This window comes from Vibrio nigripulchritudo ATCC 27043 (genome assembly GCF_000222685.1).
Lineage (GTDB): Bacteria > Pseudomonadota > Gammaproteobacteria > Enterobacterales > Vibrionaceae > Vibrio > Vibrio nigripulchritudo.
The window spans coordinates 115,344-172,405 of sequence record NZ_AFWJ01000223.1 but is presented as its reverse complement, the minus strand read 5'-3'; the positions used below and the strand labels follow the sequence as shown (position 1 = coordinate 172,405).

Here is a 57,062-nt window from a genome sequence, read left to right as displayed (position 1 = left end):
CTGTCACCTCTATCCCCATTGCACGCATTGAGGCAGCGAGCTCTAACCCGATAAACCCGGCACCAATCAGAGCCACTTTCTCTGCATTCATGCAGTTGCGTTGGATTTTTTGAGCATCCTGCAACGTCCTAAGGTAATGCACTCGTTCGGATCTTTCGAACCCTGGCAATGTGCGAGCCGTGGCACCAGTTGCCAATATTAACTTGTCATAAGTCAGGCTGAGCCCTTTGCGGGTAACTACCTGCTTAGTATCGATATTTATGGATTCAACGCGCTCCCCTGAATGCACCGAGATACCAGAGTCTCCATAAAAGCTTTCAGGAAAAACGGGCTTATTCTGAACGGCTTCTCCTTGCCATTTCGACAATGGAGGGCGCTCGTACGCCAGTCCGCCTTCTTCGCCGATTAGATGGATACTCCCTTCAAAGCCCACTTTTCTGGCAGAGATTGCCGCTGATGCCCCTGCGTATCCGCCTCCAACAATCACAATGTGTTTGCTCATCTGCTCCCTCATGTTGCTGATTTTTCATTGGACTCACGCGCTTTTCGCTTGGACTGGCGAAACGCTTCTTCAGCTTCCGGAGAGCCGTTGTGAAAGCTGCCAAACCACTTATCCAGCGGGATAATGCTTTCACCAAAATTCACTGTGTGATAGCGGTGATGCATGTAATGCATGATTTGCGCATTCTTCACACTCATTTCATCTCCCAGGACAATTTCATCAAACCCAGAATGCCCTTGTGCTGGGGTAACGCCGGTGTGAATGCCATTGAACAGCATGTGGAATGGGTGACTCGGCACAATAAGGTGGATCAGCATGCAGCTGAAATAGAGAACATGCTCGACGGGGTGCATCGCCATACCCGACCAGGGACCGATATTCACGTTCTTGTGATGCAGATAATGCACGCGCTGGTAAAGCGGCTCCCAATGGATCAGACGATGAATCCAGTAGAAATGGAACAGTCGCCAGACTGGCATCAACACCAGCCACAACACAAACCAGACCGGGTTTGACTGGAAGTCGATATAAGGCAGCAGGCTGTTGGCGTACATCCACCAGAGCACGACTTCATAAGCGGTCCAGATGGTGCAGCCAGACACAATGCTCCAGAACATGTTGTCGAAAACCTGATCCTTGAATAGAAACAGAGAGTCGTTCTTCGCCATCCATCGACCGTTGTATTTAAATTTCCTGCCCTGCTTTTTGTAGCTATAGAGCCAGAGGTGCAGCGACCCAGCCACAATAAACAGCAAGACAATATTACGTAACAGGATTTCCACCACCCAATCCGTTGCAAATGTCTCCATTCGGCTAAGTTCCGGAGTGAAATACATCATCACAATCACGGTCATGATGAGGTAACCCAAATTCCACGGAAACAGGTACCCCGGCATTCCAAAAAACCACTTCAGGAAAGCTTTTGGCTTTGGCGGCCAGACAAACACTGGCTCCTCAAACACGGGGTTACCTGAACGCCACTCCCCTCTTCTGTCGCGGACTTGCCCATGCTCGTCCACTACTTCTTTTGTTCGTTTTGTCATCACATCCTCCGAGTTGAGCGACGTTTCGCCTCTCAGTTCGTTATGCGAAAATTTGCGTTAGCTGGCAGACTTTACGCCCGCCATATCTGCCAACATCTGCTCTTTATCCATATCCTGCAGACCGTAATCGGCAACAATTTTGCCTTCGTACATGGTCAGCACCCGATCTGCCAGCATGATCACTTCATCAATTTCATAAGACAGCACCAGCACCGCGACTCCCCGACTGGCAAGCTCTTCGATGATTCGGTAGATATCGGCTTTGGCATGTACATCGATGCCCCGAGTGGGTTCTAGCAAAATCAGCAGTTTCAGATCTTTGTCCAGCCAGCGGGAGAAACAGATTTTCTGCTTGTTACCGCCACTGAGAAAACGGATTTCCTGTTCGGGAGATTCCGTTTTGGTGCTGGTTTCTCTGATGGCGTTTGCCACCACTTCCTGCACATCGCTTTGCTGAATCAACCCACCTTTGGTTCGTTTGTGAATGAAGGGCAGCACGATATTACTTTCGACCGAAAGCGAAGGAAGAATGCCGTTTTTGTCGCGGTTTTCCGACACAAACCCCATACCCATATTGACTGCAGAATCGGGACCCTGACCCGGCTTTAAGGTTGTCCCTTCATACACCACGTTTCCGGTGTAATGCTTGTCTAAACCGAATATCGCTTTAGCAATTTCAGGTGCGCCGCAGCCCCTCAGCCCTGTCATCACCACAATTTCACCGCAGCGAATATCGAATGAAATGTTTTCGAAATCACCCGGTTTGGAAAGGCTTCTGAGTGAAAGCAGAACCTCTTCGCTCACCTGCTTTTCAGGTTTCACAAAGTCATCCAGATCGTCACCTGTCATAGCTCGAATCACGTCATTTTCTGAGGTATCCGAGACTTTGTCGCTGAGCACAATTTTGCCATCGCGCATCACTGTTACCCGATCCGCAATACCGAAGATTTCCGGCATATGGTGAGAGATATAGATGATGCTGATGTTCTGCTGCGTCATTTTTTCTACAAACTCAAATAGCTTGAGTTTGTCTTCTTCAGAAAGGGCGGAAGTCGGTTCGTCCATCACGATCAACCAGCTGTCGGTCATGATGGAACGGATGATTTCCACAATCTGCTTTTCACCCGAATTCAGGGTGTGAACCGGAGCGGCTGGGTCGATGCTTAAACCAAAGAGATCCAACTGTTCCTGCACTCGTCGAATCATTTCTTTTTTATTCAGAAAAGGCGTGCCCGAATAGTGTATTTCTCGCCCTAAAAATATGTTGCCAAACACCGTCAGTTCATTGATCAGGGAATATTCTTGGTGAATGGTGCTAATGCCATGGTCGTTAGCATCGGAAGGTTTATCGATCTGAATCGGAGAACCATTGAGTAATATTTCCCCTTCATCGGCAGAATATACGCCCCCTAATACCTTAGTCAGGGTCGATTTACCTGCACCATTTAACCCCACCAGCGCATGCACCTCGCCGGACTGGCAGGTAAAATCCACCGCATCCAACGCTTTGGTTTCGAAGAAGCGCTTGCAGATGTTGTTCATTTCAAGCCGTTTTTCGCTTTTCATTCTGAGCACTCCTTTATCCGTTAGCGTTATGGCGACGTTGACTCAAGGTGTCGATCAGTACAACGCCTAGCAGAATCGAGCCCTTGATAACACTCTGAAGATACGGATTGGTGTTGGTCAGAATCAGACCATTAACTATGATGCCGTACAGCAAGACCCCTAAAATGGTGCCGAATAAGCGCCCTCTTCCACCAAACAGGCTGGTTCCGCCCAGAACCACCGCGGTAATGGCGTCGAATTCAAGGTATAACCCTGCCCATGGCTGACCAGACGAGACACGCCCGACTGTCACAATCGCTGCCAACCCTGCCATTAACCCCGCCAGCATGTACACCAACATAATGGTGCGCTGAGGTCTGCGTCCGTTGACGTACGCGGTGTCTTCATTACTGCCAACTGCGTAAACATCACGCCCGTAAGCGGTGCGATAAAGCAGGGTCGCCAGAACGAGATAAACCAAAGCAACAAAAACAATCACCACAGGGAAAGAGCCGTAAGACGTCCCACCAAGCCATAGAAAAACAGGGTCGGTCACATCGATGGAGTCGGCATCATAAATGACCAGTGCCAGCCCCCGCGCCAGTGCCATGGTAGCGAGCGTGATCATAAAGGCGCTGAGTTTGAGTTTTCCGACAAAGAATCCGTTGATAAAACCGATCGCAACCCCTGCCACCAACGCAGCAGCAAAACCCAGAACCGGAATGCCTGTGGTAGTCAGGACGATTACCCCAACCCCTCCAGAAAAGGCGACGTTAGAGCCCACCGATAAGTCGATGCCTGCGGTCAACATAATGTAAGTCATTGCCATACTGAGCAGGAAAAGCACGGCGATGCTTCTGAGAAGGATCCCTATGTTCGCCAGAGAATAAAAGTTTTCGTTCGCAATACTGAAGCCAACCGCTGTAATCACAATTAGCCCAATCAGCAACATATAACGGGTTCGAAACGCATTCCCATTGCTGTTTGTTGGCTTGGTGTTGGCTGTTGCTGATTCGGTGCCCATTTTCGTTACCGTTCTGTCCATCCTTCATCACCTAATTCAATCGTTTGATCCAGGCTGCCAGCGCACGCTGACAGCCACCCAGCTTATTTCACTGAGTCAGGACCAAACTCCAGATAGCCGTACTGAGCCACTTCCAGCGCCTTGTCTACGTCATACACCACAATGTCTTTGGGGAAGCCGTTTTTCAGTGCTTTGTCGTGGTTCTCCTTGGTCATCACCAAAGGCGTGTAGAAGTCGTATACCTTGTCGACTGTCTCACCCTTATGGATGCGATACGCCATTTGGACGAAGTTCCACCCTTCGCGTGTACCACTCAAAAGAATGTCCGCTTTCACAGGAGAATTGTTCGCCTTCATTTGCTGGAGAATAGGAATGTCGCCGTCGTAACCCCAGAAGGTAATGTTGTCGATACCTCGGTTTTGGGCGATGGCAAGAGAGGGATACAGATAGCCGTCCGTCACTACGGAGATCGCATCCAGTTTAGGGAACTTGGTGTACCAGTTTTCGGCAATGCTCTGCGCTTTGATGGTATCCCAGTCGGCAGGCTGCTCGGCAACCACCTTAACATTCGGGTAGTGACTCAATCCTTTGAGAATGCCTTCACGGCGCGCTTCGCCTGAAGGATTACCCGCCTGTCCAAGCATGATCGCAACCGTCACGTCGCCTTCCAGCAATGCACCAAGTGCGCGACCCTGATTGTAGCCATTGGTCACATCACCCAGCGTAAAGCTGTAGTCTGCAGATTCCATCGGGCTATGAACCGCAACCCAGGTAATACCGGTATCCTGTGCCTTCTTCACCAAAGGTTCAAAGGCGTCTACGTTGATGGCGTTGACAAACATTACATCCGGCTTTTCGTTGATCGTAGTTTCCACCTGAAGCAGCATTTTTTCCAGGCTGCCTTCTGCGCTTAGCCAGCGACCAGAAACGTTTCCGAACTCTTTGTCATATGCCTTAATGGCGTCTTCAAACCCAGACAGCCACGCTACGTGATACGGTGCGACGTGACCGTCATTGATGAATACAATGTCCAAACCTTCGTCGGCCAGAGTTGGCGAAGCCAATCCTAGCGACACCAGTGCAGCCATTGCCACACGTTTAATCTTCTTCACAGTGTTGAGCATGACAATCTCCTTATTGTCGTTAGCGATCTGCCGGCGAGATTGGCTTAGCCTGTAATAGAGGTCGCCTGACGGATCTGGAAAGGGTCACACTGCGCCCTTTCCGGGTATCAATGATGTTGATATTGATGCAACTTTGGGCTCCTGATGAGTAATACACTCAGTAACTTGTGGATTGACGTGACTGCCAAAGCAGCCAGTTCAGTGCTAAGGCGGCAATGATCACCGAGCCTTTAAACACCAAATGCCAGACGTCTTCCACGTTCAAAAGATTTAAACTGTTGTTGATGACACCGATAAAAAGCACGCCCCAGAAAGCGCCGCCTATGGTGCCTTTGCCCCCCAGAATAAGGGTGCCTCCGATGATGATGGCAGCAATGCCATCCATTAAAATTCCGTTGCCGTCCAGTCCCGGTTGCACAAACCCCATTCGGGTCGACAACACCAGTCCAGCGAAGCCGCTGCACAGACCAGCAAAGGTAAACACGCCCACTTTGACCGCATCCACATTGATGCCGGAAAGCTTGGCGTTTTCTTCGTTATTACCAATGGCAATGATGTACGCGCCAATGCGGGTGTGGTTGTAAACCACGTAAGCCAGGGCATACAGCAATACAAGAAACAGGAAAGAGATATAAAAACCGGCGAACTTCTCCGCCCCTACAAAGCGGAAGAAGTCGCCTACCAAAAAGATCATCTGACCTTTGGGAATGATTAATCCCGACAAACCTGTCGCGATAAAGAGGGTAGACAGGGTAACGATGAAAGCTGGCAATTTAAGACGAGACACTAACAACCCATTTGCCAATCCCATCGCCACAGAGCATACGACCACCGCCACAATGCCCCATTCCACGCCACCCGTTAATCCAAAAAGCACTCCTAAGACAATGGAAAACAGGACGGATCCCATACCTAAAGACAAATCGATATTGCCTGAAACAACGACAAAGAATTGCCCTAATGCAATCAGCCCAATCGGCACAATCTGCCGGGAAATTGCCGACATGTTGTCGATGCTCATAAACCGCGGGCTGATCAGGTAAAACACAATGCAACACGCGATAGTGACAAATATGATGTTCTTTTCCATTACAGTTCGTACAACGGCGTTCATTCCATTCTCCTTGCCATTTCGCGGAGCCAGTTCAGGCTCCGCTATCCCAATCCTCGGGGTACAAATTACTTATCTCGGAATACCAGTTTTTCTGAATACAAAAGGTCTATTGAGCGCGAACGCGATTAGTCATGTCCTCAGCCCATGGATGACGCTTAAACATGTTCTGATACAGAGGTTTCATCGCATCCTGATTCCACTTCACCAGCTCGTCACTTGGGGTGATCACTTCCACACCCTGCTCAACAAAGAAGGCTTTCGTTGCGTCGTTGTCTTTCACCACTGCCTGCCAGGAGTTGGTGCTGTACTTAGCTGCCGCTTCCGTCACCACTTTCTGCTGTTCGGCAGTCAGACCTTCGAAAAACGCTTTGTTGATACCAAGGTTAAGCGAGGTAAACATGTGGTTGGTTTCAATGATGTACTTCTGCACTTCGTAGAAGCCCTGAGCTTTAATCAGACTCATTGGGTTTTCCTGAGCATCGACCACACCCTGTTCCAGCGCGGTAAATACCTCAGTAAACGCCATTGCCTGACCGTTCACTCCAAGAAGCCCTGCCATTTCAAGGAACATGGCAACGTTAGGCACACGCATACGCAAGCCGCCGTAGTCTTCCGGTTTCTCGATTTTCTTGTTGGAAGAAATCACACGGAAACCGGATACCGAATACGCCAGGTGCTTCACACCAAACTCTTCAAATACACCAGCGATTTCTGTACCCACATCAGAATCCAGCACTTTACGGGCATGGTCGTAGTTACGGATAAGGAAAGGGGTTTCGGTAAACCCAAGGCGCGGATCCAGGCTTTGCATCAGTGAACCAAACAGCGCCACTTCAATGGTGCCATTTCGCATACCGTTGATAAGCTGTTCTTCCGAACCCAGTTGAGCGTTAGGGAAGATCTTCACATCAATGTCGCCATTGGTTTTCTCTTCCACTTCTTTTTCAAATTGTTGGAGGGCTATATGCTGAGGATGAGATTCAGCAAAATAATGACCAATCTTGATGGTTTTGTCGGAGCCAAACAGCCCCGCATGCGACACAGCACTTACCAGCAACAAAGGTGAAATCATTAGTGTTTTCAGTTGTTTCATTATAATTTCCTTATCAACCAATCCATTGGATAGGGAGAGTTATTATTTCTGGGACAAACACCAGCAGGAACAAGATGGCAATGTGAACCGCAAGGAATGGCCATATCCCTCGGGTCAGTTCACCCATTTTGATCTTGGAAATGCTTGAACCCACGTAGAGCACCGTTCCAATCGGTGGGGTAATCAAACCAATACTCAGGTTGATCACCATAAGCACCCCGAAATACACCGGATCAATCCCGAAGGACTTCACCACAGGCAGCAAAACAGGGGCAAAAATTAAGATGGCTGGCACGAGATCCATCACGCAACCCACCACCAGCAAGAACAACATAATGGTCAGAAGCACAACAGTGCCGTTATCTGAAATACTCTTCAGCAGTTGAATCAGTTCCGCTGGAATCTGAGCAACGGTAATCGCGTAACCCGACACCATAGCCGCAGAAGCGACGAACATGACAATGCCAGTGGTTTTTACAGTTGAGCGGAAGATATCCAACAGCTTATTGAGCTTTAATTCTCGATAGAAAAGAGAAATCAAAGCAGCATAAATAGCAGCGATTACCCCCGCCTCTGTTGGTGTAAAGATACCGCCACGTAAACCCACAATGATGATTACGGGTAGCAACAATGCCCAGAAAGCATCTTTGAATTTTTTCCAACGTTCGGACCAGGGTTCGCGATCAAACACCAGGCTGTCTGAGCCACGGTAGAGATACGCCCACATGGCAGACAAACCAATGGCCATTAAAATCCCGACAGGCGCGCCGCCAATGAACATCTTGGTAATTGACACACCACCAATCACCCCGAAAATGATCATCGGAATCGAAGGCGGAATCGCCAGCGCGACAATCCCCACTGCACACACAATTCCGGTCGCGGATTTCGCTGAATACCCTTTCGACATCATCATGGGGATCAGAATCGCGCCAAGTGCCGCCGTGTCTGCAACCGCAGAACCCGACAGACCCGCAAAGATAAGACCAGAGATGATCACCACATAGCCAAGACCACCTTTGATGTGCCCGACCAGTGAAATCGCAAAGTCCACGATGCGCTGCGATACCCCGCCCTGCTTCATGATTTCCCCGGTTAGGATGAAGAAGGGGATCGCCATCAAGGCAAAGTTGTTGGCACCATTGATGAAGTATTCAGCCATGGTTTGGTGATCATAAAGCCCGACCACAAATAGCAGTGCGGCAGCAGAACCCAAAAGAGCAATCGCAACAGGCACACCACTGAACAACAACCCAAACAGAGAGACAAGAAATAGCCAGATCATGCTTCTTCCTCCCCTTTATTTTGGCGTCGGAAGAACAGCAGAATCACGCAGCAGGCTAAGCAGGACAAGACGCCAGCCAGGTATATAATGCCTGTAGGTAACCCCGTTGACGGCAGCCCCTGCCCCTGAGTCAGCAGCATTAGTTTGTAGCCACCAATGACACAGGCAAGCAATACCAGTACGGAGATAATGGTACGAATCACGCCCATCACTTTGGCAGTTTTTCCTTTCAGACGAGAAACCACAATGTCGACTGCCAGATGCTCGTTTTCCTGATACGCAATCACGATTCCAAGAAACACCACCCAGACAAATGCGATTCGGGATACTTCTTCCGACCAGGCAAGCCCGGAATCGAAGACATAGCGCAGCACGACATTCGCAAAGACCAGCCCCACCATGGCAACCAGTGTTGCAGCCGACAGTAAGTCGACACTAAAACGGAATAATTTACGGCTCCATTCCATTGTTATGCACCCTGCTTACTTAGCCTGACTCAGGAAGTCATAAACGCCGGAGGGCACAGGTATGCCTTCTCGCTCGCACTGCTTCTGATACGCGACTTGGGGTTCGTTAGGAGCGAGTACTTTATCCACTCCGGGTGCGGTCGGGGCTTCGTGAAGCTCCTGTACCATGGCTGCCATCATGCCCGCAAAAGAGTGACCACCAAACTTGGCAGGATCTACCACAATCACCAGACTCGCGAGCTTGCGCATCTTGTCGTAGTCGTCGTACATGCGCACGATGTGGTTGCTGTAGTTAGCCCCCATTAACACACCGGTAAGCGCATCAATGGCAAGTGCGATGCCGAAACCTTTGTGACCACCGAAGGGCAGCAGTGTTTTGGCTTTGTGCGGATCAGTGGTTTCGTTGCCATCTTCGTCGATAGCCAGACCTAAGCCGATGGCATTCCCCGTTTCTTTTGCATGAAGCAATTTGCCGTAAGCCGTGGCGCTGGTCGCCATATCGACAATAACCGGATCGCCATTTTCAACCGGGAAACCGAAAGCAATGGGGTTGGTGCCAAAGAACGGCTTAGCACCACCATAAGGGGCTACACAGGTATCCGTTTGAGTCATACAGATGCAGATCTTGCCTGCGTCAGTGACTTGTTTAGCAAAGTAGGAAAGCGCACCACAGTGACTGGTGTTTTTAACCGGTACAAAACCAATGCCTGTTTCGCCAGCAAGCGAAATAGCCAGCTCAGTGGCTTCAATCAGCGCGGTATGTCCCATACCATCGTCTGAATCCAGCACCGCAACAGAAGGGGAAACCTCTTCAATTTTGTATTGAGGGCGAACATTCATGCCCCCCTCGGCAATGCGTTTGCAATAGTGTTCAACTCGCATCACACCATGAGAGTGAACGCCGCGAATGTCAGCATGCACTAAAACATCGGCGACCTGGCTGGCTTCTTTTTCTGTCAGACCCGCTTCAGCCAGTCTTTGTTGTGCCAGTTGGTGTAGGGTATCTGGGCTTACTTTTATTGTTGTCATCTTTCGTCCTTGTATTAAACCTAAAGCTTAATATTTCACTACGCCTTTAATCAGAGTCTGGTTGCTCGCAACCACCGAGGCGTAATCTTCACCAAAGGTATGGAAATCGAATTCTTGGTTGACCATCATGTCTTCCGAAAGCGCGCCGCTTTCAAAAAATGCCAGTACCGTTTCGAAATCTTCTCTTGTCGCATTACGGCTACTAATCAGTGTGGTCTCTTTTTTGTGGAAAGTCGGATCATCAATCTGCAAATCGCCAATGTATAAGCCAATAAAGACCATCTTTCCGCCATGTCGGATGAAATTCACCGCGTTGGTCATGGAGGCTTTGTTGCCCGTCGCATCCATTAACGTATCGGCTAATTCACCGGAAAACTGGGCTCTCAAATCTGCTTCAAATGAGTCCGAAAGTGGATTGACGGCTTTGACGTTCAATGTTGATTCCACATGAGCCTGTCGAGATGGGTTCACATCTGCGACCACAACATTGGCACCACGCGCTTTAGCGATCGCCGCCGCTCCAATGCCTATAGGACCGGCACCAATCACCAGAACATTCTCGCCATCGGCAACCTGACCACGACGGACAGCATGAGCACCAATGGCGAAGCATTCGGTTAACGCGACCGTTGAATCGGAGAGATTAGAATTCACCTTAACCAGATTGCTTTCCAGAACCGCCAGATATTCACAGAACCCACCGTCCTGATGAACCCCGTAAAGAGAGACATTTTCGCAGCAGTTGGTTTTGCCTTCAGCGCACGCCACGCAGTCGCCACAAGCCACGCATGGAATCACAGAAACGCGGTCGCCAATTCGAATGTCGGAGCAACTTTCTCCACACTCCTCCACTACCCCACAAAGCTCATGTCCCAGAACTCTCGGGTAGGAAAAGAAGGGTTGATTACCGGTGTAAGCATGAATATCGGTACCGCAGATACCCGCTGCTTTCAGTTTGATAAGAGCCTCATTCGGCTGGTACGTTGGCTTATCGCGCTCAATGTATTCCATGTCATGAGGGGCATTACAAATTAACGTTTTCATTGCATTCCTTTAGTGTGTAAAGACTGGCGGCTTAAACTGTTCAGAACTGTGCTCAAGCTACTTTCTTGTATTTGGTCATACCAACTCTCAATGAAAGGCAGCAAATCTGAAAAAGTCGGGTCATCCAGCTTGAAGAAACCAGATGCCACCAGAACTCTTTGGCAAACGGATTCGTTTGCTCCTTGAGAAGACATAAGCTCAGACAGCACTTCAGACTTTGGATCTGCTAATCCTTCGTCGGCATAGCGCTCGACAAATTTCACCCACGCCGCCAGCAGAAACAGCTGCGGTTCTATGCTCTGATTCGAATCTCGCAACGTTTTCATCGGAGCGATAATTCGTACTGGAATTTTCTGGCTGCTGTCCGTGGCAATTTGCTTTAGCAGATGCTCGATATTGGGGTTTTCAAAACGGGTAATCAGCGCGCTGATGTAAGTATCAATATCGATATTGAGCTTGGGGTTAAGCGAGCACTTCTGGGTATGCATTAAGGTAAGTAACGCGGGTTTTAATTCGGGATGAACCACAGCCTGACTGACCGACTGAAGCCCCATCAATGAACCGACAATAGCCAGGAAGGTGTGGCTGCCATTGAGCAGGCGAAGCTTCATCTCTTCATAAGGCACTACATCAGACACCAGACTCGCGCCAGCCTGCTGCCAGTTTGGTCGCCCAGCGACAAAGTTGTCTTCAATCACCCACTGCTTGAAAGACTCACCCACCACACCACATTTGTCATCAGCACCGACTAACGCTTTTAATTGCTGATGAGAATGCTCCGTCATCGCTGGGACAATGCGATCTACCATGGTAGATGGGAAGCTAACGTTACTTTTGGCCCAGTCAGCCACGTCCGGATTCACTTTCAGTAGAAATCCCATCACCGCGGCTTTAAGTACGTCGCCATTTTCGGGCATGTTGTCACAGGAAAGAACGCTCACTCCTGAAAGAGACCTGTCGTAACGGGTATCGATGGCTTTGGCAATCAGCCCGATTGCCGACTTGGGTTGCTGTGGATTCAACAAGTCGTGAGTTATGTCTGGATGATCCAGATTCAGCTCTCCTGTTGAAGGATGAACGCAGTACCCCTTCTCGGTTACGGTAAGAGAGATAATGCTGAGATCAGGTAGGGCGAACCACTCTTCAACTCTGCCATACCCTTCATGGGCAATATCTGTTGCCCCAGTGATCGTTCTTATCAGACGAGTCTCACTACCATGAGCACTGGTCTCCAGCACACAAAACGCCATCTCCTGATCGCGTAAATCCTGCGCGATGCTGGTACTGCCTCTCAGGCTGACTTCTGCGATCCCCCAAAGGTCTTCAGGTTCAAGGTCATTACAAATATCGTTGTAAACCGCCTGATGCCCACGGTGGAAAGCACCACATCCGATATGAACAATACGCGTACGCAGCTCATCTCGGGAATACGTGGTTTGGTGATCACAGTCGAACGTCATGTTCTGGCATCTCCGTTGTTATCAATTTGTGTCAACTGGTTACAAAGTACACGTTTGGACTAACCATAAAAAGAGATAAAAGTCACAAAAACGCATTTACAACGATCCAAAACCAACCAAAAACAGATCTCAATCACGATTATCGAACCAAAATGTAATTTTTCGAAGCAAAAATAGCCTTAACGTGCCTATCATGCGACTAAAAGAACACTTTGGTCTGAAATACCACTCAACAATAGTGACTTTGGTTTTACCAAAACAAATAAAGTAATTAAAGAAGTCTCCCTGCAGAAAGGAATCTGGGTTTTGTCAGGGAAAAACACCGAGGAGCAAAAATGAAAATCGCATCTGTCCATAACCAGCTGTTCAACGTTCCGCTGTCGGAACCACTGGCTGACGCGATGCATGGAGTTCATACACATTTTCAGTTGATCACCTCTACCATCACCTTAGAGGATGGCAGTGAAGGCACGGGTTACACCTATACAGGCGGTGTAGGCGGACATGCTGTTCTTTCTATGTTGGATAAAGACTTAACGCCCTTTCTGGTAGGGCGTGATGCTCGTGAGATCGACTCGCTTTATGACGAAATGCAGTGGCACCTTCATTATGTAGGTCGCGGAGGAATCGCATCCTTTGCAATTTCTGCCGCCGACATCGCCCTGTGGGATTTAAAAGGAAAACGAGAAAATCAGCCTCTCTGGAAACTGGCTGGAGGAAGCAGCGACCGCTGTCAGGCTTATTGCGGTGGCATCGATTTGCTGTTCAGTAAGGAAAAGCTTCTGAACAACATTCGTGGTTATCTCGAAAAAGGGTTTAACGCCGTAAAAATCAAGGTAGGAAAACCGGATTTGTTGGAGGACGTGGCACGAGTCAAAGCCGTTCGGGAGTTAATTGGTCCTGATGTCCGATTTATGGTCGACGCCAATTACAGCCTGTCGCTAGACAACGCCATTGCCTTTGCGAAACAAATCAAACCCTACGACATTACTTGGTTTGAAGAGCCGATTATCCCAGATTATTACAGCGGATATGCGGCTATCTTCGAGCAAACAGGTGTACCTGTTGCTATGGGTGAAAACCTGCACATTATTCATGAGTTTGAGCATGCCATGGCACAGTCAAAACTCTCCTATGTTCAGCCCGACGCGTCTAACTGCGGCGGGATCACTGGCTGGCTGAGAGCGGCGAAACTGGCAAAAGAACATGATGTTGTGGTGTGTTCGCACGGTATGCAGGAGTTACATGTAAGCTTGGTGTCGTCGCAAAGCCAGTTTGGCTGGCTGGAAGTGCACAGTTTCCCAATAGATCAATACACGACGAGACCACTGGTTGTCGAAGACCACCTCGCCGTTGCGCCCAACACCGCGGGCACTGGGGTGATCTTTGACTGGGAAAAACTCAAGCCTTATTTGCAGGTTTAAATAATAATAAAAAAGGTGACTTCTTATCAGAAATCACCTTTTCTTTTTTGACTATGCTTCTTCCCAGAGTTCGCCATCTGAGTCAGAAATGGTCGAATTGTACGATACACCCTCGACTTTCTCAGGCCATTTAGGGTTCAACACTCTTTTCACTTCATCAGCATCGACAAAAGCGATGATCTCCGCTTTTTGGTCGGTTTCCCATTCTCTGCCACTCCACAGCAAAAAATCATAGCGACCAATGCCTTCACCCAGTTTGATTGCCACGAAATAAATACCAGCAACTTCTGGTTTTCCATATTTCCAATCAAGTGAATCTGACATAAAAACTCCTAAAAATTACGATTACTAAACCTATCAGCAATATCTGATAGCTCAAGCAAATACAAAAGATCTTCTTTGTAAACTTGATGGGCGTTTTCAATAAGGCCAATCAATAGATAATAATTTGGATTGAAGTAGTTACTGCAGTAAATCAGTGCTGTATTACTTGTTTTATCAAAAGCATACTTTTTTAGGTTCCAACGCTTGGAAGTTTTATCCTTGATATGTATGTGCTTCAATCCAGACTGACGTAACTGTTCAGGAAAATCAAAAGTTGTATCTCGACCAAAGTCATTTGGTACGATACCTTTACTTTTGTAATCTCTAAATTTCTTCTTAACTGCATCATAAACTTCTTCTGGAATAGAGTCTTTGAAGGCCTTGTAAGCAAAAATTTTGACTTCATTTTCCACAGATTAGTCCTCCTCAACAATAACAATGTTCTTTGTTACTGCCGCTCTGGTCATAATCTGCTTTTTAGAATTTTTAGCCGCTACTTTTAATAGTGTCTTGTCGAGAGATTGTTCATCTATGTGAGAATTTTGACTCCCTTTACCATGAGCTTTCTTCAAAATTATCGGTCGTATGCCTTTGTCCATATAATATTTATCCTCGCGTATTAAAAACACACGAGAACCTAATACATATAAACCTAATCACCTATTTATCAAAAATACTAATGCGATGTGCTTAAAATTTACTCATCTCTAATCTAATCTGAAGCTAAATCAAGCAGACTCTTGAAGCATCACACTGCGAACATAGTCCCATGCTATTTGCAGATGACGCTCCAGTGCTTTTTCTGCCCCTTCCGGATCCCTATCCACAATGGCTTCGAAGATGGCTTCATGCCCTGCGTACATGACGCGGTTAATGTCGGCTCCACGTTCCTGACGACGCCAGTTTCCCGTAAGCCAGGATACGAACGTATTATGAATCATCGGATAAATTGGGTTGCCCGGGATGCCATATAACACTCGGTGAAAATCTATATCTGTTGCATGGAACTGTTCGGTATGACCTATGGCATTTTTGTTGGCATTCAGCGCTTGGCGCAAGTTGTCGATGTCTACTTTTTTGGCATTAAGGGCAGCGTGTCGGACTAAAGCAGATTCAAAGAAAACGCGACTCTCATACAAGCTTTTTAAACCATCGTCGTCGGTAAGCAGGTTATCCAGAGTGTTTCGGAATGACTCGATAGAATTTCCATAGTTCTGTCGGCGGATGATTGGACGGTGACGCGGTTTGGTTTCCAGTAACCCTTTACCGGCAAGCTCAGCAATCGCCTCTCGGATGGCGGTGCGAGAAACACCAAACTCTTCCATCAATTGTCTTTCAGGTGGTAAACGGTCACCTTCATTGAATGCGTTGCTTAAGACTTTCTCTTCTAATCTCTTCGAAACCGACACTATCTAAACCTCGAGGTCATTTTGGTTACTCCAAACTCCCCTAAGCCTACACCCAGAGCTAATTTTGAGTCAATTTTATACCCCAAATTTGCCGGGCTATGGCAGAGTAATTTGAGCCAGCATTGAAAACCGTCAATTCCCACAAACAAATAACCTTATGTTTTAAATAAAAATTAATCGTATATGCCCTATTTAGAATCCCAATTTCTCATCCAAATCTGACCAATAAAACTGTGACACCAAACCATTTATTTTGGTTGTTTTTTGGTCTTTTCTTGGTAGGATCAAACAGATTAAAGGTCATATTTCTTGCAAAAACCGAGAATCAACACCATAAAATCAGATTTATGGTCATACCAAGGAGAGGTTATGAAGTCGGTCAGTGATACTTTAAATGCCATTGCTACGCCAAAGATGTACGTAAATGGCGAATGGACCACTCAACATGCAAATCAATGGATGGATGTAGAAAACCCAGCCAATGAGCTGGTTATCGCTTCCATCCCGTCGGGTGATAGTGATACCGCAGCCTATGCCATTCAGAGTGCCAAAACCGCGCAATCAGCCTGGAGCCGCTTGCCTCCGGTCAAGCGAGCAGAATTGATCGACAACTTGGCAAAGCTGGTAATGGAAAACCAGCACCATCTCGCCATGGTAATCACGTTAGAACAAGGTAAACCACTCAATCAGGCCATGGGCGAAGTCGCCGCTTCTGCTAATTTTCTCAGCTATGCAGCTTCCAGTGCCCGCAGAACCGAAGGGCATATTTTCCCATCCGATATGGAGAATGAAGAAGTCTGGATACGCCGGGCACCGTTTGGTGTAGTGGTTGCCTTAACGGCGTGGAATTACCCTTTGGCCTTGGCTGCACGCAAGCTTGGTCCTGCACTGGTTGCCGGGAATACCGTGGTCTTAAAACCTCACGAAGTCACACCGTTGGCGACAGTCGAGCTGTTTAAGCTTATCGACCAAGCTGGTTTCCCAGCCGGAGTAGCCAATCTGGTATTAGGAGGAGGCAGAGATCTGGGCGAGGCACTAGTCACCAATAAGAATACGCAGCTTGTCACCATGACGGGCAGTGTGCGTGCGGGGAGGGAAATTTATCGCGCGGGAGCAGACGACATCAAAGTCCTGCGACTGGAGCTCGGTGGTAAAGCCCCATTTATCGTCATGGACGATGCAGATATTGATGCCGCCGTCGAAAGTGCCATGACCGCTCGCTTCACCAATTGTGGTCAAATCTGTACCTGTAATGAGCGAATGTACGTCCACGCTGCTGTGTATGATCAGGTGGTCAAAAAGATGCTCGCCGCGACTCGCCGATTAACACTGGATAACCCCGTTAATAACCCTGATATGGGTCCTAAAGTCAGCAAACCAGAATTGGAGAAGGTGGCTGATCAGCTCGGTAGAGCCAAGCAAGAGGGGGCAGAAGTGTTAATTGGTGGGAATAGACCGGAAACGACTCAGTTTGAAAAAGGGCATTGGATCCAACCCACGGTGGTCGCAGGGTTAAAAAACGATTCAGTACTGGTTAAAGAGGAGATCTTTGGACCCGTGCTTCCAATCATCAAGGTCGACAGTTATGAGGAAGCCATAGAGAAAGCTAACGCTTCAGATTATGGGCTTTCTGCCTATCTCTATACCCAGAATTTCAAACGCATTATGAACGCCCACAATGAATTCCAGTTCGGAGAACTTTACATCAACCGAACCTGCGGCGAACTGGTTCAGGGTTTTCATACTGGCTGGGGGCTGTCTGGTCTGGGAGGCGAAGATGGCGTCTTTGGTCTGGACAACTACTATCGTAAGCAGACGTCTTACGTGAACTGGCAATAACGTAGCTGGTTTATTGGAGTACGGCGAATGGATTCAACATACGATTACATCATAGTGGGTGGCGGCGCAGCAGGCTGTGTGGTTGCAGCCAGACTGGCAAAAGAAAGCAACGCTAAAGTGTTGTTGCTTGAAGCAGGGCACTCCCATCATCATACGTTGCTCGATATGCCGCCGGGCATATTCAAGATGATCAACGGCAGTAAGTTCATGTCTTATCATCACACGACACCCCAGGATCATTTGGGCGGTCGGGTACACGACATCCCACAGGGTAATGTGCTGGGAGGTGGATCATCGGTGAATGCTCAGGTGTATATGCGCGGGCGACCTGCCGACTACGACGAATGGGATGAGATTCTGAAAAACAATCAGAATAAAGCCAGTTGGAGCTGGGAAGACATACTGCCAATTTTTAAAACCATGGAAGGCAATAACCGCCTTAACGATGACTACCACGGGGCAGAAGGCCCGCTTTTGGTGTCAGACCCAGGCTATATCACACCTATGTCACGCTGGTTTGTGCAAAGTATGCAGGAAATTGGGGAACCCTATAATCACGATTTCAACGGTGAATCTCAGCGCGGTGCGGGGTTCTATCAGTTCATGAACCGAGATGGACGCCGTAGCAGTTCGGCTTACGCCTATATTGAACCACTACAAAAGCTCGCTAACCTGACCGTGGTATTGAATGCCAAAGTCGAAAAAGTAGTGATTGAAGAAGGAGTCGCCAAATCGGTGCTCTTCAAAAATGCCGCAGGTCAAAGCATAGAGACCCATGTAAACGAAGAAATTATCTTGTCGGCAGGTTCTTTGATTACGCCTAAATTGCTGATGCTATCCGGAGTCGGAGAAAAGGAAGAGCTGGAAACCCACGGGATTGAGTGCAAAGCAGACCTGCCCGGCGTAGGCAAAAACTTGATCGACCATCCGGAAGTGCCAGTGGTCGGCATCGCCAATGGACCGTATGGGTACGCAAGACAGGGAAAAGGCTGGCGCATGATGCGTAACGGCATCCAGTTCAAACTGTTTGGTTCCGGTCCTATTTTGTCTGCCGGCGTGGAAGCCGGGGCTTTTGTAAATCCAAATTATCGTACGAAAACCCCTACCATTCAGGCATTTTGTGTTCCGGCGGTTTATCTGGATCGCGATATTCTTGATACCGTCGATATCGATACTTACGGTTTAACTGTCACCACCGTGGTGATCAAACCCAAATCTCGTGGCTGGGTGAAATTAGCCTCGTCCAATCCGGAGGATATGCCGCTGGTATCCCCTAACCTTCTGAGTGAAAAGGAAGACATGGATGAGATGATCGCCGCACAACGTTTTTTTGTGCGCGCGTTCCAGGAGGGTCCTCTTTCACAGAGAATCAAACAGGTTGCCGTCCCTGACCCGAACGATTTGTCTGATGAAGCCATCGCGCTGCACTGCCAGAAGACCGTAAAAACCAATTATCATCCGAGCGGCACATGCAAAATGGGAGCAGATGACGATCCACTTGCCGTACTGGATGCGAAATTATGTGTTCGAGGCGTTGAAAAATTAAGAGTATGCGATTTATCTGCGATGCCAAATATAAACGCGGGAAATACAAATGCGCCAGCAATGATGATCGGTTATCGATGCGCGGAGTTTATTTTAAATAATGATTAATACTTTATAAAAATAAAGGGAAGATAAATCTTCCCTTTATTTTAGGTTATTTTTGGGCTTATTAATTGACTAGCTCAACCGCTTCACGGGTCAGCTTCGCCAGCTCGTCCCATTTGCCTTCTTCGATCAGCTTTTTATCTACCATCCATGTACCGCCACAAGCGATGACTCTTGGAATCGCTAAATAGTCGTTCACGTTTTTCGGGCTAACACCGCCTGTAGGCATCAATTCGATATCCGTGTATGGCGCTAACAAAGATTTCACCATGTTGATGCCGCCTGATGCTTCTGCAGGGAAAAACTTCAACGTCTTCAGACCCAGCTCCAGCGCAGCTTCAATAGCACTTGGGTTATTCACACCAGGGACAATATCAATGCCTTCTGCCTGACACGCTTTTACGGTATTAGGGTTCAGACCCGGCGACACAATAAAGGTAGCACCCGCTTCTTTTGCCGCTTTCACTTGTTCCGCATTAAGCACAGTTCCGGCACCAATCAGCATGTCTGGCTGAGATTCTCTTAATAGCCGAATTGCTTCCACCGCCGCATCTGAGCGAAAGGTAATTTCGGCTACTGGCAAGCCATTTTCTACAAGCACTTTTCCAAGCTCGATGATGTCTTCTGCTTTATCGAGTGCAATCACGGGCACAACTTTCAGTGCTTTTAGCTGCTCGCTTATCTTACTCACAATATCTCCTTAAATGTTTTTGGGCACTATCGCCCCTTTGTGTTGGATGACCTTGCCTGCGAGCTGATTGCCCCGTTTGCAGCACTCATCCAATGTCTGATTGTTTAAGTAGGCCGCGAAGAATGCCCCATTAAAGGAATCTCCTGCGGACGTCGTATCTACTACATGTTTAACTGGTTCGGTAGGTACAGGAATAAAACTGTCGCTGGCAGAAAAATCCTGTACCAGACAGCCTTCTTCACCCAGCCTGATCACGACAATTCGGACACCCAACTCGTTTAAGCGAGAGAAGGTGTCCTGTGGTGAAACGTCTCCCCACAATGCCTGTTCATCATCAAAAGTGACCAGTGCAATGTCGGTGTTTTTATAGACGTTTAAATACGCTTCTTTCACGCTGTCTATATCTTCCCAAAGCGCGGGGCGGAAGTTGCTGTCAAACGCGATTTCAGTTCCTGACTGGCGCAATTCACCCAACCATTCATACAATGTCGCCTTGTCTTCGTCAGGCAAAATCGCCAGGCTAATGCCACTCAAAAAGGCAACGTCTGAACCAGAGGTTGATGCTCTTAGCGTTGTAAAATCAGGGTGTTGCAGCAAGTATCTGGCAGCGGATTCGCTTCGCCAGTATAGGAAAGTACGTTCGCCCTGCTGATCCAGCTGTATAAGGTAGGCACCGGGTACACGCTTTTCATCTTTTAGAACAGATTGAGTGTTGATCCCCTCATCCTGCCAGCGAGATTCAATACCCCGACTCAACGCGTCGGTCCCCAGAGCAGTGACATACTGAACATCAGCGGAATTTGGATAATTTTCAAGCTCTCGGCACAGGTAAACGGCAGCGTTTAGCGTATCTCCGCCATAAGTTTGCCACATTGAGCCAAAGGGTTCTCCATTTAGCTCAATCATACATTCACCGATAATTGAAATCCGTTTCATTGAAATACATTTCCTTTTAGAAAAATAATAAAAACGTTTTTAAACCGTTATTTCATTTTATTATTAATCACTATTTCAATAAATAGGAATTCTTGTTTTGTGTGCGCTGGTTTTAACTTTGATACAAGATCTTTCCAGATAATGTGACATAACTCATTAAGAAAAATCGGCGGGAAAAGTCACCCGCTCATACCCAGGCAACCTCAGTACGTTTTCACAAGGCTGAAAGTGAGGCATCACGGAAGCATACTAAATAACATCAAACATATAAGATTTGACATAAAATCAAAGTAGAAAATATACTTGCTTCATCTGTTTTATGATGTGGATATCAAGTATGAACAATAGAATGAAGTCGCTTTTACTTACGTTGCTCATCCTGTGCGGAGCAAATTCTGTTGCTGCGTATGAACTTAAAGAGGGATTAGATTACGATGTAGTTCCACAGCAAATCATGGTCGATAATACTGTTAAAGTGTACTTCAGCTTTCGCTGCGGTCACTGTGCAGCCTTTGACTCCGTCTATTATCAGGTTTCACAACACCTACCCGACCAGGTATGTTTAACCAAAATCCCTCTTTTTAACCCTCAAGATGAGTTGGATCTGCTTTACGCCAAAAGCTTCGCAGTTGCGCAGCAGAACGGTGTCGAATTTCAATACACACGAGAAATGTTTGAAGCGCTCAAAAATCGACAGGCACCGAAATGTGTAAAAACCATGACACAGTTTTTCGCCAAATCATTGAACATAAAACCAAGCCTGTTTAAAACACATTTTGAGGCTAAGGAAACGGAAAATAAACTGGCGGGATATCTTTTAGATGCTGAACGATTAGAGGTAAAAGCAGTTCCAACCGTTATTGTGGGGAACACTTATCACGTTACACCAAAGCGGGTAACGTCGTTTGAGGAATATAAGGTGTTGATTCAAAAGGTTGTAGGTAAGCATATAAGAAGACCAGCTTAACGCTGGTCTCCTTTGAGTTTTTACTTACGGCGGGCTTCTACTGCATCTGCAAGCTGGCGTAGGACCTTCTCTGTATCTTCCCAACCGATACAGGCATCGGTAATCGACTGACCGTAAGTGGCGGCTTTACCATCCACCAGATCCTGACGACCTTCAACCAAGTGCGATTCAATCATCACACCAAAGATTGCCTGCTCACCGCCAGAGATCTGTTCACACACATCATCAGCAACGTTCATTTGGCGCTGGTATTGCTTAGAGCTGTTCGCGTGGCTGAAATCGATCATCACTTTTTGTGGAAGACCAGAAGCAGAAAGCTCTTCTTTAATTCGAGCGACATGCTCAGCGCTGTAGTTTGGCTCTTTACCGCCACGCAAAATGATGTGGCAATCTGGGTTGCCCGCTGTTTCTACAATTGCCGAGTGACCGTACTTGGTTACGGATAGAAAATGGTGCGAGGAGCTAGCACTGCGAATCGCATCAGAAGCAATCTTGATGTTGCCATCCGTACCGTTTTTGAATCCGACCGGACAAGATAACCCTGAAGACAGCTCACGGTGAACCTGCGATTCTGTGGTACGCGCTCCAATAGCCCCCCAACTGATTAAGTCGGCAACGTACTGTGGCGTAATCATATCCAGAAATTCGCTCGCAGTTGGCATGCCCATGTCTGTCAGGTCAAGCAAAAGCTTGCGCCCCATGCGAAGTCCATCGTTCAGTTTAAAGGTGTCATTCAGGTATGGGTCGTTAATCAGACCTTTCCAGCCAACGGTTGTACGCGGTTTTTCGAAGTAAACACGCATCACAATTTCAAGGCGGTCTTTCAGCTCTTCACGCAACCCTTTCAGGCGCTGACCATACTCAATTGCTGCTTCTGTATCGTGGATAGAACAAGGACCAATGATCACCAAAAGTCTGTCATCTTTATCTTCTAAAATGTTGTGAATCGCCTGGCGCGCTTCAAAAGTGGTTGAAGATGCAACTTCTGTGGTCGGATACTTCTCTAACACCGCTACGGGGGGCAGCAGTTCTTTGACTTTATTAATTCGAACGTCGTCGGTTTGGTACATACTACATCTTCCTGTTTTTCTTATTTGCACTGCTGAACGGTGCAGTGGTTAAGCTTTAACTTATCTGTTAAAAATACGAACTTCAACGATTAATTTCACTCAAGCAAGATTTTTTATCACTTTCTTCTTTTCAATATCTGAGTGACATACTTTTGATATGTTTAAGCTTTAGAATGAATAGACTGAACCAAAACAAAAACACCCGCATGTATGCGGGTGTTTACGTGAGTACATTTAATTTTACTATTTTGGAATGGGCATAACTCGGTTTCGACCCAGTCGCTTGGCTTCGTAAAGCTGGGTGTCAGCTCGTTCAATTAAACCATCAGGTGACTCACCTGGCTGATATTCTGCCACGCCAAACGAAGACGTAATACTGTCGACTTGCTTGCCACTGCGCTTGTCTTTTACGCTGATTTTTTCAAAACCAGTGCGTACAGATTCAGCAAAACGGATCGCTAAGCGCAATTGCTTGTCTGGCACTATCATTGCAAATTCTTCACCACCATAGCGATAAGCTGTAATTCCCTCGCGGCAGGCACCACTTAGTCGCTTGGCAATAGAACGGATGACGGCATCCCCGAAAATGTGTCCGTACTGGTCGTTAAACGATTTAAAGTGGTCTATGTCCATAATAATCAAGCTAAATGCGCTTTCATTGCGACAAAACGTCGCTAAATCTTTATCAAATGCTCGACGATTCAAAAGGTTGGTTAAGCCATCGTACAAGGCATCTTTCTGGAATTCTGCCAGTTGAGATTTCAACTCTTCGATTTCCTGACTGGCCACATTCAGCTGGCTATTCAGGAACTGGGTGGTAGTACGAATATCTTTGGATTCGGTAATCAGGTTTCTCACCAATCCCATCACTTCTTCAAAAGACAAACCTTCATCTTCAACACGCGAAAGGCTGTCGAAGCTTTTGTCCATCTGCTGTTGAAATGTGCTGGTATTCGCCAGAGTGTCGTTCATAGAGTGGGACACTTCCGTTATCAGCTTTTCTAAGCTGGTACGGAGTTGCTGAACGTCAGTTTCCTGTTTGCTGGCCACATAGTTTCTGTACAGCGCTTCTCCAGTCGCTGGCGGGCACAACCCACAGTCAGAAACCACTTTGTCCATTTCTTTATTGAGTTCCGGCAAGCTGTTGTCAACGTACGTATACCAAAGGGCGTAGTTGGTTGGTGTCGTTGGTACCTGGTTTTTGATCATCAGAGGAACCGCTTTTCGCAGGTTTTCTGATGCCTTTTGGATATCATCTTTACTCATGCTTGATCACTATATGTGTCGTTCTTCTTATGGTCGATCATCCTGATCCAGTATAGGATCGATTCATTGATCATCCAATAAGCAACCTCAAACGATTTTGACAATAAACACAAGAAAAAGAAGTGAAAAACATGCGATAAGCAGCGAAGCTTTGTAAAAACGAAGCTTAAATCAACTATCAACTTAGCCGGAAAAAGAAGATATATTCTGTTGCTTAGGTAAACTTTAACGTGAACTGATACAGCGCTCTTCCAGACTCTTCAGCATGAAAATGCCCGCTGCCTTCTACTCCTTGCAGCTCTCCAGTACCGGAATCGCGAACCACCACCATCTGGCTGCTCGCCACGCCTTTTTCGAATTTACCATTGTGCTGAACTACCAGGCAGCCTGCTTTGCCATCGATGGTCGCTGTAATGATCTCGTAGCCAACAAAAACGGCATGGTCTGCCGCTTGATGGCACATGAGATACTGGATTTCACCTGCCCCTTCAATGCCACCGCGATAATTTTGCGTGACGGTCGCCAACGATTGTTTAAACCCGCCTTCTCGTTCTACATAGGTGCTCTCATCCCATGCGGTTATGGTAAATTCACCCGAAAATGACTTCATATGACTCTCCGTGTCACATCGATATAACGATTCCAATTTATCCCTGCCTGATTTCACTGGCGAGTGCATCTATAAGAAATACCTAAAAAAGGCACACATTCTCAAAAATGGGACAATTCCTTCTTTAAGTCGTCCACTAATTTAGTTTTGCCCATACCTGATAAAGCCCGACGGCATGGGTGATGCCTATAACAGTGCAAATCACCGAACTTACCCACATGAACGTTTGTTGTGCCCGAAGCTCAATAAGGTACGGATGGTCAATGAAGTTCACCGCGACAATACCCAGTACTCCACGAGCCAAATACACTAAGGTGATACCCAGAAGCACCCATTTTGTCCATGGAAGTGGGAACACCAGACCCGCGCCAGAAAGCGCGAATACTCCCCACGTTGCCAGCACTGTCCCTATCGCTGCGGTAACCAGAAGCGGATACCAACGTCCTTCTTCTGCCATTTGTGCCATGGCTTCACCGGCACCAAAAAACCGATACCAGTCAGGACCACCCAACACAATGCAACCATGCAGAAAAGCAGCCGTAAAGCTCATGAAGGCGGCAGAAATGAGTACAGTATTCATAGGGTTGGTTTAAGCTCCCAGTAGTGGTAGATGTTTGAGTTTATGGTAATTTAGAGCGAGATAGAGGCAATGTCTGAGCTGAGGTTCTGCGAGTGGTTTATCAATACGAAAGACAATCGAACGATTTCCCTGATACTCCATTTCATCTCCGTACAGCTCTCTGAATGTTTCCACTAGTGTTGTCTGGCAATGAAAATAGACGCAATAGGTTTGTGGGTCATTTCTATCAAAACCAAGGCGAACAGTACTGCCAGTTTTGACCATGTAGCTGGGCTGCCCCCACTTTAATGTTTCTTCCACACTGCCAAGCTGATGTTCCTCTGCCACGCTAAAAATCAGAGTTCGAACCTGAAGCAAATGTTCTTTTACAGACTTTGGAAACTGGTCAAACACACCTTGTATTTGTTCATCCATGAATCAATTCCTCTTTGCTTACATTCTCAAGTTACGCTCAGGCTACGCTAAAAAGTTGCCAGTTTTTGTCAGGAGCTGGCAGCACAATTGAGTATCAAATCAGTTTTGCAAACATAACCTTAAGATCGCGTTAAGTGCTTTTACCATTTTCTGCTTACAAACCCTTACACAGCTCACATTTTCTGCGTGCTAGCATTCACCCCGCAAATGACCCTAGCCATCCAATCAGGATGCTGGAATGAACAGACAAGGTAACCATAACCGCAATGCTATCCAACGCTTCAAACGAGACACGTACAGATCTTCAACGTTCTGAAACTCTTCTTCAGGAACTGGTCACAGGTCAGTCTAGCCCTCAGGAGCTGCAAGCACTGCTAGGTATGGCGCAAACCATCATTCATCACAAGGAAGACTTGGTGTCACACGTCTACGAATACCCTGCTCGCAAACTGGTGTTTTCGTTTTCCAAAAACATTCTGGTGCTAAAGGAACGCGGCACAGAAAAAGACAACAAATATTATTTTGAGGATATCGAGTAATGAAAAAGTTCTTTTCCGCAGTGCTTCTTGCAATGACCGCAACTGGCTGTGTTTCAACCGATCCAAATGATTCCATTATTCCTACGATGGACAGCATCGCAGGCATTCCATTCGCAGAAGAAAACAAATGCGAAACTGCACTGGATGAAATGTACCTGCACGTTTACGAAAACAGACCAGCAATGGTGTTCCGTGCGGGTCAAGCTCAAGGGTTCAACAATGATCAAATCAACGAAGTGATCAAAGTCGCGAAAAATAATAAAGACAAAGATGCTTACATGTATTTCATGAAGGAAAAACTTTGCAAGTAACACCACTCTCTACTTCTCTCTGGCCGCTCCTGTAGCGGCTTTTTTTTGCCCCTAATATACTGAACCAATACGCTGCGAAACTCGTAGCTAGGGTCAGCTCATGTAGCAACTCAAAAACCAATTAAATTGCGCGCAATCTATTTACATTTAAGTTGCGCGCAATTAATATTGCGCGCAACTTAATTTTAATACCACAGAGGTTTGTATGTTTGCTGAATTATTCTCTCAATACGCGTTATCCCTTTGGGGGTTATGGCTGATCTTGTTCACCGTTCTGGTTCAGGCGATCATTGCCTCTGTTGCTCACCGCAAACAGAGCCACTATGTTCCGGGTATCGTCGACAGCAAACTCAGTCACGAATCCTTCGTATTCCGCAGTCACCGTACGCATCAAAATTCACTCGACAATGTAGTGGTGTTTGTTGTCCCAGCCATACTTGGCATTTTTGCAGGCATGTCTCCTACCACACTGGCCGTCTTTGTCTGGATTTATGCCATTGCACGTTTGATTCACATGGCGCTGTACTACGTAATTGCAACAGAACGTAACCCTAGCCCACGCAGCTATTTCTATATCATTGGTTTTATTGCCAATCTTGGACTGTTTATCGCATTAGGAATTAATGGGTTCTAACGCCAAATTCTGATACTTTACGCACCAATAGCCTCAAGATGTTGCTCATCTTGGGGTGGACAGTCGCTTTCATATGGAAGGAGAAGAAAGTGCGATCAGAATTTATTGAAGGACAAGTGCGATTTCGTCCACACACCTTTGAATTGCCATTGAACTATCAAAACCCGAATGGCGACACCATTTCCGTTTTTGCCAGAGAGCTGGTCGACATCAATGCCGATGAAGCGTCTTTACCATGGCTGGTTTACTTTCAAGGCGGTCCTGGGTTCCCCTCTCCTCGTGTCGATGGTGCTTCTGGCTGGGTGAAACGTGCCCTGAAACAGTTCCGTATTTTACTGCTTGATCAGCGTGGCACAGGTAACAGCAGTGTCATCACTTTCCAAACGCTGCAAGGAAAAAACCCGCAAGAGCAAGCCGAATATTTAAGCCTCTTCCGCGCAGATAATATCGTTCGCGATGCCGAAGCCATCAGGGAAAAGCTTGGTGTTGAGAGATGGAGCATCCTCGGGCAAAGCTTTGGCGGGTTCTGCTCTTTAACTTACTTATCGATGTTCCCCGAAAAACTGGAACGCTCGCTTATTACAGGAGGTGTTCCATCTTTGGTTCGCCATGCAGACGACGTCTACCGCGCAACCTACAAGCGAGTAACCGATAAGAACAATGCGTTTTTTGCTCAGTTCCCTTCTGCGCAGACGCAATGCCAGAAGATTGCCGATTTTATTTTGAACAATGACGTCGTCCTGCCGAATGGTCAGCTATTTACAGTGGAACAATTCCAGTTAATCGGAGCGAATCTGGGTCGAAGCGGTGCTAACGTACCTATGTACTACTTGCTAGAAAATGCTTTTGTCACCGTGGGTGGCAAGGAAACCCTAAGCTTTGGTTTCTTGAATGCCATGCTTCAGGAGCAAATCTTCCACACCAACCCGATTTACGCCCTGTTGCATGAATCGATATATAACCAGGGTGAGGCTTCTTCTTGGTCGGCACATCGAGTTCGCGATGAATACCCGGAATTCCATTACCAATCTGGTCAACCTTTCCTGTTTACCGGAGAAATGGTTTATCCGTGGATGTTCGACCAGTTCAAGGGTTTGCAGCCGCTTAAACAAGCGGCAGATTCGTTGGCAGAGAAAGCCGACTGGGGCAACCTGTATGACGTAGAAAAATTGGCAGATAATACAGTTCCAGTAGCATGCGCTGTATACGCTGACGACATGTACGTTGAAATGGACTACAGCCGGGAAACTCTGGTCGGCATTCCAAACAGCAAAGCGTGGATCACCAACGAATACGAGCACAACGGTATCGGTGTCGACGGTGAGTGCATTCTGGACAAACTCCTAGAGATGGCAGACGCGATCGCTAATTTACCAAAACGTTAAGGTAGCCTCAGCTTTGGAATGCAAAACGTCTGAGTGTATGGGGCTTGTAGACCCTATTCACGACACTCAAAAAAGCGTTTTGCGTTGCCAAAACAGATATCCTCAACCATAGCACCCAGCAGTGAAGTATCGTTTGGTACTTCACCGTTTTCTGCCCAGCGCCCTATCATGTCGCACAGAATGCGTCGGAAATATTCATGGCGAGTGTAAGACAGAAAGCTGCGTGAGTCGGTCAGCATTCCCACAAACTGACTGAGTAACCCGAGTTGAGAAAGCTGTTCAAGCTGGCGCTGCATACCGTCTTTCTGGTCATTGAACCACCAGCCCGATCCAAATTGCACTTTTCCCGCGATGCCTCCTCCTTGAAAGTTGCCAATCATGGTCGCCACCATTTCATTGTCCCTCGGGTTCAAACAATAAAGAATGGTTCGGGGAAGCTGGTCAGATTTATCCATTTCATCCAACAGGCGAGCTAATTCAAATGCGTACGGGCGGTCTCCAATGGAGTCAAACCCTGCATCTGCTCCCAGCAAATGAAACATTCGGGTATTGTTGTTTCGCTGAGCCCCAATGTGCATCTGCATTACCCAACCTAACTCGGCATAGCGTTTGCCAAGCCAGACCTGAACCGCAGTAGAAAACTGAGCACTCTCTAACTCGGTGGGGATGTCGCCATTCAGACGACGAGCCAGCAACGCATCCAAGTCTGACTCCGAAGGAATATGCGCAAACCGAACCACTTCAATGCCATGATCCGCGGCTCGGCAACCGTGCCGGTCAAAGTGTGCCAGACGTATATCAAGTGCTTTCAGCAAGTCATTAAAACGGTGAATTTCAATATCGGATGCTTCTCCCAATGCTTGCAGATAATCAGAAAACCCTTCCTGCTCTAGTTTAAACGCCCTGTCTGGCCGCCAGCTTGGTAACACCTTAATATCGAATGTGTCGTCCTTAGCAATCGCCAAATGGTGCTCCAGAGAATCAACGGGGTCGTCTGTCGTCCCCACCATTTCTACCTTCATTTGCTGCATAATGCCCCGAGCCGAAAATTCTGGCGTGCTTAACAGCGAATTGCCCTGTTGCCAGATCTCATCCGCAGTTTCTGGGCTAAGCAGCACGTCAGTTATCCCAAATGGACGACGCAATTCTAAATGTGTCCAGTGATACAAAGGGTTGCCCAGCGTCTTAGGAACGGTTTTTGCCCATGCCAAATACTTGTCGTAATCACTGGCTTTACCCGTAATAAAATGCTCTTCAATCCCCGCGGTGCGCATGGCACGCCATTTATAATGGTCGCCTTCCAGCCAGATTTGGGAAAGATTGCCAAACTGCCGGTTTTCGGCAATATCCGCTGGGTTTAGGTGGCAGTGATAATCGTAGATAGGCTGATGAGAAGCGTAGTCATGATACAACCGACGCGCCGTTTCATTCGAAAGTAAAAAGTCTTCACACAGAAAATTTTTCATATTGGCTTCCTTTTATCTCACCAATGCCTGAACCGTCATACGAGCACCGTTATCCAGCAAAGATTGATAGGCAGAACTGACTGCATCAATCAGCTTCGGATTTTTCCCAATGTCAGGAGAGAAAATCGTGTCGATGTCGAGCAGTGCAGGCACCACTGACGGATTCAGCCCGTGATGATCACAGATCTGTCTGAGGGTATCTGCCATCGGGTCCTTCACATCAATCAAACGCCCCTGCTCATCCACGCCAGACACATATCGCATCCAACCTGCAATTGCGGTTGCCAGCCAGGAGAACTCCGATCCTTGATTTAGATGAAACTGCAAACTGCCACCCCAGCGCTGCGGAATTTTCTGGCTTCCATCCATCGCGATTTGCCAGGTCTGGTGTTTGAGGTTTGGGTTGGAAAAACGCTCAATCAAACGATTAGCGTAACCCTCTATATCTGTGCCTTCCGGCATGTTCAAGGAAGGAGACTGCGCGAGCATCATTAAGTCGAGCACCACCTGCCGGAAATTTGAATCTGCTATCGCATCCGAGATGTACTTATAACCGGACAGATACCCCAAATACGCCAGAAACGAATGGCTGCCGTTAAGCATACGCAGTTTCATTTCTTCGTAAGGCAATACATCTTCAACAAACTCTGCGCCAGCCAGATCCCAGTCCGGTCTTCCAGCCACGAAATCATCTTCAATGACCCACTGTCGGAAAGGTTCACAGGCAATGGCACAGGGGTCATTGCAACCCAACTGTTCGGTTATTTCTGCCAGAGTATCTTCTGTTGCAGCAGGAACTATCCGATCGACCATGGTACAGGGGAACGAGACATTCTCTCGGATCCAGTTACTCAGCTCTGGATCGAGTAACCGGGCAAATTCAAGAACCGCCGCCTTGGCGACCCGACCGTTTTCCTGCATGTTGTCGCAAGACAATACAGTAAACGATCCAAGCCCTTTTTCGCGCCGGATACTCAGTGCCTGAACAATGTAGCCAATCGCCGATTTGGGGGTTGAGGGGCTGGTGAGATCTTCCAACACCGCAGGGTTGTTTCTGTCCAGAGTGCCCGTCGCCGGGTCCACACAGTACCCCTTCTCGGTAATGGTCAATGAAACGATCGCCACTTGGGACTCACACATTTTGTCTATCACCGCCTGAATACCATCCAGCTTGGGGTGAAGAGATTCCGTCACAGACTTGATGACTTTCACTTCTGTCGTCTGTGCCCCTTTTTCCTGCACGGTGAATAGGTGGTCCTGCTCGCGCAACGCTTGCGTAAACTCTGCGCCGCTAAAGAGCTTAACGGCACAAATGCCCCAATCCGAACCCGATTTACTGAGCATTTCGTCGGTATAAAGTGCCTGATGCGCTCGATGAAACGCACCGAAACCAATATGAACAATACGGCTTTGGAGAGCAGAGCGGTCATAATCTGGCACCTGAACGTGCTCTTTGAGAGTTGAATTGGAAATCGTCTTCATTGATGTATTCCTTTTACCGAAGGTAAACCTACGGGTGTTTATCTCTTTAAGAATTAATAGTTAAGAATCAGCCTAGGTAGAAACAGGCTTAGCTCAGGAACAAAGGTGACTGCCATTAACGCTGCCACTAGCGCAACGTAGAAAGGAAGCAACGGCTTAATAATCTTATCGATGGAAATGTTTGCCACAGAACAACCGATAAAGAGTGCGCTCCCAACTGGTGGCGTACAGATGCCAATAGCTAGGTTAAAGGTCATCATGATGCCGAAATGAACCGGATCGATTCCCATATCCAACGCGATAGGTAAAAAGATGGGTGTAAAAATTAGAATCGCGGGGGTCATGTCCATGAAGATCCCAACTATCAGTAAGATGATGTTGATGATCAGCAGAATCATGAGTGGGTTATCGGAAATCGCCAGAAGTGCATCTGCAATCATGTAAGGAATATCAGCGTTTGCCATCGCCCACGACATCCCCATCGAAGCACCAACCAGTAGCAACACGATAGAGGTCGTCACCGCGGATTCCAGTATGATCCCAGGAATATCGCGCCACCTGACTTCACGATAGATCAATACGGCAAGAATGAATGTATAGACCACCGCGATAGCGGATGCTTCCGTTGCAGTGAAAATACCGCCTATGATCCCGCCCATGATGATCATGATAAGTGCCAGAGAAGGAGCGGCTTTTAAGAACGTATCCCAAATTATCGCCAGTGACGGTCGCTGCGAAAGAGGGTAGCCGCGGCGCTTCGCGATAATACCCGCCACCACCATAATGCTAAGCCCCATCAGAATACCGGGGATGTAACCGGCCAGAAAAAGAGCGGCGATAGATGTACCGCCTGACACTAATGAAAATACAATTAAGGTGTTACTTGGTGGGATTAACAAGCCCGAAGGACACGAGGTGATATTGACTGCTGCCGAGAAGTTCTCATCGTAGCCATCTTTTTTCTGCAGCGGAGACATAGTGCCCCCCACTGCTGCGGCCGAAGCCACCGCTGAACCTGAAATCGAACCAAACATCATGTTCGCCATCACGTTTACGTGTGCAAGAGAACCAGGTAGGCGACCACCTAACACTTTCGCAAAATTTATCAGGCGCAGAGCAATGCCGCCTTGGTTCATGATGTTTCCTGCCAGGATAAAGAACGGGATGGCTAACAGAGCAAAGTTATCTAAGCCTGCGGCCATGCGTTGTGCCACCACTGCAATAGCCGGTTCTAGCGGTAGGCTCATTAAAATGGTGGCTAATGAAGATAAACCGATAGCGAAAGAAATTGGCACACCAATCGCCAAAAGAACTGCGAAGCTACCAAATAAGGTAAGAATTACTTGCCATTCCATTGAGACCTCCTTGTTAATCCGTTTGGTTGTCAGTAAGTAGTACTTCGCCAGACTTCAATTGTCTGATGCGATCAGAAGCAAACACGACCGAATAGAAGATCATCAGTACGCCGCTAATAGGAAGGCAGAAGTAGATGTAGCCCATTTTTAAACCAAGCGCTGGTGTCACCTGACCAGTCGCCAGAGTTTTCAATGCCAGTTGAAGCCCTCCATGTACTAGAACCACGTAAGAGAAAAGCGCAATGGCAATCTGAATAACGATTTCATTAATCAGCTTTCGTTTTCCTTGCAGCTTCATCGTCAGTAAGTCGATAGCCAGATGGCGTTTAAGACCTGTGGTGTATGCCGCGCCAATGAGTGCGACCCACATAAAAAGGTAACGGGCAAGTTCATCCGTTATGGTGCTTGGTTTGCCAATTACGTATCGGGACAGTACTTGCCAGACAACGCAAAAGACGAGGAAAGTCGACAGGGAAATGGTAAAGATACCCAGCCCCCTGTTGATGCATTTGACCAATTTATTCATTTTGCTTTCCTTCTAGTGAATGACTGTATCCTACAGAAATTGGTGTACCAATAACTATCACCTGCTTATACACAAGGGTAGTCAACGACAATGCCTTTTCCGGGTAGATTATAATTTAGACAATACGCTTGTCACGTGCGTCGATTCACAAAAATATTGGTTGACCAATAAAACCCTACTAATTGTGATATTGGTCAACCAATGTGATATTTTGCTTTGACAGGTCGCTTTTTAAGCACCAATAATGATTTCGGAACAGGAAATGTTGCCCAAAAACAAATTCCCCCTACATATTGGGCAACCAGTCAATGGAGTATGAAAATGATGAAACATAAGATCCTTTTAAGCACAGCAGCAGGTGCTGTCGTCGCTTTTGGTACAGCTTTCTCTGCTTACGCTGCGACCACTTTGAAACTAAGCCATAATCACCCCCGTGACCATGCTGTACATAAAGCAATGGATCTTATGGCGAAAGAAGTTCGGGAAATGACAGATGGGGAAGTACGCATTCGTATATACCCAGATGCGCAGTTAGGTACACAACGCGAATCAATGGAGCTGATGCAGAATGGGGCTCTGGACATGGTGAAGAGTAATGCTGCTGAGTTGGAAGCGTTCTCTCCCGCCTACTCAGCCTTCAATATGCCTTACCTATTCCGAGATAAAAACCACTACTACAAAGTCACCGACGGCGCGGTAGGGCGAGAAATTCTAAACTCTTCTGCGGATAGTGGCTTCGTTGGTGTCACCTACTACGATGCAGGTGCACGCAGCTTCTACACCAACAAACCAATCAATACACCTGCCGATCTAAAAGGTCTTAAGGTACGCGTGCAGCCAAGCCCGTCAGCGATTGCAATGGTTAAAGCACTGGGTGGTAACCCAACACCTCTTGCATACGGTGAACTGTATACGGCATTACAGCAAGGTGTTGTCGATGCCGCGGAAAACAACATCCCGTCATTTAGCCTGAGCCGCCACAGTGAAGTGGCTAAGTACTACAGCCTGGACGAACACACCATGGTGCCAGACGTGTTGGTTATCTCTACCAAAAGTCTGGATAAACTGACACCAGAGCAACAAAAGGCACTGGCTGATGCAGCCGCCATCTCTTCTGAATATATGAAGAAGCTATGGGCAGAGTCTGAAGCGAAAGAGCTGGCGAAAGCGAATAAGATTGGCGTTACGTTTGTAGAGCCAGACAAAGCCCCATTTGTTGCAGCCGTTCAATCCATGTACACAGACATAGAAAAGAACAATCCTGAATTACATAAACTGGTTGAGCAAATCAAAGCAGTGCAGTAATTCACAGGGTTAATAGCCATAAAAACAAGGGTTGCCACATTCTGGCACGAAGAGGTTGACCAATTTTCATTGGTCGTTATGATGGCGAAATAAGTGAGTTGGAATATAGCGATAATATCATCATGATGCTTTTTGAACCGAAAAGACCGTATCAAGAAACTGGTTTAGTCTTAAGACAAGAACTGATCGAAGGTCACTACAAAGTAGGAGACCGGTTACCACCTGAACGCGATATTGCAGAACGTCTCGACGTCAGCCGTACAGTTGTACGTGAAGCAATCATCATGCTCGAGCTTGAAAATCTGGTTGAGGTGAAAAAAGGCTCTGGTGTATACGTTATCGATATTCCATCTCAGCCAAGCTCCCGAGAGAATGCGATCAGCGATGACGCTGGTCCATTCGAAATGCTCCAGGCTCGTCAATTGCTGGAAAGTAATATTGCCGAGTTTGCAGCAACACAAGTTACCCCTAATGACATCGTAAAAATGCGAGCCGCTCTCGAACTGGAACGAGAGGAACTGGCAACGGGTGCGAAGGAACACAGTGGTGATGAAAAGTTTCATATGTGCATAGCAGAAGCCACTCAAAACTCTGTGTTGGTGGATATGCTGAAACAATCTTGGGAACGACGCGAAAACAGCCCGATGTGGAAGAAACTTCATTCTCACATCGTAGGTCAAGACTACCGACAAGAGTGGTTAGACGATCACGCCAAAATCCTCGCTACATTACAGCGTAAAGATCCTATTGCAGCCAAAAGTGCCATGTGGCAACACCTTGAAAATGTCAAACATCGCCTGTTAGAGCTGTCCGACATTGATGACCCTGATTTTGATGGCTACTTGTTCAGTTCCAATCCGGTTATATCACTGAACACAAAGAAAGATTGAGGGGAAGCCCAAGATCCCAATCAAAACGATAACGCGTTGTAAAACGCATTTTTTCACCAGGTAGAAAAGGATTAAAAGCTACGTGAGCATAAGAGGTTAATTCCATGGAACAAACTTGGCGGTGGTACGGGCCTAACGACCCTGTGTCACTGGACGATATTCGTCAGGCGGGAGCGACAGGGATAGTGAATGCCCTGCACCACATCCCGAATGGAGAAATATGGTCCAAAGAGGAGATATTAAAACGTAAAGCGATCATCGAAGAAAAAGGTCTTACCTGGTCAGTGGTTGAAAGCGTGCCCGTCCACGAAGAAATCAAAACTCAGACCGGAGATTTCCAGCTGTGGATTGATAACTACAAACAAACGTTACGCAATCTTGTGGAGTGTGGTATCGACACCGTCTGCTACAACTTTATGCCAGTACTAGACTGGACAAGGACCGATCTTGAATATGAAATGCCTGATGGTTCAAAAGCTCTGCGCTTCGACCAGATAGCATTTGCCGCTTTCGAGCTTCACATCCTCAAGCGTTCAGGCGCTGCAGAAGAATACACCAGCAATGAACAGGCGCAGGCACTCGATTATTTTAATCAAATGACTGAAGCCGAGATTCAGAAGCTAACCAACAACATCATTGCAGGGTTACCCGGAACAGAAGAAGGGTACACACTTACTGACTTGCAGGCTAAGTTAGACCGTTATGAGGGAATCAGCAAAGACAAGTTGCGCGAGCACTTGGCTTACTTCCTCTCACAGGTGATCCCTGTGTGTGAGACTCACGGCTTGAAGCTGGCGATTCACCCTGATGATCCCCCGCGTCCTATTCTTGGTTTACCAAGAATCGTGTCCACCCTGGAGGACATCGACTGGCTGGTGAATGAAATTCCAAGCAAGATGAACGGGTTGACCATGTGCACCGGATCTTATGGTGTGCGAGGTGACAATGATTTGGTGAAGATGATCAAAAAGCACGGTAGCCGAATCTTCTTTACTCATTTACGCTCAACGCAGCGAGAGGAAAGTAACCCACAAACGTTTCATGAGTCAGCACATCTCGGTGGTGACGTGGACATGTACAACGTGGTGAAGGCCATTCTGGGAGAAGAGCATCGCCGAGCCCAACAAGGCGATCACCGTTTAATTCCGATGCGCCCGGATCACGGTCATCAGATGTTAGACGATCTCAAAAAGAAGGTTAATCCCGGCTATTCTGCCATTGGTCGCTTAAAAGGACTGGCAGAAGTAAGGGGCTTAGAAATGGGTCTGAAACGGGCATTCTTTGAATAATGCTTCCTTAGAGTCAACGACAAAAGCCGCTATATCTATATAGCGGCTTTTGTCGTTGAGGCTATATAAAGGTGTTAACCGTCGTCAGGTTCGGTTGCCATTTCAATGGCTTGAACTGGTGTCGTATGCCAGCGATTGGCACCTTTTAGTGGGCGTTTGGGTTGTCCATCCCATGTAGCTTGAGTATCTTCGTGATGAAATTGAACCGAATAACCAACGCGAGGTTCCTCGGTAACGTTTTTACCGCTACCATGAACCGTAATTCGGGAAAACGCCACAGCATCCCCCGCCCTCATTCTTACAGGCAGGTAGTTTTTGGGTTCGTAGGCAATACGTCTGTGATGATCCCCCTGACCAACATTCTCAGATGCAAAAGTGCCATCCAAATGAGTCCTTGGCTCAATACACAGACATCCGTTTTCAGGAACCATATCCACCAGCGCAAACCAGATGTTCACTCCATGCATTCCATTTTCAAATGTGGTGTAGTTGTTGTCCTGATGAAAGTGAAACTCTCCCCCACCCCGGGCACTTTTTACTGCGGTAAAGGGCATATATAGATGAGCAATGCCCCCAAGAAGAGACGCTGCAATTGAGTTGAGTTTAGGGCTATTCACAAAAGAATCTATGGGCGATCCCGCCAGATATTGCGATGTCTGAATGAGCTTATGCGATGTATCACTGGCTTGGCTCAAATCTTGTGACTGTGTTCCGAGCTCTTTTACAACATTAAGAATATCGTTGCGTATGCTGCTCACAAATTCAGGTTTAAGTAGATTGGGTAAAAGCAACCAGCCTTCACTTTTGTAAAATTCAATCTCTTCCGGGCTAAGTTCTAAGGGCGATATAGGATCTGATAGTTGCGAAGTGTTGCGCATGATTTTCTCCTGTCCTTGGTTATTTTCCGACCTATTAAGTTCGATCGTATCCACGCAACGTTCACAATAAAATGGACAATTGTTATCAATTTTTGTAATTTTTGCTCGATGATTAACAAAAAATTAACCTTCATGCACTGTGACCATGTCCCGCACTGTACAGGGGCGGTGGACAAGGTATTTCAGGGCTACGCCTCGATTCAGTTTATGACTTCTGGAGCGATTGACCTGTCTTACGGTAATCGCGGCTACCACCTGTCTGGAGCCTGGGTTTGGGCAGCCTGGCCAGGTCCCCATACTATTTTCCATGCCAGTCCAAAACACGGTCACTGGGATCATCGCTATCTGGCTTTTAGAGGTACTGATGTGAATAGCTGGCTCAAGTCTGGACTCTTGCCTTGCTCTCCTATTCGCATCGGTCGGATCGGAGCATTGTCACAAGACTTCGACCGAATTCTGACTTACGCCCGCCGTAACGATAAGACAGGAAAAATGGTTGCAAATCATCTTCTTGAGGCAATGCTACTGATGTTGCAGGATGGAGGATACGGACTACCAGAAAAAGATAATTTTCTCGCATTGGTAGACGACTGGTTGTTCGCACATCGTTTTGCCAAACCCGATTACGATGAACTCGCTCAAACTCTGGGTATGGGGCAGAGTACGTTGAGACGCAAATTTCGAGACGTCTCAGGGCAGTCATTACACGCACGGTTCATTGAACTTCAAATGGAAACAGCACGGCTACTGATTGCTGACCGCAGCATCGCCATTAAAGAGGTTGCTCATCGCTTGGGATTCAGTGATGTTTATTATTTTTCAAAACAGTTCCGCAAGTACGTCGGCGTTCCCCCTGCCACCTTCAGGCGCAGTATTCAATAGCTACCTACCAAGCTCTGCACTTGCAGATTTTTAGCTTCTCTTCATTAGGGGCTGTTGACCTTTCGCGGTTAAATTTTGTTCGAGCTAGAAGCGATTTAATCGCGGCGCAAGAGTTTAGCCTAGTCATTCTAAGCAAAGGTCTTGCAACAAAGAGTAAAGCGCTTCTAGCCGAACCCTTCGGGCAGCGTTTGTGTGTTTTCTTATCTTTCTAAATATATTTCCTTTTCTTTCTTTTTCATGCAGCTCATGTGCTGATCGTAATCTCATTCCTTTCTTAAATCACAAGAAACCGTCTTGACCACAACTGAAATGGTAGTATGGTAAATGTAAACAAAATGTGAATCATTTGTTTAATTCTCAGAAAAATAACGGACTGTATCTGAGGATAATGAAGAGGAAGGAACCACAATGAAACTCAGTAAATACCTTATTAAACCAGCGATTGTTACCACTTTGCTTGTTAACGCCAATGCCATTCAGGCTGGGGAAATTACCGTTATGGCACTGTCTGAGCGGTTACAGGAAATCGCAGAACGCTTTAATAAGAAACACCCAGAGCACAAGGTCACAGTTGAAACTGTACCCTACAAAACCGTGGTAGAGAGCTTGCCAGTGCAGCTTGCATCAGGAAAAGGACCTGATATCGCGCAAATCACGGACTTTGGCGGCTTAAACAAGTTTTATCTCGATATTTCCAAGTACGTAGACAAGGCTTATTTCGAACGTGAATACGGTCGTGTCCTGGATTATCTGAGAGTTGAAGGGCAGGACAATGCGATTTTCGGCTACTCAAACGGCATTTCACTTGGCGGAGCTTTTGTAAACCTGACCTTGTTTGAACAGGCAGGTATTGCCATTCCTAAAGAGGGAGCGACCTGGGACGAATGGGCGGAAGCAGCGCGTAAAGTTCGCGACAAAACCAAAGTTGGCGCAGCCATGTTTATGGACCGCTCCGGTCACCGTTTTGCCGCTCTGGCTACCAGCTACGGAGCTGAACTGGTTAACGACAAAGGCATGCCCGTTGGTGACGAAGGTCTTCGCGCAGCAGTGTCTAAATTCGTTGAATGGCATAAAGACGGAACCATGCCACTTGATTTGTGGGGGGCAGTTGGCGGTTCAACTCACCGAGAGCTGTTTTCTGAATTTGTGAATGCTCAAGCCGTGTTCTATTTCGGCGGCTCATGGCTGATTAAGAAGATGGAAAGTGAGGTGGGTGATTTCTTCGAATGGAAGGTCATTCCAACGCCATGTGGACCAGCGGCTTGCAGTTCTCAACCCGGTGGCTGGGCGACGGTAGCCCTGAAAAACACCAAAGAACCTGAACTGGTTGCGCAATTCCTGGAGTTCGCAGCGCAGCTTGAAAACGTAGAGTACGTTGGCAATACCGACAGAGAACTGCCAGCAGCAACATCACTGGTGAAAAATGGTCTGAAATACCCCGGCGCGCCGCAGAAAGTGGTTGAGTCTTTAAACATGTTCATCAGCCAGATTCCAAAGGTTGTGGACGCCAACTACCGCTACCAAGGATGGCGTTACCAGCGTGCAATGATGAACGCGCTTACTACCCGAATCAGTCAGGCGATAAATGGCGAGCTAGACGTAAACACCGCCGTTGATCGTGTGGTGTCGGATGTGAAACTTGCTATTGAATCGCAGTAAGTTCGCGGCAAAGAGGTAAGCAAATATGGCCAACTCTGGCATTGCTACTGTGTTTGGTCGCATGGCGGCCCTTCCTGCACAGTTACTTGAACCCGCAATGAGGTGGGTTCAAAAAACCATAGGGCATAAATGGATGCCCTGGTTTTTCCTTACTCCGAACCTCATCGTGATTGTTCTGTTCGCACTGGCACCTGTGTTCATTAATATCTTTTACTCGGTCACAGGCACCGACAACATATGGCCAAGTGAACGTAACTTCCTTGGTTTACAGAATTACCAAAGCATTCTGGCATGTGAGGATTATTCCGATCCAGCGACCTGTACCCGGGACCTTTTCTGGCGTGCACTACTGAACAGCGCCATTTTCGTCCCGCTTCAGGTCATCTTGATGGTGTCGGTGGCTCTTATTACCGCTGTGACATTGAACAAAAGGATTCGCGCCCGCGGTTTTTTCCGAGGCGTCTTCTTTTTTCCTGTGATGCTATCGCCCGTAGTGGTCGCTTTTACCTGGCAATGGATTCTGCAACGAAATGGCGCTCTCAACGGCATCCTGACTGAAATCGGCTTGGAACCTGTTAACTGGCTGGTCTTCCCTGACTATGCCTTTACGTGGGTCATTTTTGTCACTGTCTGGGCGCACATGGGGTTCTTCATGATCATTCTTCTGGCTGGGCTTCAGTCCATTCCAGTCGATGTTTACGAAGCAGCAAAACTTGATCGCGCCAGCCCATGGCGAGTCTTTTGGAAAATCACGGTGCCACTCCTGCGCCCAGTCCTTCTGGTGGTGTTTGTACTGGCAGTTCTGCGCTCAGTCCAGACATTTGATGAAGTGTACGTACTGACGGGAGGCGGACCCGGTTCAGCCACTCTGTTAATGGTTCAGTACATCTATGAAATCGGTTTTGCAGTGAAGCCATCGAATTATGGGCTCGCAGCTGCGGCATCTCTCATGCTGCTGATTGTGCTGCTGATATTCACGATCCTACAACTTCGAGCAACAAGGAAAACCCACTGATGTTACAGCATTCTTTACCTAAGGAACGCCGTTTTGTCGGTATAGGTTCCATACTCAAAGCCCGTCGGGGTAAACAGAAAATGCATTGGTCGGACTACGTAACCTATGGCTATCTGTTACTCGGAGTGTTCGTGATGTTGCTGCCCGTTCTCTGGGTCGTCATATCTTCGTTCAAAACACAGGGAAATCTTCTGGAGTATCCGCCAACCATTCTTCCAATGCAGACTGAAACTGTCGTCGTCGAAGGTTTTGAAAAACCTCTTCCACTGTTTGAGGTCACCGAAGAAGACGGCAGTGTCCGGGTGCTGGCTCAAATACGAAGAGTCGGTATTCGGGCACAAATGGTGGACCCGGAAAATCCAGCTGCCGGTCGGCTAATTGTTGATGTCAACAAAGCTGAACCCATACGAGGTGTGCATTTTGCGCTCGAAAACTATACCCGTCTGTTTAAGTTTGCGGGAGACAGTATTTATTCGAGCCTCTATAACTCCGTCTTCATCACGTTAGTCGCAACTGTACTGACCTTGATCTTCAACTCTATGGCTGCATTTGCCTTGTCGAAGTATCAGTTCAGGGGCAGCAATATGGCTTTGCTGATGATCTTGTCTGTATTGATGGTACCCGCAACCGTGGTGTTGGTGCCCATCTTCATGATTGTTTCAGGGCTTGGTCTCTACAACAATTTATGGGGGATCATTCTGCCTTCCATTGCCACCCCAACCGGCGTATTCCTGCTGCGTCAGTACATGCTGACGATACCGGATGAACTTCTGGATGCGGCGCGTATGGATCACGCCAGCGAGTGGCAGATCTACTGGCGAATCATGTTGCCGCTCTCGACTCCGGCACTGTCGGTTGTGGCGATATTTTCCATTATGTCGCGATGGAACGACTTTTTACTGCCACTCGTCATTTTGACCAAACCTGAGAACTTTACGCTGCAGTTAGCGCTGGCTTCCTACGAGGACGATACCGGAATTCAGTATGACTTACTGCTGGCAATGACCTGTCTGACCGCACTTCCGCTGGCTCTGGCGTTCATCTTCTTACAGCGTTTTATTACCACAGGGATCGCCTCCAGCGGCGTTAAGTAGTAAAGGAATACAACCAAGCATGGCAAATCTTGAATTAAAAAATCTCAATAAAACTTTCGACAACATTCAGGTCATTCCCAATGTGAACCTGCAAATTGAATCGGGAGAATTCGTGGTATTCGTTGGTCCTTCTGGCTGCGGAAAATCCACATTGCTGCGCATGATTGCGGGGCTGGAAACCACCTCATCAGGGGATATTTGTATCGACGACGAAAGTGTCGTTCGCAAAGCAGCGGCCGACCGCGGAGTCGCGATGGTGTTTCAGTCCTACGCTTTATATCCGCATATGACAGTTCGCAACAACCTGGCTTTCGGATTAGAAAACATTCGAATGCCCAAAGACGAAATTGAAGAAAGGGTCAACAACGCAGCCAAGCTGCTGCAAATTGATCAGCTACTGACTCGCAAACCCACGCAGCTGTCTGGCGGACAACGCCAGCGTGTCGCCATTGGCAGAGCCATTACCCGAGATCCCAAAATCTTCCTTTTTGACGAGCCTTTGTCAAACCTTGATGCGGAACTTCGGGTATTGATGCGTCTGGAGATCACCAAGCTCCATAAACGTCTGAAAAACACCATGATTTACGTAACTCACGATCAGATTGAAGCCATGACTATGGCAGACAAAATCGTGGTGCTACGCAGCGGAAATATAGAACAGATTGGCTCACCTCTTGAGCTCTATAACAACCCCAAAAACGCTTTTGTGGCTGGGTTTATAGGGTCACCACAGATGAATTTCGTAATGGGGCACGTCAGCAACATCACCGAGCAGAATTTCACTTTTACCGGAGATGATCTGAACCCTATCAGTCTTCCGCGCAATAACATGCGGCTAGAGGAAGAACAAAGAGTGAAGCTGGGAATCCGGCCTGAAGATATCGTGCATTTGGAGCCAGAAAAGCCGGGTTGGGATGCCTCCGTTCTTGTCGCAGAGCATCACGGTTCTGATAGCTACATTCACTGTGAATTTGAGACAGGTGAACCCATCCTCATCCACAAGCCAGGGCAAAGCAGCGTTAAAACGGATGACAGAGTGAGAATCACCCCTCACCCAGAGCGCTGGCGCTTGTTTGATGAGAAGGACGAAACCATTGGATACACACCACATTCAATTCCAAATAAGGCTCCTTAACGCTCTTAATCTCTCAATTTTCAAATACCAAAGTTAGGAAACTCACAATGACTAAATTCGCCGCTATAGGCATCGATCACGGACACGTATTTGATCATATCAACGGATTGGTTGAGGCGGGTGCAGAATTCGTCGGATACGATCCGCTTTCAACGACACCCGATTTAATCGAACTCATCGCAGAAACCTATCCGTCTATTCCCCAGATAGACGCGGAAACGTTACTGAAAGACAAAAGCATTGAGGTGATCAGTGTTTCTGCTGTCCCGCATAAACGAACTGACCTCGCCATCAGAGCGATGCGGGCGGGCAAAGACGTCATGCTGGATAAACCCGGCGTAACCACATTTGAACAACTGGAGCGTGCACGTGCCGCTGTAAAAGAAACAGGGCGAATGTTTTCCATTTGTTTTACTGAGCGGCACACTGTGCGAGCCGCCGTTAAGGCGGGTCATCTTGTGCAGGAGGGTAGAATTGGAAAAGTAGTACAGACGCTTGGCATTGGACCTCATCGTCTGGCAACCATGAACAAGCGCCCTGACTGGTTCTGGGACATGGAAGCAATTGGCGGCATCATCAATGACATTGCCAGCCATCAGGTCGATCAATTTCTTTATTACACTGGGTCAAGTAAGGGGGAAGTGGTTACGGCACAAGTGGGTTGCTTTGGCACTGGCGAGCATCCTGATTTTCAGGATTTTGGCGACTTTATACTGCGATCGGACAACGCAACGGGCTATGTACGCGTGGATTGGTTCACCCCTAAAGGGCTGCCATGTTGGGGAGACGGGCGACTGACCATTCTCGGGACCAAGGGTTACATTGAGCTCCGGAAATACGTCGATATTGCAGGTCGAGAGGGGGCAGACCACTTGTTTATCGTTGACGATAACGGCATGGAACACATGGATTGCTCAGGCGTACCTTTGGAGTACTTTAGAAACTTCCTCAACGATGTGCGCGACCGCACCGAAACCGCCATGAGTCAGGCGCATATCTTCGAAGTATGCCGACTTTCACTTGAAGCACAAGCCAACGCCACACGGGTAAATGGAGTTAAATAATATGAGTAAGACCTACAATGTCGCCATTGTTGGCGCAGGCATCGCCGCCCTTCACTTGACGGGATTTCGCTGGACTGATCGATTTTTCAACGTCAAAATCATGTGCACACGGGACGACCCCCGTACCGAAGGGCTAATGAAAGAATTTGACATTGAAGAGCACACAACCGATTTCGACTCCCTACTCTCTCGCGAAGATATTGATATTATCGACATCTGCACGCCACCGAATCTGCATTTTGAGATGTGCGTAAAAGCATTGCGCGCGGGTAAACACGTGATTTGCGAAAAGCCACTTTTTGGCTCGCTCTCGGAGTGCGACCAAATCGCTCAAATTGAGTGTGAAACAGGCAAAAGGCTGATGCCCATTTTCCAGTATCGTTATGGGACCGGGCTACAAAAACTGAAAATGCTGGTGGATTCGGGTTTAGCCGGAAAACCCTACATGACGACAATAGAAACTCACTGGCTGCGCGGTGCAGACTACTATGAAGTAGACTGGCGTGGGCACTGGGCAACAGAGCTTGGCGGTGGATTATTGGGGCATGCTATCCACGCTCATGACATGCTCAATTATATTCACGGACCGTGTGATCAGGTATTTGCTCACAATGCAACGTTGGTAAACGACATTGAAGTCGAAGACACATCGGTGCTCTCTGTTCGAATGAAAAATGGTTCGCTGGCCGCCTTGTCGATGACCCTTGGATCATGCGAAGAGATTTCTCGTCTGCGGTTTTGTTTCAGTAATCTGACCGCAGAAAGTATTCGCGCTCCCTACCACGTTCAGCGGGATCCGTGGACATTCATTTGCGACGATAAAGAGCATCAGAAGAAAGTCGATGACGCACTGGCAGAGTATGAAGAAAAAGAGGACGGGTATACCCGCCAATTTGAACTGTTCGCCGAGGCTCTGAATACGGGTCAGAAACCTCCGGTAACGGTTGAAGATGCGCGTACTTCAATGGAATTGGTGACAGCGGCTTATGCGTCTCAACGCACTCACTCCCCCACTGCAATGCCTATCTCAGAGAATCACCCTCTCTATGATTCTTGGCTGCCTGATAAAAAATAGTTCTATTCCGTAAAATATTCTGGGTGCGCTTTCGCAATAATAGGTAAGTCATCCAGAATCTTTCTAAGGTGTTCGCTCATTGCCTGCTTTGCGGCAACCGGATCGTGTTTCGCAATGGCTTCCACTATACGCGAATGTTGTTCAACCAGCTCTGCATGAGGAAATTCACGAGCACTGAGATAGCGCACACGATCCATATGAAGTTTGCTGTTTTGAATAAAGCTCTGGATGGATAAACGATTGACTATTGACGCCAGGGTTTTGTGAAAGAGCTCATCCAATACCATAAACCCCGGAGAGTTCTCACTTGGGAATTCAGACTGAGCGACGATCTGTTTTCTTAACTCAGCAATTTGCTCGTCACTGGCACATTGCGCTACTTCACTGACAATTTCCCCTTCCAGTGCCATACGCACAAATTGTGCGTCTTTGACTGCAGGAATAGAGATGGGCTTAACAAACGTACCACGTTGAGGTCTGACCGATAACAAACCTATATCAGCCATTTTGATGAATGCTTCACGCACCGGTTGTCTGCTTACACCAAGAAGGGTAGAAATTTCCTTTTCAGATAAACGTTCACCGGGTTTGAGCTGCATTTTCACTATCTGCTCTCGCAGAGTCGATAGTACCCATGCACCTATTGGTCCATCTTTCGCAGGTTGAACTAGGTTCAGTTCATTCATAGTGTCTCTTTTTGTTGCTGATATTCTCAGGGCTGTACGGCTTTGGAAAAATCTGGAGGCAACCTATCTCGGCATGCCATCCTTTCGTCGAAATTGTTAAGTGTCGAAGCTAAATGCCTAAGTCACTGTGACAATTTTGTTAACACCCACCTTCAACAATGTTAACCGATACCATGGGTGGCTACCACTCCAGAATGTTGGACCTGCAAGCATTATTGCCCTAGCAACAAAAACGAGATTGAATAGCTTGGGTCTGTGGATCCAAAAATCTACTCTTTCACGAAGCGAGTGGGTTTTACTTTTATTTGCTTTTCGATGACTTCGGAATTCGCGTCACCCGCTATGTATTTTGCCAATACGGCTTCACTAACGTCGAATGGATGATCCACCTCTGCCTTCAGGTCTTTGAGATTATCTCCAATGAACACATAGTCGAGATGTTCTACTTTCTTTTCTTTGTGAAGCAATCTAAATAGCCCCAAATAATGCAAACTATTCCCACCTTGCTTATTGATGGCGTAAGGAACTACAAACACCATTTCCGACTCGGGATCACCCAAATTCAGAGGCTGGATACCGATGTAATCCAGAACCACTTCTCCGCGCTGACCATCAACCGTGTAAAACCCTTTTACCTGCTGATAAGGTGCTTCACCGATGAACTGGCTGAGCTGAGCGTTAGAAATACTGTTAGGTACCTGTACTCGCCAAGGCTGCGCATCGTGAAGTGCAAACAACTTAAGCATGACAGGGTCATCGCCTGCTATTTGTTCCTTCTTATGAGAGAACCCCTGCTTGGCATGGATTTCTTCATCCGTCATGTTAAATCGATAAACTGCAGCGACAATCACTACAACCAGCAAAAGAATCGGAATCAGTAAAATCAGAGGGATAGGAAGTAACTTTTTTGACATGGTAAAGCTCACAAGAAATTTGGCTGCCAGTGTACCTTAAAATTGCCATGCGTTATTGACCTGCTCCCAAATAACCTCAAGATGACGGGTTCAGATCTTCAATATCGACTTTTTGTGCGCTTACCGTCATCAGACAGGATTGCTCTACGGCGTGCCAGGCTTTTCGTTCACTGTCCAGAGGTTCGGACGCCACCACAATGCCATCATCCATGTGTTTATAAAACAAGGTGGGTGCATGATCGTCGGAAGCGTAACGAAATGCCCAGATGGTATCACCGTCTGACCAACTGGCGCTGATTCGAAGCGGTTCATCCACCTCTTCTTCTTTCATTAATGACTCGATCGACGCCAGAGTTTTTCTGATGGCTGGCTGTATTTCGCCTTCCATTAGTCCATTGGCAATCAGCAGCAGGAAAAGCAGTTCACTGTCAGTTTGCCCCAAACGGCAACCGTAAAGAGATTTAGGGATCAGGCGTTCTATATACCAGCGCAGTTCTGCGTACCCGCCGATTTGACCGTTGTGCATGAACAACCAGTTTTTATAGCGAAACGGATGGCAATTGGTGCGAGCGGTCTGGGTGCCCGTCGAAGCTCGAACATGCGCAAAAAACAGAGGAGAAACAATGTGTTCAGACAAGCTTTTTAAGTTGCAGTCACTCCAGGCTGGCAAGACTTCCCGATACAGACCGGGATCGTCTTTTACCCCGTACCATCCCACTCCGAACCCGTCAGCATTGATGGCAGTCACCGACTTTCTGGCACTCATACTTTGCTGAACCAGCGAATATTCCGGTGCGAAAATTAGGTCAGACAGATACGTTTCTTTTCCCTGATAGGCAAGCCATCGGCACATATTTACTCCTGAAACAAATTCCGTTAATAACTTTATTCTCCTCAGAATCAGTATAGTAGTCAGAGACATCTTTCGTCTCTGCGCAATGGAGCAAAAATTAACTTTTGTATTACTTAAAAGACCCTAGCCTTTCTAAGGCATTTTCCAGATATTGCTGCGCGTGCTCTTTAAATACCCGAGCTTTGGCACCGAGTAGCCGACCACTTGGCCAAATCAGGTACAGATCCCGTTGCGGACCAAACCAGTCGTCCAGCGGGGTCACCAGCTCCCCCGACTTCAACTGTTCATAAACTTCCGTCGCGGGTAATAAAGCCAGCCCTAAACCGTCTCTTGCAAACTGGCTGGCAATATTGATGTCATCGACTTTCAGAGCACTTCGCTGGCGGATGGTCGCCTTGTCGCCCGTTCTCCGGTTCTGAAATTTCCACACGGGCAAATGCGCGACAGTGATACAGCGATGGTGATACAGATCTTCTAAATCATGAAGAGGAGAAGATTGAGCCAAGTAATCTGGCGATGCCACCAAGAAGGTAGATACAGAACCAACCTTGAGTTGATACAAACGGGAGTCTTTTTGAGGACCGGCTCGAAGCGCAATATCCGCCTGTTCTTCAATGATGTCTTTGTTTTCGTTGTTAAGCTTTAAGCTGAGCTGAATGTCAGGATATTGCCTGATGAACTCTGTCCACATTGGCTGGGCAAACCCAATCGATATATTGGTCGGAGCCAGTACCGTCAGCGAACCGTTAAGGGTTTCCATCTCGTGGCTTAGTCCGCGAGTTTTGGCTTCAAATTCCGTCACTAAGTCGGAGAACGACTGGTAATACACTTCCCCTTCTGCCGTCAGGCGGAACTGACGTGCCGAGCGATGAATGAGCTGACACCCCAACTTTTCTTCCAGTTTCTTTAGCCGTCGGGTTACTGTAGCAGGGGGAATGTTCAGTACTTTGGACGCTCCTGCGAGCCCCTGAGCCTGCACAATATGAATAAATAAGGCGATATCATCAAACATGATTTCATAATTGGAATTAGCAATTCATTTTTTAACCATATTCTTCTTTTTTGGAATTATCTACTCTTTTATTCGTGTTCAAAACCAGCAAGGGAAACAGCATGAAAACACTATGCATCAGTGCAGGGTTATCGCTTTCCAGCGATGCACCCAGAGAATACGTTTTAGAGGAAGCGCGCAAACTTGTGGCAGAAACCGTGGAAGAACCGGGGTGTCAGCACTTTGAGCTGCTGGAACGCCAGGATGACCCGACAAAATTCACATTATGGGAGCGCTGGGACAGTGAAGAAGATTTGAACAATCATTTTGAACAGCCCTACACCAAGGCGTTCCTTGTGCAAAATCTGACTAAAGTGGAATACATCGAGAAGCTGTACTCACTGTCGGAATGAGGAGGCAGTATGAAGCACAGAATTATTTTTGGGTTGCTTATGTCACTGGTGCTTTCGAGCATGATGACACTATGGGTGACCTGGTTAAACCTAGGGTTTAGCGACGTTTTTTTCTCATCCTGGATCAAAGCTTTTTTGCTGGCATGGCCTGCTGCCGCTGCCATTTCAATCGCTTTGGGTCCTCGCGTACAAAGGCTGACTGCCCAGTTGGTCGCGTTCAAACTTCATGGGGGGCACCATGCCTGACTCAGAACTGAAAAGACATCAATACCCCAGCTTAGGCGATGCCGTAGGACCTTATGTTCATGCAACTGAACATAACGGAACGCTTTACACTTCCGGGTTCACCGCTTTTGGTACCGATGCTCAACATCTTGGGATAGGACCACAGCTCAAAGCCATTTACAGCCAGTTATCTGCAATTGCAGAACATCACCAGACAACGCTCGACTCAATCATCAAGGTGACTGTCTACATTACCGATGTGGCAGATATCCCCGAGGCTCGGGATGCGTTGTTTGAGGTTTACGGTGAAAAGTACCCAGCCAGTGCCATGGTTCAGGTCGCGGGGCTGTTTCATCCAGATCTGAAAGCCGAAGTGGAAGCCATCGTTTCACTCACCTGATATCAAAGCAAAAGAAAGAGCCAGCTGTTTAGGCTGGCTCTTAAGGTTTATTGGTCGAAGGTTTATCGACCGTAGGTTTCGATAATGAAGCGTTCGAAGTTATCGCACATGTCGGAGTCTGAATCGGAGTTTGTAGCCAGTTCTTTATCACCATCTACCACTTTGATGGTGGCATTCAGTGACGCTATTTCCGCTCTCTGACGTGTCGCTAAGCCCTCAATTTTCTTCACCTCTTCATCCCAAGCCTGCTCGACAGACAGGTTACACATGTCAGCCAGATACTTAGCGTTGAACCCTTCGCCTGTGAGGCTAACGATGGTGTCGTTGTGCGAAGTACTGTTACCACCGAACCAGTAATGCTCCGCCATTAACGGACCAATTTCCGGGTTATCCGTCAGGTAACCAAACTTCTCGGTAAAGTAAGCGCGCGTCTGGTACACCGCCATGTGAGCCAGCAGATAACCCTGATAAGCACAGGCAGATTCATCTGAAAGCAAATGAGGAATGGCGATCAGCGGACGTGGGCTGCACTCTAACCCCAGAATTTGCTTTTCAGTATCACGTGCCAGTTTGGTGATGTTCTCAATGGTGAGTTCATCGTCACTCAGTTCATAGAGTGCGCGTTCAAAGTAAGGCACAACCAAAATGCTGCGCTCTTCATAGGCTTTGAAAGGCTGACGGCTATCGATCATCGCTTTGATGATTTCATCCGTAACTGGGTTTCCGTTATCGTCCAACGCGTATTGCTTCAGCCAGTCAGCATCCGTTAGCAGGCTATCGCAGAACATCGACTGAGTTTCAGCGTAAGCCATAGAAGTAGGCGCAAATTCCTGTGAGAAACAAGGCGCGTTCAGTTTTACGTTCGCAAAATGAGCCGCATGCCCGCCTTCATGGAACAGCGTGTTAATGCCATCGTATCCGCTGCCGACCTGATCGGGTTTGGCATTACTGGTGAAGTTAACCTGCGCTGGCACCCAGGTACCCTGATCGTAAAACGAAGGAACCGGACCATGGCAGAAGCCGTTCGGATACTTGCCTTTGCGATCCAGCAAATCCAGTGTCAGCTCGGCACCAGAAAAATCAATGTTCAGTCGACCAAACGATTCCACCCAGCGGCGCAGCGATTTGGAAAACGGCACATATGGGTCTAGCTCACGCATGACATCGCCAGCAAATGAGTAAACAAAGTTGTGACCGCTCAGTGCCTGTTCACCTTTCTCCTTAGCTAAGGCCTTCAGGCTGTTGAGATGACTGTCGCGAGTACGCACTTCGAAATCATCCAGAATGCTGAAAAGTTCCTGAGTGGTCATTTTCTCCATTTTAACGATGGAGTAATCGAAAAACGTCTTGTAACCCAGAGAACGTGCAAACGCGTTGCGGCGTTTGACCAGTTCAATAAAGCCATTTTGCAGCAGCCACTGCTCCAGACCGAGTAATGCTTCGTGAGCGGATTGTCGTACTTCTTCTTTTTCGTTAGTACGAATGGCAGCGCCAACGACAGGCAGAGATCCTTCAACGGTTTCGCCATTTTCATTCACATACGTCATGGCGTGGTTCTGGTTGCGCTCAAACAGATCAAATTCGAATTTGATCAAATCGGCTTTCAGCTTCTGGCTGTCTTCGCCTTCAATCGCATGTGCTTTAAACGTCGCCAGCCAGCCGCTCAGCCCCTTAATCGTGCTTTGCTTTTCCTGCTCGTCTGTAATGTTTTCAGCCGCTTCAAGCTGCTGATTGATGGCTTCTATTTGAGTAGCCTGGCTCAGAAATTGAGTCCACTCGGTTTGAGCTTTCGACGACCCTTCATGATCATCGCTGGTTCCCATGTAGGTTTCCCAGAAGAAATCTTCTTTGGTGCGGTGAATAGCCAGATAACGTTGGTTCAAATCGTTAAGATATGAGGTTGCAGACATTTCTTATCCTTAAAATTGTCGCCTGAATAGACGTCGATTATCGCATGTATGAGATGCTCAAACTACCTCCAGATACGGTATTCGAAACTCTATACTTTGTTGTTGCAATAGGAAAAAACACCGTGGAATAAAAGAGCAATTCAGTTTCTTTGGCAATGGATTGGGATAAATAAAAGAAGCCTTAAACACTCGTTTTACAGTGTAAATCCGGTGTACTGATAGACACCATATGCACTTCAAGTATTCCCCGTTAATACCTCACTTTCACAGGCTTACATACCCTTACAATCACTAATGATAATGGGTGCTACCATCACTGAAATAAATGCTAATTTCGACCTGTCGGATACCTTCAATGACCAAAAAAATTCTGGCTCTCACTCTCTTATTCGCGTCCCAATCAATGGCTGCCCACAACCTGAGTGTTCGAGCCGGGCTCCCCTCTTATTCCGATGCGGTCACATCTGATGAAATGTCTGGTTCTTCTATCGGCATTGATTTAATCGATACGTCAGAAATTTACGGTGCACTTAGCGGCGGCGGACATCTGGGTGCTAACTTTATCGAGCACAAAGGGCAAACCTACGAATTAAATACCGGTGAATACTATTTTGGTCCGTTGGCTGAAATTAACTTCAATGACAATTTTTCCATGCAAGCACGGTTAACGCTGTCTTACATTGAGGCAAAGTGGAATAAAAGACCAAACCAATACAGCTGGGGAGCTGGCTACGGAGTCGGATTTAAATACGCGTTGTACAACTTCACGCTTGGTGTGGATTATCAGCCGTTCATTTCTTTTGCCAAAATCGACGATATAAACCGTGGGGCAACTTATAATCACTTCTTACTGAGTGCGGGCTACCGATTTTAACTTTAGCTAAGAAAATTCGCTCTATCCCTTGAAATGGTTAGGTCTGGACACTATTTAAGATATTCAATCCACTGCTTATTTTCTCAAGGAATGAAAAACAATGAGTGAATTATCCATTCGTAAAGCCGTCGAAAGCGATTCCGCTCTGATTCTCAGATTCATTACTGAACTGGCGACCTATGAAAAAGCTGAACATGAGGTCTTAGCCACCGAAAGCAGTATCCGAAAAACCATCTTCGGAGAAGACGCGACTGCCTACGCGATCATTTGTGAAAAAGCAGGTGAGCCTGTTGGTTTTGCCGTTTACTTTTTCAACTACTCCACCTGGGTTGGCAAGTACGGGCTTTATCTCGAAGATTTGTACGTGACACCTGATGCAAGAGGCACTGGCGCAGGTAAGTTGTTGTTGAAACACCTGGCACAAATTGCGGTTGCAAAAGATTGTGGTCGCTTCGAGTGGAATGTACTGGACTGGAACCAGCCAGCCATCGACTTTTATCAATCGCTCGGAGCCAAGCCGCTCGATGAGTGGGTCGGCTACCGCTTAACCGGGCAGGAACTGCTCGATCTTGCAGAGTCTTAATACCGCTTAATACCAGTTTTAGGGCACATTAACCTTCCCCTTGCTACGTTGATACCCACATCGATGTAAGAGCAGAATTATGATTATTGTCGCTCTGCGACCGCGGATTCATCTGCTTTTGCATCGCTTGCCTCAGAACAGTTAGCAAGGGGTTATTACAGTGCGTATTCAGTCCATCGATATATTGCGTGGGATCGCCATACTGGGGATCCTGTTCATGAATGTTTATTACCACGGCTTCTTTGCTGTGGGGTATGTCTCTCCTGCTTTAGCCCCTATCAGTGACACACTTGTCGATCTGTTTAACGGTGTGTTTGTTGATGGCCGCTTCCGAAGCTTATTTTGCCTTCTTTTTGGCGTCGGGCTGGCTATTCAGTATCAGTCTTACAAGAAAAAAGACATCTCTCCACGAGACGCCATTAAACCTCGTCTCAAATGGCTAATGCTGTTTGGGGTTTTACACGGAGTATTCATCTTTGGTGGCGATGTATTGCTGCTTTACAGTGTGACCGCGTGGTTTGTCCTTAAATCCCTTAACCTTCCACAAGACCAGTTGAGAAAGAAAGCCATTCGCTATCTGGTGATTGGCGCAGTGTTGAACCTGAGCTGGAGCGCATTAATTCTGTATTTTTCAGAGCCTCCATTGGTTCAGGGGTCAACTGCATTTATGGAACTGTACAACGAGTGGTTCAGCTCTTACGGCATTCAGATGATCATTCAAAGTGCCGTTGCCATGATCATCGTCGTCTCATCCCCTCTCTGGGTATTCTGGCAGGTAGCAGGGTTAATGATGCTAGGGGCGTATCTATATCGCAGTGAGTTTTTCATAAAAGGTTTCGAACAGAGTGCTCTGATTAAAGTTATCATTGGAGCTGTGATCTTTACTGGCCTAGATGTGGTGCTCAGGCTTCAATTAGCGGCGGCTTCGACAGAAGTCAGCGCACTTTTTGCCAGTGTGTCTGCGGTCTTCGTGGCACTCATTTACGCGCATATTGTGGTTAAACTGGTTGCCAATGGCAACCGCATCATTAATCTGTTTGCGGCCCCCGGGAAACTGGCGTTCAGCCTCTACATCTCCCAATCGATTGTTGGTGCCATTGTACTGAGGTGGATGTTCCCGGAATTCCACTTAACCTCAACTCAAATCGATTATGTTTATATCGCCCTTGCCTATTCTGCGATTCAGATTGTGCTGGCTCACGTGTATTTAAGGTTCTTTAAGCAAGGTCCTTTGGAATACATTTGGAGAAAAGCGTACACTCGAACCCAACATAAGAAGCAATTACTCTCAGGTGGAGTAAACACAGGGGTGCGCAATGAGTTTTAACGTTTATCTTTCAGGTGAAATTCACACCGACTGGCGAAACCAGATTATTGAGCAAAGCAAGGCTGCGGGGTTGGATGTCACCTTCACATCTGCGGTGACGAATCACGAAGCCAGTGATGCAGCGGGTGATGTACTGGGAGAGGAAGAAAGCGGGTTCTGGCGAGATCATAAGTCTGCAAAAGTGAATGCTATCCGAACCAAAACGCACATAGAGAACTGCGATTTGGCGGTGATACGTTTTGGCGATAAATATCGCCAGTGGAATGCGGCATTTGATGCCGGTTACTGCGCCGCACATGGCAAGCCGTACATTACCTTGCATGATGAAGCGCTGATTCATCCGCTAAAAGAAGTCGATGCATCGGCGCAAGCTTGGGCGACATCACCCAGTCAGGTGGTCGAAATTCTGACTTATCTGCTCAAGCAGGATTGACGTAATTCAAATAGAAAAGGGAGCGATTCACGCTCCCTTTGTTTTTAATTAAGTTCTATAAGCAGAGACTTATACCTTTTTCCAAGCGCCATCGACTCCCGGAACATTTTCATGGTTGGCGTACCACTTCGCTTCCCAAGTTGCTCCGTTATAAAGCACTCGGTCACCTTTGCCATAGATGCGTTTCGGATCCCACTCGGTAATTTCAGGACCGTAAGTCTGCAACCACACTTCTGCAACACCCGGCTCTTCATTCTCTGTATGCCACTGAGCCGTGTACTCTTTATTGCGGTGACGAACCACATCGCCTTTCTGATAAATCTTGTTTGGATCCCAGGTCGAACCTGCGTCCACCAATTCAACAAGCACAGGGATCGTCGCTACTGCCGTATTACTGAAGGAGTCACTTGCAGCCAACTCAATGTTGTAAGTCGTCGCAGCAGGCACTTTGAAGCTAATGGTTGGCGTGGTGGTGTTGACAACCGAACCGTCTGGCAGCCCAGACCAACGATAGCTGATCACATCACCATCTGGGTCGAGGGTTTTGCTCGCGTCAATCGTGACAGTATCGCCGACAAATATATCGGTCACTGGTTTATAGCTAATGACTGGTGCCTGATTCGGGCGCAGAGTCACGATAACGTTATCCGTACCTGTTTTGCCATTTGCCGTCACAGCAAGTTGGAATGTGTGAACACTTTCCGCACCCACCAATGGCGCATCAAAACTCGCTTGAGAACCCTGCGTAGTCAAAGCGATTGGCGTTCCGCTAACTTGTTTCCATGCGTAGGTGATCGCGTCTCCGTCCGGGTCAAACGAGCGGCTTCCGTCCAGTGTGACCGTTTTAACGTGGCTAACCACCTGGTCTTCCCCTGCTCTCGCAACTGGTGCTCTGTCGCCAACACGCGTACCCAAAATCAGTGGCTTACTGATGTGTTCAGGCTTGCATCGGTAGCTGTGCTCTACGCCTTTGAAGGTTCCGTCACGGTTAAACGCATCGTAAGCACCACCGTCGGCTTTACATAGCTGGGTCCACGGAGTATCGACAGGTAGCGACAGCAGAATCGCATCGAGAACCGCGCCAAACTGGTTGGCAAAATCTATACTGCCTTGCTTCGCAATGGCATCAAATGCGACTTTAGACGATGCTTTAGCTGCAGCAATTTCTTCCGGTGTGTATAGCGGAGCAAGCGCATCTAAATATGTGCTGACCGTTGGCCAGTCAATTTGGCTGGTGTAGTAACCGGGGTAACCGGGACCGTTGTTTTCCGCTACGTCATTCAGCTCAGCCGTTTTGTATGGCACCTGATAGAGGTAGCTGGTACCAAATCCACCTTGGTTTTCCGGATCGAAACACTCATCAATGACGTCCAGAGAAGCACAGTAGGCTCTTACCTCAGGCTTAAGCGGGTTGAGCGCCATGCTGTTTGGACTTAATCCACGGTTGTAACCCACAGAGATCAGCTTGGTCAGCGCCAGCGGGTCTTTAGATTCGACTACAAAGTTGCCAAAGTCATCAGAAGATCGCGCCAGAATGTAGTAAGCGAAAATGTTGTAGT

The 57,062-nt window shown here is 47.4% G+C and carries 59 protein-coding genes (2 of these 59 cut by a window edge); 25 read left to right on the top strand and 34 right to left on the bottom strand.

Annotated features, from left to right (window positions below):
• From RH89_RS16285 to RH89_RS16230, 12 genes are all read right to left on the bottom strand, one after another.
• On the bottom strand, positions 1–502 hold the start of the coding sequence (locus RH89_RS16285) for an NAD(P)/FAD-dependent oxidoreductase (protein WP_004404288.1). It extends 710 nt beyond the left edge of the window; 502 of the gene's 1,212 nt are visible here — the first part of the coding sequence; the start codon lies at positions 500–502; its stop codon lies off the left edge, out of view.
• A gap of 8 nt (positions 503–510) precedes the next feature.
• Complete coding sequence (locus tag RH89_RS16280; RefSeq protein ID WP_004404284.1) at positions 511–1,545, bottom strand: sterol desaturase family protein; 1,035 nt, start codon at positions 1,543–1,545, stop codon at positions 511–513.
• Between the two features lie 57 nt (positions 1,546–1,602).
• The gene (locus RH89_RS16275) at positions 1,603–3,111 is read right to left on the bottom strand and encodes a sugar ABC transporter ATP-binding protein (protein ID WP_004404281.1); all 1,509 of its coding nucleotides are present in this window, start codon (positions 3,109–3,111) and stop codon (positions 1,603–1,605) included.
• Between the two features lie 13 nt (positions 3,112–3,124).
• Entirely contained in the window at positions 3,125–4,135 is a 1,011-nt protein-coding gene (locus tag RH89_RS16270) for an ABC transporter permease (protein ID WP_004404278.1), read from the bottom strand.
• 62 nt (positions 4,136–4,197) lie between these two features.
• Complete coding sequence (locus RH89_RS16265) at positions 4,198–5,238, bottom strand: sugar ABC transporter substrate-binding protein (RefSeq protein WP_004404275.1); 1,041 nt, start codon at positions 5,236–5,238, stop codon at positions 4,198–4,200.
• A 157-nt stretch (positions 5,239–5,395) separates the two neighbouring features.
• Positions 5,396–6,352 (bottom strand): ABC transporter permease, encoded by a 957-nt coding sequence (locus RH89_RS16260; RefSeq protein ID WP_004404272.1) that lies wholly within the window; start codon positions 6,350–6,352, stop codon positions 5,396–5,398.
• Positions 6,353–6,458: 106 nt separating this feature from the next.
• Positions 6,459–7,445 (bottom strand): TRAP transporter substrate-binding protein, encoded by a 987-nt coding sequence (locus RH89_RS16255; protein ID WP_004404269.1) that lies wholly within the window; start codon positions 7,443–7,445, stop codon positions 6,459–6,461.
• A 13-nt stretch (positions 7,446–7,458) separates the two neighbouring features.
• A complete protein-coding gene (locus RH89_RS16250; RefSeq protein WP_004404266.1) occupies positions 7,459–8,730 on the bottom strand; it encodes a TRAP transporter large permease in 1,272 nt (423 codons plus the stop codon).
• Positions 8,727–9,197: a TRAP transporter small permease gene (locus RH89_RS16245; protein ID WP_004404262.1), complete on the bottom strand. Its 471-nt coding sequence runs from the start codon at positions 9,195–9,197 to the stop codon at positions 8,727–8,729. The genes RH89_RS16250 and RH89_RS16245 overlap by 4 nt, the downstream gene beginning before the upstream one ends.
• Before the next feature lie 15 nt (positions 9,198–9,212).
• Positions 9,213–10,226 carry an Ldh family oxidoreductase gene (locus tag RH89_RS16240; protein ID WP_004404259.1) on the bottom strand — a complete coding sequence of 338 codons (1,014 nt, stop codon included), beginning with the start codon at positions 10,224–10,226 and terminating at the stop codon, positions 9,213–9,215.
• A gap of 27 nt (positions 10,227–10,253) precedes the next feature.
• Complete coding sequence (locus RH89_RS16235) at positions 10,254–11,270, bottom strand: zinc-binding alcohol dehydrogenase family protein (RefSeq protein ID WP_004404258.1); 1,017 nt, start codon at positions 11,268–11,270, stop codon at positions 10,254–10,256.
• Complete coding sequence (locus tag RH89_RS16230; protein ID WP_004404255.1) at positions 11,267–12,730, bottom strand: mannitol dehydrogenase family protein; 1,464 nt, start codon at positions 12,728–12,730, stop codon at positions 11,267–11,269. Before RH89_RS16230 ends, RH89_RS16235 begins: the two co-directional genes overlap by 4 nt.
• A 335-nt stretch (positions 12,731–13,065) precedes the next feature.
• Here RH89_RS16230 and RH89_RS16225 point away from each other — a divergent pair, with 335 nt between their 5' ends.
• Positions 13,066–14,154 (top strand): mandelate racemase/muconate lactonizing enzyme family protein, encoded by a 1,089-nt coding sequence (locus RH89_RS16225; RefSeq protein ID WP_004404254.1) that lies wholly within the window; start codon positions 13,066–13,068, stop codon positions 14,152–14,154.
• Between the two features lie 51 nt (positions 14,155–14,205).
• Here RH89_RS16225 and RH89_RS16220 read toward each other — a convergent pair whose 3' ends face one another.
• The 4 genes from RH89_RS16220 to RH89_RS16205 all read right to left on the bottom strand — a co-directional run bounded on the left by RH89_RS16220 (position 14,206) and on the right by RH89_RS16205 (position 15,887).
• On the bottom strand, positions 14,206–14,478 hold the full coding sequence (locus tag RH89_RS16220) for a hypothetical protein (RefSeq protein ID WP_004404251.1): 273 nt from the start codon (positions 14,476–14,478) through the stop codon (positions 14,206–14,208).
• Positions 14,479–14,486: 8 nt separating this feature from the next.
• Entirely contained in the window at positions 14,487–14,891 is a 405-nt protein-coding gene (locus RH89_RS16215; protein WP_004404249.1) for a type II toxin-antitoxin system YafO family toxin, read from the bottom strand.
• A gap of 3 nt (positions 14,892–14,894) precedes the next feature.
• Positions 14,895–15,077, bottom strand: coding sequence for a hypothetical protein (locus tag RH89_RS16210; RefSeq protein ID WP_004404247.1), 183 nt, complete (start codon positions 15,075–15,077; stop codon positions 14,895–14,897).
• A 129-nt stretch (positions 15,078–15,206) separates the two neighbouring features.
• Positions 15,207–15,887, bottom strand: a complete 681-nt coding sequence (locus tag RH89_RS16205; protein ID WP_004404245.1) for an FCD domain-containing protein — start codon at positions 15,885–15,887, stop codon at positions 15,207–15,209.
• Between the two features lie 369 nt (positions 15,888–16,256).
• On the opposite strand from RH89_RS16205, the gene aldA reads away from it, so the two are divergent.
• Together aldA and RH89_RS16195 are read left to right on the top strand one after the other, a co-directional pair.
• The gene (gene aldA, locus RH89_RS16200; protein WP_004404242.1) at positions 16,257–17,726 is read left to right on the top strand and encodes an aldehyde dehydrogenase; all 1,470 of its coding nucleotides are present in this window, start codon (positions 16,257–16,259) and stop codon (positions 17,724–17,726) included.
• Between the two features lie 27 nt (positions 17,727–17,753).
• The gene (locus tag RH89_RS16195; RefSeq protein ID WP_004404240.1) at positions 17,754–19,379 is read left to right on the top strand and encodes a GMC family oxidoreductase; all 1,626 of its coding nucleotides are present in this window, start codon (positions 17,754–17,756) and stop codon (positions 19,377–19,379) included.
• Positions 19,380–19,440: 61 nt separating this feature from the next.
• Here RH89_RS16195 and RH89_RS16190 read toward each other — a convergent pair whose 3' ends face one another.
• On the bottom strand, positions 19,441–20,067 hold the full coding sequence (locus tag RH89_RS16190; RefSeq protein ID WP_004404238.1) for a bifunctional 4-hydroxy-2-oxoglutarate aldolase/2-dehydro-3-deoxy-phosphogluconate aldolase: 627 nt from the start codon (positions 20,065–20,067) through the stop codon (positions 19,441–19,443).
• A 9-nt stretch (positions 20,068–20,076) separates the two neighbouring features.
• Entirely contained in the window at positions 20,077–21,003 is a 927-nt protein-coding gene (locus RH89_RS16185; protein WP_004404235.1) for a sugar kinase, read from the bottom strand.
• A 337-nt stretch (positions 21,004–21,340) separates the two neighbouring features.
• Here RH89_RS16185 and RH89_RS16180 point away from each other — a divergent pair, with 337 nt between their 5' ends.
• On the top strand, positions 21,341–21,970 hold the full coding sequence (locus tag RH89_RS16180; RefSeq protein WP_004404232.1) for a thioredoxin domain-containing protein: 630 nt from the start codon (positions 21,341–21,343) through the stop codon (positions 21,968–21,970).
• Between the two features lie 20 nt (positions 21,971–21,990).
• Here RH89_RS16180 and aroG read toward each other — a convergent pair whose 3' ends face one another.
• From aroG to RH89_RS16155, 5 genes are all read right to left on the bottom strand, one after another.
• Complete coding sequence (aroG, locus tag RH89_RS16175) at positions 21,991–23,040, bottom strand: 3-deoxy-7-phosphoheptulonate synthase AroG (RefSeq protein ID WP_004404229.1); 1,050 nt, start codon at positions 23,038–23,040, stop codon at positions 21,991–21,993.
• A 243-nt stretch (positions 23,041–23,283) separates the two neighbouring features.
• A complete protein-coding gene (locus RH89_RS16170; RefSeq protein WP_004404226.1) occupies positions 23,284–24,306 on the bottom strand; it encodes a GGDEF domain-containing protein in 1,023 nt (340 codons plus the stop codon).
• Between the two features lie 214 nt (positions 24,307–24,520).
• Complete coding sequence (locus RH89_RS16165) at positions 24,521–24,916, bottom strand: DUF3224 domain-containing protein (RefSeq protein WP_004404224.1); 396 nt, start codon at positions 24,914–24,916, stop codon at positions 24,521–24,523.
• Positions 24,917–25,052: 136 nt separating this feature from the next.
• The gene (locus RH89_RS16160; protein ID WP_004404223.1) at positions 25,053–25,496 is read right to left on the bottom strand and encodes a hypothetical protein; all 444 of its coding nucleotides are present in this window, start codon (positions 25,494–25,496) and stop codon (positions 25,053–25,055) included.
• A 9-nt stretch (positions 25,497–25,505) separates the two neighbouring features.
• A complete protein-coding gene (locus tag RH89_RS16155) occupies positions 25,506–25,910 on the bottom strand; it encodes a DUF1801 domain-containing protein (protein WP_004404220.1) in 405 nt (134 codons plus the stop codon).
• A 266-nt stretch (positions 25,911–26,176) separates the two neighbouring features.
• On the opposite strand from RH89_RS16155, the gene RH89_RS16150 reads away from it, so the two are divergent.
• From RH89_RS16150 to RH89_RS16135, 4 genes are all read left to right on the top strand, one after another.
• Complete coding sequence (locus RH89_RS16150; protein ID WP_004404218.1) at positions 26,177–26,449, top strand: hypothetical protein; 273 nt, start codon at positions 26,177–26,179, stop codon at positions 26,447–26,449.
• Positions 26,449–26,760, top strand: coding sequence for a hypothetical protein (locus RH89_RS16145; protein WP_004404215.1), 312 nt, complete (start codon positions 26,449–26,451; stop codon positions 26,758–26,760). The genes RH89_RS16150 and RH89_RS16145 overlap by 1 nt, the downstream gene beginning before the upstream one ends.
• Before the next feature lie 205 nt (positions 26,761–26,965).
• Entirely contained in the window at positions 26,966–27,394 is a 429-nt protein-coding gene (locus RH89_RS16140; protein ID WP_004404211.1) for an MAPEG family protein, read from the top strand.
• An 89-nt stretch (positions 27,395–27,483) separates the two neighbouring features.
• Positions 27,484–28,779: an alpha/beta fold hydrolase gene (locus RH89_RS16135; protein WP_004404208.1), complete on the top strand. Its 1,296-nt coding sequence runs from the start codon at positions 27,484–27,486 to the stop codon at positions 28,777–28,779.
• A 53-nt stretch (positions 28,780–28,832) separates the two neighbouring features.
• On the opposite strand, the gene uxaC is transcribed toward RH89_RS16135, so the two are convergent.
• Genes uxaC through RH89_RS16115 form a run of 4 tightly spaced genes read right to left on the bottom strand, consistent with a single transcriptional unit; the run spans position 28,833 to position 33,608 of the window.
• Positions 28,833–30,245: a glucuronate isomerase gene (uxaC, locus tag RH89_RS16130; RefSeq protein ID WP_004404205.1), complete on the bottom strand. Its 1,413-nt coding sequence runs from the start codon at positions 30,243–30,245 to the stop codon at positions 28,833–28,835.
• A 12-nt stretch (positions 30,246–30,257) separates the two neighbouring features.
• On the bottom strand, positions 30,258–31,727 hold the full coding sequence (locus RH89_RS16125; protein ID WP_004404202.1) for a mannitol dehydrogenase family protein: 1,470 nt from the start codon (positions 31,725–31,727) through the stop codon (positions 30,258–30,260).
• 53 nt (positions 31,728–31,780) lie between these two features.
• Positions 31,781–33,082, bottom strand: a complete 1,302-nt coding sequence (locus RH89_RS16120; RefSeq protein WP_004404200.1) for a TRAP transporter large permease — start codon at positions 33,080–33,082, stop codon at positions 31,781–31,783.
• Between the two features lie 13 nt (positions 33,083–33,095).
• Positions 33,096–33,608, bottom strand: coding sequence for a TRAP transporter small permease (locus tag RH89_RS16115; RefSeq protein WP_004404196.1), 513 nt, complete (start codon positions 33,606–33,608; stop codon positions 33,096–33,098).
• A 321-nt stretch (positions 33,609–33,929) separates the two neighbouring features.
• Between RH89_RS16115 and RH89_RS16110 the strand changes: the two genes are divergently transcribed.
• The 3 genes from RH89_RS16110 (at position 33,930) to uxuA (ending at position 37,092) form a co-directional block, all read left to right on the top strand.
• A complete protein-coding gene (locus RH89_RS16110; protein ID WP_004404195.1) occupies positions 33,930–34,913 on the top strand; it encodes a TRAP transporter substrate-binding protein in 984 nt (327 codons plus the stop codon).
• A gap of 98 nt (positions 34,914–35,011) precedes the next feature.
• Positions 35,012–35,803, top strand: a complete 792-nt coding sequence (locus RH89_RS16105) for an FCD domain-containing protein (RefSeq protein WP_038146334.1) — start codon at positions 35,012–35,014, stop codon at positions 35,801–35,803.
• A 104-nt stretch (positions 35,804–35,907) separates the two neighbouring features.
• On the top strand, positions 35,908–37,092 hold the full coding sequence (uxuA, locus tag RH89_RS16100; RefSeq protein WP_004404190.1) for a mannonate dehydratase: 1,185 nt from the start codon (positions 35,908–35,910) through the stop codon (positions 37,090–37,092).
• 74 nt (positions 37,093–37,166) lie between these two features.
• Here uxuA and RH89_RS16095 read toward each other — a convergent pair whose 3' ends face one another.
• Positions 37,167–37,970 (bottom strand): phytanoyl-CoA dioxygenase family protein, encoded by an 804-nt coding sequence (locus RH89_RS16095; protein ID WP_004404188.1) that lies wholly within the window; start codon positions 37,968–37,970, stop codon positions 37,167–37,169.
• Positions 37,971–38,078: 108 nt separating this feature from the next.
• Here RH89_RS16095 and RH89_RS16090 point away from each other — a divergent pair, with 108 nt between their 5' ends.
• The 7 genes from RH89_RS16090 (at position 38,079) to RH89_RS16060 (ending at position 45,894) form a co-directional block, all read left to right on the top strand.
• Positions 38,079–38,852, top strand: a complete 774-nt coding sequence (locus RH89_RS16090) for a helix-turn-helix transcriptional regulator (RefSeq protein WP_004404182.1) — start codon at positions 38,079–38,081, stop codon at positions 38,850–38,852.
• Between the two features lie 408 nt (positions 38,853–39,260).
• The gene (locus RH89_RS16085; RefSeq protein WP_004404174.1) at positions 39,261–40,511 is read left to right on the top strand and encodes an ABC transporter substrate-binding protein; all 1,251 of its coding nucleotides are present in this window, start codon (positions 39,261–39,263) and stop codon (positions 40,509–40,511) included.
• 25 nt (positions 40,512–40,536) lie between these two features.
• Positions 40,537–41,526: a carbohydrate ABC transporter permease gene (locus RH89_RS16080; protein WP_004404173.1), complete on the top strand. Its 990-nt coding sequence runs from the start codon at positions 40,537–40,539 to the stop codon at positions 41,524–41,526.
• A complete protein-coding gene (locus RH89_RS16075) occupies positions 41,526–42,620 on the top strand; it encodes a carbohydrate ABC transporter permease (protein WP_004404172.1) in 1,095 nt (364 codons plus the stop codon). The genes RH89_RS16080 and RH89_RS16075 overlap by 1 nt, the downstream gene beginning before the upstream one ends.
• Positions 42,621–42,639: 19 nt before the next feature.
• Positions 42,640–43,755, top strand: coding sequence for an ABC transporter ATP-binding protein (locus RH89_RS16070; RefSeq protein WP_004404171.1), 1,116 nt, complete (start codon positions 42,640–42,642; stop codon positions 43,753–43,755).
• Between the two features lie 47 nt (positions 43,756–43,802).
• The gene (locus RH89_RS16065) at positions 43,803–44,819 is read left to right on the top strand and encodes a Gfo/Idh/MocA family protein (RefSeq protein WP_004404170.1); all 1,017 of its coding nucleotides are present in this window, start codon (positions 43,803–43,805) and stop codon (positions 44,817–44,819) included.
• 1 nt (position 44,820) lies between these two features.
• The gene (locus RH89_RS16060; protein ID WP_004404169.1) at positions 44,821–45,894 is read left to right on the top strand and encodes a Gfo/Idh/MocA family protein; all 1,074 of its coding nucleotides are present in this window, start codon (positions 44,821–44,823) and stop codon (positions 45,892–45,894) included.
• Between the two features lie 2 nt (positions 45,895–45,896).
• On the opposite strand, the gene RH89_RS16055 is transcribed toward RH89_RS16060, so the two are convergent.
• The 4 genes from RH89_RS16055 to RH89_RS16040 form a co-directional block, all read right to left on the bottom strand.
• Positions 45,897–46,580, bottom strand: coding sequence for a GntR family transcriptional regulator (locus tag RH89_RS16055; protein ID WP_004404168.1), 684 nt, complete (start codon positions 46,578–46,580; stop codon positions 45,897–45,899).
• Between the two features lie 269 nt (positions 46,581–46,849).
• A complete protein-coding gene (locus RH89_RS16050; RefSeq protein ID WP_004404167.1) occupies positions 46,850–47,494 on the bottom strand; it encodes a hypothetical protein in 645 nt (214 codons plus the stop codon).
• A gap of 76 nt (positions 47,495–47,570) precedes the next feature.
• Complete coding sequence (locus tag RH89_RS16045) at positions 47,571–48,347, bottom strand: class II glutamine amidotransferase (RefSeq protein ID WP_004404166.1); 777 nt, start codon at positions 48,345–48,347, stop codon at positions 47,571–47,573.
• A 109-nt stretch (positions 48,348–48,456) separates the two neighbouring features.
• Positions 48,457–49,359 (bottom strand): LysR family transcriptional regulator, encoded by a 903-nt coding sequence (locus tag RH89_RS16040; protein ID WP_004404165.1) that lies wholly within the window; start codon positions 49,357–49,359, stop codon positions 48,457–48,459.
• Positions 49,360–49,460: 101 nt separating this feature from the next.
• Between RH89_RS16040 and RH89_RS16035 the strand changes: the two genes are divergently transcribed.
• The 3 genes from RH89_RS16035 to RH89_RS16025 are packed head-to-tail and all read left to right on the top strand — an operon-like array spanning position 49,461 to position 50,376.
• A complete protein-coding gene (locus RH89_RS16035; RefSeq protein ID WP_004404164.1) occupies positions 49,461–49,751 on the top strand; it encodes a putative quinol monooxygenase in 291 nt (96 codons plus the stop codon).
• A 9-nt stretch (positions 49,752–49,760) separates the two neighbouring features.
• Positions 49,761–49,997 carry a DUF2798 domain-containing protein gene (locus RH89_RS16030; protein WP_004404163.1) on the top strand — a complete coding sequence of 79 codons (237 nt, stop codon included), beginning with the start codon at positions 49,761–49,763 and terminating at the stop codon, positions 49,995–49,997.
• Positions 49,990–50,376, top strand: coding sequence for a RidA family protein (locus RH89_RS16025; RefSeq protein WP_004404161.1), 387 nt, complete (start codon positions 49,990–49,992; stop codon positions 50,374–50,376). The genes RH89_RS16030 and RH89_RS16025 overlap by 8 nt, the downstream gene beginning before the upstream one ends.
• A 62-nt stretch (positions 50,377–50,438) precedes the next feature.
• On the opposite strand, the gene RH89_RS16020 is transcribed toward RH89_RS16025, so the two are convergent.
• Positions 50,439–52,286 (bottom strand): M3 family metallopeptidase, encoded by a 1,848-nt coding sequence (locus RH89_RS16020; protein ID WP_004404154.1) that lies wholly within the window; start codon positions 52,284–52,286, stop codon positions 50,439–50,441.
• 355 nt (positions 52,287–52,641) lie between these two features.
• Here RH89_RS16020 and RH89_RS16015 point away from each other — a divergent pair, with 355 nt between their 5' ends.
• From RH89_RS16015 to RH89_RS16000, 4 genes are all read left to right on the top strand, one after another.
• Positions 52,642–53,160: an outer membrane beta-barrel protein gene (locus tag RH89_RS16015; RefSeq protein ID WP_004404152.1), complete on the top strand. Its 519-nt coding sequence runs from the start codon at positions 52,642–52,644 to the stop codon at positions 53,158–53,160.
• Between the two features lie 100 nt (positions 53,161–53,260).
• The gene (locus RH89_RS16010; RefSeq protein WP_004404151.1) at positions 53,261–53,743 is read left to right on the top strand and encodes a GNAT family N-acetyltransferase; all 483 of its coding nucleotides are present in this window, start codon (positions 53,261–53,263) and stop codon (positions 53,741–53,743) included.
• A gap of 160 nt (positions 53,744–53,903) precedes the next feature.
• On the top strand, positions 53,904–55,070 hold the full coding sequence (locus tag RH89_RS16005) for a DUF418 domain-containing protein (RefSeq protein ID WP_004404149.1): 1,167 nt from the start codon (positions 53,904–53,906) through the stop codon (positions 55,068–55,070).
• Positions 55,060–55,503 (top strand): YtoQ family protein, encoded by a 444-nt coding sequence (locus tag RH89_RS16000; protein WP_004404146.1) that lies wholly within the window; start codon positions 55,060–55,062, stop codon positions 55,501–55,503. The genes RH89_RS16005 and RH89_RS16000 overlap by 11 nt, the downstream gene beginning before the upstream one ends.
• Positions 55,504–55,572: 69 nt before the next feature.
• Here the strand turns inward: RH89_RS16000 and RH89_RS15995 are convergent, their stop codons facing one another.
• On the bottom strand, positions 55,573–57,062 hold the 3' portion of the coding sequence (locus RH89_RS15995; protein ID WP_004404145.1) for a PKD domain-containing protein. Its footprint extends 775 nt past the window's final position; 1,490 of the gene's 2,265 nt are visible here — the last part of the coding sequence; its start codon lies off the right edge, out of view — the gene reads right to left on this strand; it ends in the stop codon at positions 55,573–55,575.

Coding starts and splice junctions, on each gene's coding strand:
- RH89_RS16255 (WP_004404269.1), bottom strand. CDS start 7,445: ATGAAACAACTGAAAACACTAATGATTTCACCTTTGTTGCTGGTAAGT.
- RH89_RS16050 (WP_004404167.1), bottom strand. CDS start 47,494: ATGTCAAAAAAGTTACTTCCTATCCCTCTGATTTTACTGATTCCGATT.
- RH89_RS16030 (WP_004404163.1), top strand. CDS start 49,761: ATGAAGCACAGAATTATTTTTGGGTTGCTTATGTCACTGGTGCTTTCG.
- RH89_RS16270 (WP_004404278.1), bottom strand. CDS start 4,135: ATGGACAGAACGGTAACGAAAATGGGCACCGAATCAGCAACAGCCAAC.
- RH89_RS16220 (WP_004404251.1), bottom strand. CDS start 14,478: ATGTCAGATTCACTTGATTGGAAATATGGAAAACCAGAAGTTGCTGGT.
- RH89_RS16085 (WP_004404174.1), top strand. CDS start 39,261: ATGAAACTCAGTAAATACCTTATTAAACCAGCGATTGTTACCACTTTG.
- RH89_RS16110 (WP_004404195.1), top strand. CDS start 33,930: ATGATGAAACATAAGATCCTTTTAAGCACAGCAGCAGGTGCTGTCGTC.
- RH89_RS16125 (WP_004404202.1), bottom strand. CDS start 31,727: ATGAAGACGATTTCCAATTCAACTCTCAAAGAGCACGTTCAGGTGCCA.
- RH89_RS16230 (WP_004404255.1), bottom strand. CDS start 12,730: ATGACGTTCGACTGTGATCACCAAACCACGTATTCCCGAGATGAGCTG.
- RH89_RS16245 (WP_004404262.1), bottom strand. CDS start 9,197: ATGGAATGGAGCCGTAAATTATTCCGTTTTAGTGTCGACTTACTGTCG.
- RH89_RS16145 (WP_004404215.1), top strand. CDS start 26,449: ATGAAAAAGTTCTTTTCCGCAGTGCTTCTTGCAATGACCGCAACTGGC.
- RH89_RS16225 (WP_004404254.1), top strand. CDS start 13,066: ATGAAAATCGCATCTGTCCATAACCAGCTGTTCAACGTTCCGCTGTCG.
- RH89_RS16010 (WP_004404151.1), top strand. CDS start 53,261: ATGAGTGAATTATCCATTCGTAAAGCCGTCGAAAGCGATTCCGCTCTG.
- RH89_RS16180 (WP_004404232.1), top strand. CDS start 21,341: ATGAACAATAGAATGAAGTCGCTTTTACTTACGTTGCTCATCCTGTGC.
- RH89_RS16140 (WP_004404211.1), top strand. CDS start 26,966: ATGTTTGCTGAATTATTCTCTCAATACGCGTTATCCCTTTGGGGGTTA.
- RH89_RS16120 (WP_004404200.1), bottom strand. CDS start 33,082: ATGGAATGGCAAGTAATTCTTACCTTATTTGGTAGCTTCGCAGTTCTT.
- RH89_RS16025 (WP_004404161.1), top strand. CDS start 49,990: ATGCCTGACTCAGAACTGAAAAGACATCAATACCCCAGCTTAGGCGAT.
- RH89_RS16185 (WP_004404235.1), bottom strand. CDS start 21,003: ATGAAACGGATTTCAATTATCGGTGAATGTATGATTGAGCTAAATGGA.
- RH89_RS16080 (WP_004404173.1), top strand. CDS start 40,537: ATGGCCAACTCTGGCATTGCTACTGTGTTTGGTCGCATGGCGGCCCTT.
- RH89_RS16070 (WP_004404171.1), top strand. CDS start 42,640: ATGGCAAATCTTGAATTAAAAAATCTCAATAAAACTTTCGACAACATT.
- RH89_RS16040 (WP_004404165.1), bottom strand. CDS start 49,359: ATGTTTGATGATATCGCCTTATTTATTCATATTGTGCAGGCTCAGGGG.
- RH89_RS16065 (WP_004404170.1), top strand. CDS start 43,803: ATGACTAAATTCGCCGCTATAGGCATCGATCACGGACACGTATTTGAT.
- RH89_RS16095 (WP_004404188.1), bottom strand. CDS start 37,970: ATGCGCAACACTTCGCAACTATCAGATCCTATATCGCCCTTAGAACTT.
- RH89_RS16260 (WP_004404272.1), bottom strand. CDS start 6,352: ATGAACGCCGTTGTACGAACTGTAATGGAAAAGAACATCATATTTGTC.
- RH89_RS16055 (WP_004404168.1), bottom strand. CDS start 46,580: ATGAATGAACTGAACCTAGTTCAACCTGCGAAAGATGGACCAATAGGT.
- RH89_RS16090 (WP_004404182.1), top strand. CDS start 38,079: ATGATTAACAAAAAATTAACCTTCATGCACTGTGACCATGTCCCGCAC.
- aldA (WP_004404242.1), top strand. CDS start 16,257: ATGAAGTCGGTCAGTGATACTTTAAATGCCATTGCTACGCCAAAGATG.
- RH89_RS16265 (WP_004404275.1), bottom strand. CDS start 5,238: ATGCTCAACACTGTGAAGAAGATTAAACGTGTGGCAATGGCTGCACTG.
- RH89_RS16155 (WP_004404220.1), bottom strand. CDS start 25,910: ATGGATGAACAAATACAAGGTGTGTTTGACCAGTTTCCAAAGTCTGTA.
- RH89_RS16160 (WP_004404223.1), bottom strand. CDS start 25,496: ATGAATACTGTACTCATTTCTGCCGCCTTCATGAGCTTTACGGCTGCT.
- RH89_RS16020 (WP_004404154.1), bottom strand. CDS start 52,286: ATGTCTGCAACCTCATATCTTAACGATTTGAACCAACGTTATCTGGCT.
- RH89_RS16060 (WP_004404169.1), top strand. CDS start 44,821: ATGAGTAAGACCTACAATGTCGCCATTGTTGGCGCAGGCATCGCCGCC.
- RH89_RS16150 (WP_004404218.1), top strand. CDS start 26,177: ATGCTATCCAACGCTTCAAACGAGACACGTACAGATCTTCAACGTTCT.
- RH89_RS16210 (WP_004404247.1), bottom strand. CDS start 15,077: ATGGACAAAGGCATACGACCGATAATTTTGAAGAAAGCTCATGGTAAA.
- RH89_RS16275 (WP_004404281.1), bottom strand. CDS start 3,111: ATGAAAAGCGAAAAACGGCTTGAAATGAACAACATCTGCAAGCGCTTC.
- RH89_RS16075 (WP_004404172.1), top strand. CDS start 41,526: ATGTTACAGCATTCTTTACCTAAGGAACGCCGTTTTGTCGGTATAGGT.
- RH89_RS16235 (WP_004404258.1), bottom strand. CDS start 11,270: ATGAAAACGTTAATTTGTAATGCCCCTCATGACATGGAATACATTGAG.
- RH89_RS16115 (WP_004404196.1), bottom strand. CDS start 33,608: ATGAATAAATTGGTCAAATGCATCAACAGGGGGCTGGGTATCTTTACC.
- RH89_RS16195 (WP_004404240.1), top strand. CDS start 17,754: ATGGATTCAACATACGATTACATCATAGTGGGTGGCGGCGCAGCAGGC.
- RH89_RS16035 (WP_004404164.1), top strand. CDS start 49,461: ATGAAAACACTATGCATCAGTGCAGGGTTATCGCTTTCCAGCGATGCA.
- RH89_RS16240 (WP_004404259.1), bottom strand. CDS start 10,226: ATGACAACAATAAAAGTAAGCCCAGATACCCTACACCAACTGGCACAA.
- RH89_RS16165 (WP_004404224.1), bottom strand. CDS start 24,916: ATGAAGTCATTTTCGGGTGAATTTACCATAACCGCATGGGATGAGAGC.
- RH89_RS16250 (WP_004404266.1), bottom strand. CDS start 8,730: ATGATCTGGCTATTTCTTGTCTCTCTGTTTGGGTTGTTGTTCAGTGGT.
- aroG (WP_004404229.1), bottom strand. CDS start 23,040: ATGTACCAAACCGACGACGTTCGAATTAATAAAGTCAAAGAACTGCTG.
- RH89_RS16000 (WP_004404146.1), top strand. CDS start 55,060: ATGAGTTTTAACGTTTATCTTTCAGGTGAAATTCACACCGACTGGCGA.
- uxuA (WP_004404190.1), top strand. CDS start 35,908: ATGGAACAAACTTGGCGGTGGTACGGGCCTAACGACCCTGTGTCACTG.
- RH89_RS16170 (WP_004404226.1), bottom strand. CDS start 24,306: ATGAGTAAAGATGATATCCAAAAGGCATCAGAAAACCTGCGAAAAGCG.
- uxaC (WP_004404205.1), bottom strand. CDS start 30,245: ATGAAAAATTTTCTGTGTGAAGACTTTTTACTTTCGAATGAAACGGCG.
- RH89_RS16045 (WP_004404166.1), bottom strand. CDS start 48,347: ATGTGCCGATGGCTTGCCTATCAGGGAAAAGAAACGTATCTGTCTGAC.
- RH89_RS16015 (WP_004404152.1), top strand. CDS start 52,642: ATGACCAAAAAAATTCTGGCTCTCACTCTCTTATTCGCGTCCCAATCA.
- RH89_RS16280 (WP_004404284.1), bottom strand. CDS start 1,545: ATGACAAAACGAACAAAAGAAGTAGTGGACGAGCATGGGCAAGTCCGC.